The organism is Steroidobacter agaridevorans, assembly GCF_009932555.1.
In the GTDB taxonomy this organism is placed as follows: domain Bacteria; phylum Pseudomonadota; class Gammaproteobacteria; order Steroidobacterales; family Steroidobacteraceae; genus Steroidobacter; species Steroidobacter agaridevorans.
On record NZ_BLJO01000005.1, the window covers coordinates 396768 to 453117 of the forward strand.

Here is a 56350-nt window from a genome sequence, read left to right on the forward strand (position 1 = left end):
ACGCACATCGTCGAAGTGCGGCAGCTTGGCCGAATCGGTGTAGTGACCGAACATCCCGTGCCGAGGCGTGAACTCGTAGTTGAAGCCGATGGAGAAGCCGGTGTTGTCGAAATCCTCATCGACGGTGCTGCGATTCGCGCCGATCAAAGAAACGCCGCGGTCGTAGGTCGTTGCCGGATTGCCGTCGAGATCGGTGGGCACGCCGGGAGCCACTTCCTGCGAGCCCGCGCGAACCGTGCCTTCGATATCCTGCGTGTCGTAGCGAACGCCGAAATCGAAACGCAGCGCATCCGTGACCTGCCACTCATCGGCCGCGTACAGCGAATACGCCATCGCGTCGTAGTCGGTGAGCAGGTTGAACGTCGAGTACTTCGTGAAGCCGTTCGCGTCGGTCACGCCAGGCAGCGCGAGCCGGCGAGGCTGGTCGCTCACGTCCATGAGGATGGAATTGCCGAGACTCCACGCGTCCTGCATCGAGTAATCGGCGACATACAAGCCGAACGTCACCGCGTGGGTGTCGAAATTCAAGTTGAGGCGCAGATCGTCCTGGATCGCGTCGAATTCCTTGTTCACGACCCAGTGACCGTGATTCTGCACCAGCTGATTCGCTGCGTACGGCGCGCCTGTCGATAGCACAGTGTAATTCGCAGCCACGCCGAGATCGGCCGCGAAGACCGCACCTGTCTCGGGCGGGTCGCCGGGGAAGATGCCGTCGAAGCGCACTTCGCCATCGGTGTAACGCAACAGATTGGTCACGGAGACCGTGTCGTTGAATTGCCAGTTGAGCTTGCCGCCGATCGTGGCGAGCTGCGGATGAATGCCGTCTTCGAGATTCGAGCCACGCAGACCGACTTCTGCCGCAGTGACGGGCAAGCCCGCGCGAGCCAGATCTTCGCTGTGCAGGGAATAAGTGCCCGCGTCGGCGCCGTTCACACCGCGCGGATCGGAAGGATCGCCGGTCAACGGAATCGGCACGACAAACAACGAACGATCGTCGATGTACTTGCCGAAGAACTCGATGCTGCCGTTGTCGAAGCTGCGATCGAGCTTGACGCGGAACTGTCCGCCTTCATCTGCCGTGTAACCTGGATCGCGAACGCCGTCCGACGTTCGATAATAACCGCCGAGTGCGATGCCCCAGTCGTCGCCGAGCGGTGCACTCCACGCGACATCGCCGCGATACATGCCGTAATCGCTGAAGCCAAGCTTCACCGAGCCGCGTGCGGAGTCTTTCGCTGTTTGCGTCACGAAGTTCACCGTTCCGCCGACCGCGCCGGCAGTGAAGATCGGCGCCGTGCCGCCGCGAAGCGCTTCGACACGCTCGATGGTGTCGTCGACACGGACGAATTGATCGGGGTTGTAGAACGACAGCTCGAAGACCGGATAGATCGGAATGCCGTCTTCCATCAAACCGACGTAGCGATAGCCGCCGTCTTGAATGATGCCGCGAGCAAACACGTTGCCCTGAGTCGTGCCGGCCGTCGATTCGACCCAGAAGCCCGGCACCGCCGAGATCAAATCAGCCGAGCTGGACGGTGCTTGCTGAGCGATGTCTTCGGCGTTGAACGTGGAGATCGCGACGCTCGAATCGAACTTGGTGCGCTCGGCGACGGCAGTACCCGTGACGATCACCTCTTCCACGCCGAATAACGAATCTGCCGGCGCTTGCTCGCCTCCACCGCCTTGTTCTTGCGTTTGAGGCAACGGCGCCGGCGCTGGCTCCGTCGCTTGGGCGAGGCGCATCGGTGCGGCCATCGACGTCCGTTGCATGGAAGCTTCGGGTCGTGCGGGCGCGTCGGTGCTGATTGCGATGGTCTTGGCGTTGACGCGCCGATATTTCAGGCCGGTGTTCTCGAGCAGGCGCTGCAAAGCTTCCTGGCGTGTATACGAGCCGCTCAACGCGGGCGCTTCACGGCCCTTGCCGATCTCGGAATAAAACACGACTTGATCGCCGCTCTGTTGCGCATATTCACGCAACGCTTGCGACAGCGGCTGAGCGGCGATGTTGAATTCCTGGCGCGTCTGGTCGGTGCTGGTTGGATTCGTCTGAGCCAGCGCGCCGGCCGACGCCACGGCCAGCAGCGATGCGATGATTGCACGCAGCATGTATCCCCCGATTAGAGTTGTGGCGGCTCATGGGCACGCCGTTGCCAGCTATGAGGGGGTAACCCTGAAATCCTGCCCCATGCTCAATAATGCGGCGGCTTCTCCTGCTCCAGCGTATACACCGTCTGCTCGGTCATGGTGGCTTCCATTTTGCCGTTCAACGCGGCCAGCTCGGCGCGCAGCGCATCGATCTCCTGTTGCTGGCGATAGACGACTTCGCTCAGATCGTTATTGGCGCGCTCCAGATAAGCGATCTTCAATTCGATGCGCTCGATGAATTCGGCATTCATACTCTCGACCTCACTCATCCCACCGCCCGCAGCACCGGCTTGGGCAGCGAGAAACTGAACGTTGCGCCTTTGTTGGGCTCGGCTTTGGCCCACACTTCGCCGCCGTGACGCGTGACGATCCGTTGCACGATGGCGAGGCCCACACCCGAGCCTGGATATTCACGCGCGCCGTGCAGCCGGCGGAATACACCGAACAAGTTCGAGCTGAAGGCGCTGTCGAAGCCGACGCCGTTATCGCGTATCTCATAAACCAAGCGTTCGCTCTCCTCGTATCCCGACACGACGATGCGCGGACTCTCGACCTTGCTCGTGTACTTCACCGCATTGTCGAGCAGATTCACCCACACTTGCCGGATCAAACCTTCATCGCCGCGCGCCGCCGGCAACTCGCCGATCTCGATGGTCGGCATTACGGCTTCATTCAATCGCGTGCTGCGCGCCTGTTCCGCTGCATATCCTGCAAGCGTCGCCATGTCGAGGCGGCCGAACTCCAACGATTGACGGCCGCAACGCGCGAACTCGAGCAGATCGTCGATCAGCGACGCCATGTGCGCAACGTTGGCGCGAATGCGTTGCAGATGATGGCGCGTTTCGTCGCTGATGGCCTTCGTCTTGTCGTCCACCAGCAATTGCGAGAACCCGTCGATCGCCCGCAACGGCGCGCGCAGATCGTGCGACACCGAGTATGAAAATCCTTCCAGATCGTTATTCGCCGTGCGCAGCTCGTGCGCCTGACGCTCCAGCTCGACATTGAGCTCACGAATCCGCTGCGTCGAGCGCTTCTGTTCGTCGAGCTGCACTTCCAGATCGAGCCGGGCTTGATTGGCGCGATCGCGCTCCTGGCGCAGCTGTTCGGCGAGCGACTCGTTCTCGATGGCGAGTCGGATCTGACGTTCGATCGAGTCGGTCTGCCGCTTGGCGATCACCAGCACCACGGGGATGTACACCATGAACGCGAGCGCGACTGCCAACCGATCCCCGCCCAGGAGCAACTGCGTGACGATGTAAGGCAGGCAGAACGGGATCAGCAGACAAGCGTAAGCCTTGCGCACCGGCGCCTGCGAACCCATGCCCGCCGCCGTACAGCCGATGAAGAACACGGACATCACGATCTCCCGGGTCGGATCGTGCGGCAGGAGAAACGAGCCAGCGACGGACCAGGTCGCGCCGCCAAGAACCGCGGCCGCCAGCATGGCCCGACGCCAGCGATGGATCTCCGCCAGGCCGCGCGGCTTGCGCAGATAGGTGGCGGCAATCCGCCAGCGTAATAGCAATACCAACAACAGCGCGATGTACCAGACCAGGGCCGGGCCCGCGCCGTAATCCTCCATGGTCAGCCAGACCATCATGGCGCCGATCACCACGCTGGCGGTCAGTGGCGACGTGGTCAGACGGCACATCAGCGCGACCTGCTCGGCCAGGACGCGCTCCTCGATGTGCTCGCGGTGGGCCTCCGAAATAATTGAAATTTTGGCGGCTTCGGCCATCCGGACAGGCTCCTTGGCCGTACCCATTTAACAGTGGCCTATTATGAGTGGGCGACGCACTAACACAACTGGCCAAAGATGCGGATTACTGCCGGGATTTACCCCGTTACGGAGTGCAGGAGTAAGATGCGCGCTCGTGCGGAACCTTGCCGTTCCGGCCGGATTTCCCCAGAGACTAGGTTACGAAGGAAGCATCATGACCCGATTCTCTCGCATGACCCCGTCGGCGCTGCTGGCGAGCCTTGGCCTGCTGGCAGCCACCGCCACGCTGGCGGCCGACGCCAAGCCCAGCTTCGAGTCTCTGGACAAGAACGGCGACGGCAAGATCAGCCTCACGGAAGCCTCGAACAACGACGCGCTGTTCGTGGCATTCAAGAGCCTGGACACCAACAAGGACGGTGAACTGACTCGCGAAGAATTCGCCAAATACAAATAAGTCGAACCGAGGGCGCGAGGCATGGACCTCGCGCCCGCTCCGGCCGGACAAGGAAACGTTCGCCTCCAGCGGGATCGTCTGCCAAAGATGCTCCCGGCTCTCTTCCGGCAATGTCTCCCCTTTGTCCTGCCGCGCCAGAACGTGTCGGGTAGTATTTTGCTGTCAACGTCGGGGGATAACACATGAAGAATGAGTTCTCGAGGTCCACGTCTCGTTGGTTGGCCGGCGCGCTGCTGGCAGCCACGCTGCTCGGCTGCAGCAAGCCGCCGCCGGCCCCGCCCAAGGCGCCACCGACGCCCGAAGAGAAATCCAAGAACACCATCAGCAAGGCCGCGTTCGGCACGATGCCCGATGGCACTGCCGTTGACTTGTTCACCATGGTGAACGCGAACGGCATGGAAGTGCGCGCGACCAACTACGGCGGCATCATCACCGCGCTGCTCGTGCCCGACGGCACCGGCAAGGCGACCGATGTGACGCTCGGCCTGAAGTCGTTCGACGACTATGTGAAGAACCCGCCGTACTTCGGCGCCATCATCGGCCGCTACGGCAATCGCATCGCCAAGGGCCAGTTCAAGATCGACGATCAGACGTTCAAGCTGCCGAAGAACGACGGCCCGAACACCTTGCACGGCGGTGTGAAAGGGTTCGACAAGGTCGTGTGGCAGGCCGAGCCGTTCGAAAAGGAAGATTCGGTGGGCGTGATCTTCACGTACACCAGCAAGGACGGCGAGGAAGGCTTCCCGGGCAACTTGCAGACGCGCGTGACCTATACGCTCACCGACAAGAACGAGCTGTCGCTCGACTATCACGCGACCACCGACAAGCCGACCGTCGTGAATCTCACGCAGCACGCTTATTTCAATCTGGCCGGCGACGGCAACGGCGACGTGCTCGGTCACGAGTTCACGATCTATGCGGACGGATATACACCGGTAAATAAACAACTCATCCCGACCGGCAAAATCGAGCCCGTCACCGACACGCCGTTCGACTTCCGTAACAAGGTGAAGCTGGCGGACCGGGTCAATGTCGATAACGAGCAGATCAAGTTCGGCAAGGGCATCGACCACAACTTCGTGCTGAAGAAAAAGGATCCGAAGGCTTTGACGCTGGCGGCGCGCGTTTCCGAGCCGACCACCAGGCGAGTGATGGAAGTGCATACCACCGAGCCGGGCGTGCAGTTCTACACCGGCAATTTTCTGGACGACACGCTGGCCGCCAAAGCCGGCAAGCCGTACGCCAAGCACAGCGGCTTCTGCCTGGAGACTCAGCATTTCCCCGATTCGCCGAACCAGCCGGAATTCCCGAGCACGGTGCTGCGTCCGGGTGAGGAGTACAACAGCAAAACGGTCTATACATTCAGCGTGCGTTGAGCGCGCATTCGCGTCGCGCACAGCGGAATCTTCACATCTCTTCACTTTGATCGGGGCGGAATTGTTCGATTGTCGAAAGCGGCCGAGGCCCTTTCGACACGCCCGGCAAAAGGCGCGACTTTTGCCGGGCTTCGGCCCCGATTTTTCTTGACACGTCATTCATTGACAGGCCCCCGCCGCGCATTGTTTTATCCCTCGCAATTCTCGGGGGTACGGAAGCGTAGTGTTCACGACTTCCCAAAGCTGGAAATCCTCCACTGCTTGAAATGCTTCATCAATGGAACAGCCGACATAAAAGCGGCAGCCGACCGTAGAGGATTCTGAAAATGAAGAGTGTATTGTCGCGCGCCATCGCAACGGCTCTGGCAGTTTGCGTTGCTTCCGCGGCCGTCGCGGCCCAGCCCGCCAAGGGCCCGCGCACCAAGGACGGCAAGCCTGACCTGAATGGCATCTGGCAGGCCATGAACTCTGCCAACTACGACCTCGAACCGCACGCCGCGCGCGCCGCGATGGCGATGGTGCCCGGTCAATTCGTTCCGGTGCCCGCTCCGCAAGTCGTGGCGTTGGGCGCCGTGGGCTCGGTGCCCGCCGGCCTCGGCGTCGTCGATGGCGACGCGATCCCGTACACGCCGGCGGCGCTGGCCAAGAAGAAAGAAAACCAGAAGAACTGGCTCGAGCTGGACCCGGAAGTGAAGTGCTACCTGCCGGGCGTGCCGCGCGCCACTTACATGCCGTATCCGTTCCAGATCTTCCAGAGCAACTCGCAGACGTTCATCGCGTATGAGTATGCGGGGGCAGTCCGGAACATTTACATGAAAGATCCGGGCCCGCCGCCGGCGGATTCCTGGATGGGCCAGTCGGTCGGCAAGTGGGACGGCGACACGCTGGTCGTCGAAGTCACCGGCTTCAACGATCAGACCTGGTTCGATCGTTCCGGCAATCATCACAGCGACAAGCTGAAGGTCACCGAGCGCTACTCGCAGCGCGGCCCGGATCATCTGTGGTATGAAGCGACCATCGAGGACCCCGAGACGTTCACGCGCCCGTGGAAGATCGCGATGCCGCTGTATCGCCGCGTCGAGCCGAACGCCCAGCTGATGCAGTTCAAGTGCGTTGAGTTCGTCGAAGAGCTGATGTACGGCCATCTGCGCAAGAAGCCCGCCACCGAAGGCGCGCCGCCGCCACCGGCGAAGAAGTAACTCGAACGCAGTCGCTAGTTTTTCGGAGGATAAGGAATATGCGCACCAAACTTCTCATCGCCGCCGCCGCTGCTGTGATCAGCACCGCGCTCGGCAGCGCCGTCGCCTACGCACACCACGCATTCGCCGCCGAATTCGACGCGAACCGCCCGGTCAACCTTCGCGGCCCGGTCACGCGCATCGAGTGGATCAATCCACACGCGTGGATCCACATCGAAAACAAGAAGCCGGACGGCACGGTTGAAGCCTGGATGGTCGAGGGCGGCACACCGAATACGCTGCTCCGTCGCGGTATCACCAAGGACTCGCTGAAGATCGGCACGGAAATCGTCGTGCGCGGTTATCAGTCGAAGGACGCGCTGTGCAAACCGAAGTGCCGCGCCAACGGCCGCGACGTGACGTTCCCGGATGGCCGCAAGCTGTTCATGGGATCGTCGGGCACCGGCGCGCCGAAGGACGGCTCGGACGATAGCGAAAAGTAATTCATGAGCACGGTTGCCGACTCGAGCACTCGTGAAAAGATCGCGCTGGGGGTTTCTGGCGCGATCCTTCTTGCCACCGCCGTTTATTGGATAGTTCAGGTCACCGACGTCCTGGAGACGTTACGGCTGGCCTACGGCGGATAACGGCGACTACGGCTGGCCGGCGTCGATCAGCGCCGGCCGCTCGAACCATCTCATCCGGTACGCGTTCATCGCGGTGATGCCCAGTTTCTTCAGCAGGCTGTTGTTCACGATCACTCCCACCGGCGCACCGATGACGGGCAACAGCTGCGCGAGCTTCGCGAGATCGATGTAGTCGCGATACTCCTGCTGAAACCTGCGCCAGTCGAAATCGTCGATCGAGCCCGGCAGCGTGGCGCTCTGCTCGTGCCAGCGCTGCATCTTCCGATACACGTCAGCGCGATGCGCATCGCTGGAGAATGCGAGCTGAAAGATGTGGAGCAGATACAACCGCTCGCGATAGTCCTCGCCGGAGAAGCCATACAGCGCGGCGATCTCGAACAGCATCTTCAGCTTGATGCTGAGAAGCAGCGGAAAGTCGGCAAGGCCCAGCAGAAAGCCACCGGCGCCTGTGATGCCGCCTTCAACCGCCGCCGTTTTCCTGTATCGATCTACTGTCGCACGCACGCGAGTCTCGCGATCCTCCAGACTGCCTTCGCGCAGTGGCGCCGACGCGGTGAAATTCGAGCCTTCCAGCACGGCGCGAGTCATTTGTTTGATGACGGCGGTGACGCTGGCGTGCACCTTCTCGGGAATGTAGCTGTTGATCTTGCGCTGAACGCCGCTGGTCGCGCGATTCCATAGGCCGGGCGCTCGCTGCATCTCATGTTGCCAGCGGCGCAGCTCGTCCAGAGCCTGGGTGTCGTAGGCGCTCATGGTGAAGACGATGCCGTGTTTGTTTCCACTGTGCAAGACATATGGCGGCGGCGCCTGCAAATCGCAAGCTGTGCGCTACCATGCACGCTGACCTATCGAACTCACTACAACCAACAAGGACACCGCATGAACACCTTCGCTCGTTTCTTCGCTCGCGCGACGGCCGTCGTTGCGCTTGCTGTTGCGGGATCGGCGGCGCAAGCCGCAGATCTCACGACACAGGACTACATCGACATCGAGCAGCTGTACGCGACCTACAACCACGCGATCGATTCCGGCGACGCCGACGCGTGGGCCGCGACATTCACGCCGGACGGCTCGTTCAATACGCGCTTCACGGGCAAGGAAGGGCTCATCGGTTTCATCAAGATGTGGCGAGAGAAAATGAATGGCGCGAATCGCCGGCACTGGAATACGAACCTGCGCATCACGCCGTCGGCGGAGGGCGCGAATGGCACGGTGATGCTGATGCTGCTCGACGTGGGCACGAAGCCGCCGTCGATCGTGAGCACCGGCCTGTACACCGACGTTCTGGTAAAAACCCCGAACGGCTGGCGCTTCAAGACGCGAGTGGTGAAGACCGATGCGCCGCCCGCCGCGGCTCCGGCAAGACCCTGATCCGCCGGTGCATCTTCACCCGGCGCGGACAGACATTGATATTTCTTGTCCGCCCGCGCCGGACACCCCGTCTAGAATGAAATCGTCATCGGGGGGACCAACCGCGTGAATTCGGCGTTATTGCAATTCGCTACGTGGCTGAGCGAGCGCTCTTTCAGCGTCGGCCTGCACGAATCCTTTTACATGTACAACTGGATCGAGACGACGCATGTCATGACGCTGATGCTCAGCTTCGGCATGCTCGCTATCGTCGACCTGCGCATGCTCGGCCTGGCCTTCGCGAACGTGCCGGCGTCGAAAATCGCCGAGCGCCTCGACAAGCCGATGCTGATCGGCTTCACCCTCATGTTCATTACCGGCATCCTGCTGTTCACGGCGATTCCCGTGCGCACGACGCAGAGCCTCTGGTTTCGCATCAAGATCGTCCTGCTGATCGCAGCGGCGATCAACGCGTGGCTGTTCCGAGGTTATTTGCTGGCGGCGAAAGGCTCGTGGGATGCAGATGCGGTCGCGCCGCGTCGAGCCCGAATCGCAGCGGGGCTGTCGTTGGCGTTGTGGTGCGGAGTCATCATGACGGGCCGCTTCATCGCCTATGACTGGTTCGACTGCGGTGGTGACAATCCCGCCTTCATCGACTGGGCGGCCGGCTGCGTGGCGGCCGAGTAACCGATCAGGGGAACGCCCATGTTGCTCTCATTCTTCGAATGGCTGGAAGCGTCGAGCCTCGGCGTCTTCATGAAAGACCTGCCGGCGACGTTCGCCGTTGTCGAGGCAGTTCACCTGATGGGCCTGGCGCTGCTCGGCGGTACGGTGCTGGCGCAGGATCTGCGACTGTTGAATGTGATCATGCGAGATGTGCCGTCGAACGTGGTGACGGAGCAGGGGCATCGATGGTTCAAAGTCGGGCTGTGGATCCTGTTACTGACCGGCGTCCCGATGCTCGCGGGGGTGGCGACGAAGTGTTATCACAACCCGTTCTATTGGACCAAGATGATTGCGCTGGCCGTAGGAATTCTGTTCGTGTTCACCCTCAAGCAGCCCTTGCTTCGGGCCGACCACGCAACGCTCAAGCCGGCCACCTTGAAACTGATGGCGCTGGCGTCGATGTCAGTGTGGTTCCTGGTGGCGGCGTCGGGACGATGGATTGGATTCTCGGGCTAACCTAGCCGCACGCCTTCCAACAACGCCTCGGTCATCGCCCTCGCCTTCGCGCGCGCTTCGTCGATGCTCGAGCCGAGCGCCAGCGATACGCCCATGCGGCGCTGGCCATGCACTTCCGGTTTACCGAACAAACGCACCGCCGTATCCGGTTGAGTCAGGGCGCGGTCGACATTCTCGAAGCGAACGTTGTTCGACTCGCCCTCCACGAGCAATGCACAGGAAGCAGCGGGCCCATTCTGGCGAATGACAGGAATCGGCAGGCCTAAGATCGCCCGCGCATGCAGCGCGAACTCGGACAGGTCCTGCGAGATCAACGTCACGAGTCCCGTGTCATGCGGACGCGGCGAGACTTCGCTGAAATAAATGTCATCGCCCGCGACGAACAGCTCGATGCCGAAGACGCCATTGCCGCCGAGATTCTCCGTCACGGCATGCGCAATGCGCTGCGACTCCTTCAACGCCGCATCGCTCATGGGCTGCGGTTGCCACGACTCGCGATAGTCGCCCGCGATCTGCAAATGACCGATGGGCGCGCAGAAGCTGGTCTGCCCGTTGTGACGTACCGTCAGCAGCGTGATCTCGAAGTCGAATTTGACGAAGCCTTCGACGATGATGCGTCCCGCGCCGGTACGCCCGCCCTGCTGAGAATATTTCCAAGCGTGCGGAATATCCGCCTCGGTTCGCACCGTGCTCTGGCCCTTGCCGGACGAGCTCATCACCGGCTTCACCACGCACGGCATGCCTATATCTCGCACCGCCTGTCGATATTCCTCTTCGGTATCGGCAAAGCGATACGGCGACGTACGGATCTTCAGCTGTTCGGCCGCCAGCCTGCGGATGCCTTCGCGATCCATCGTGAGGCGTGCGGCGCGCGCGGTCGGGATCACCGTGAATCCTTCCTTCTCCAACTCGATCAGCGCCGGTGTCGCGATCGCCTCGATCTCCGGCACGATGAGGTGCGGCCGCTCTCGCTCGACGACTGCGCGAAGCGCGGCCGGATCGAGCATGTTGATCACATGCGAGCGATGCGCCACCTGCATGGCCGGCGCATTGGGATAACGATCGACCGCGATGACTTCGCAGCCGAAGCGCTGCAGCTCGATCACGACTTCCTTACCCAGCTCGCCCGAGCCGAGCATCATCACGCGGGTGGCCGAAGATGAGAGCGGAGTTCCTAAGGTAGTCACGGGGGTAGCTCGACGGGAGGGCCGGTGGCGAAGTATCCGGCGGATAGGGATTGCATACAACCGGCAGGATGCCCGAGTCGCTGTTTCGTATTACTCTTGCCGTTTTCGTCAGCGAAAGGATGATCATGCCTCGTTCACGCTTGCTGCTGGGCTCGCTGCTCGCCGCGCTCGCTGCCGCCGCGCATGGCGCAGAACAGAAAACCTGGGATGTGAATGCCCCGCCCGGCGAGCGCCGCGAGATCCCGATCGATGTGCGTTCGGGCACGTGGCTGAGCGTCGACGTGAGCCCCGATGGCAGTCGCGTGTTGTTCGATCTGTTGGGCGACATCTACGAGCTGCCCATCGCCGGCGGCGAGGCCAGATCGCTCACGTCCGGCCTGGCTTGGGACATGCAGCCGCGCTACTCACCCGACGGCAACAACATCCTGTTCACCTCCGACCGCGCCGGCGGCGACAACCTGTGGCTGATGGATCGCAACGGCAATGCGCCGCGCCAGCTCACCAAAGAAGATTTCCGCCTGTTGAACGACGCCGCCTGGCATCCCAACGGCCGCTACGTGGCCGGGCGCAAACATTTCACGACGCGCCGCTCGCTGGGCACCGGCGAGATCTGGTTCTACAACCTCGACGGCGGCGATGGCGTGCAGGTGGTGAAGCGCCAGAGCGAGGAATTTCAGAAGGAGCTCGGTGAGCCGACGTTCTCGGCCGACGGCCAGTATCTCTACTACACACAGAACGTCACGCCCGGCAATCGGTTCGCTTACGCGCAGGATGTGAACAGCGAGGTGTTCGCGATCAAGCGGCTCGATCTCGAAAGCGGCGAAACCTCCGATGCAGTCAGCGGCCCGGGCGGCTCGGTGCGCCCGACGCCCTCACCTGACGGTCGTTATCTTGCTTTCATTCGCCGCCTGCGCACCCCGGAAGCGCTGCAGACGGCGCTGTACACGCAGGATCTGCGCTCCGGCGAAATCAAATTGATCTACGCGGATCTCGATCGTGACATGCAAGAGACCTGGGCCGTGAACGGCCTGTATCCGCGCATGGATTGGATGCCCGACAGCAAATCTCTCGTATTCTGGTCCGGCGGCGGCATCAAGCGCGTGGACATCGCGTCCCTCGCCGTGAGTGACATTCCATTTCATGTCACAGGCACCCGCGCCTCGATCGCGCCGCCTCGTTTCCAGGTCGATGTTGCGCCGGATCAGGTGCAGGCACGCATGGTGCGCTTCGCGACTGTGTCGCCGAACGGTCAGCGCGTCGTGTATGAATCGTTCGGTCGTCTGTGGATTCGCGATGTCAACGGCGGCGCGGCGCGTCAGCTCACCAGCGATGCCGACAACGCGTTCGAGCTGTTTCCTTCCTGGTCGCGCGACGGCAAGAACCTGGTGTTCGTGCGCTGGACCGACGCGACGCTCGGTGAAATTCGAGTCGTCGGCGCCGGCGGCGGCAAGTCGCGCGCCGTGACGAAGCAGCCCGGTCACTACTATCAACCGCGCTTCACTCCGAAGGGCGATGCTATCGTCGTGCAGCGCGCGGCTGGCGGATATCTCACCTCGCCAAACTGGTCCGCTGAGCCTGGCCTGTATCGCGTGCCGACCGGCGGCGGCGAATTGCAGAAACTCACCGATAAAGGCCGCAATGCGCACTTCATCGATTCGTCCGATCGCATCTACTACACGGAAGATGCAGATGCGGCGAAGGAAAACGAGCCGGCGCATGAGCTGGTCAGTGTCGATGCCCAAGGCACGGATCGTCGCGTGCATGCGCGCTCGAACTACGCCAGCAAGATCGAAGTCTCACCGAGCGGCGAGTACATCGCGTTCCGCGAGAACTTCCACGTCTACGTGGTACCGATGCCGCCGGGCGGAACGTTGGATCTATCGCCCAAGACGAAGGCGGTGCGCGTCGTGCGCGCGTCGGAAATCGGTGGCGATTATTTGAACTGGACGGACGGCGACACGTTGACCTGGTCGCTCGGCCCAACGCTATATCGAGGCGAAATGTCCGCGCTGTTCCCGAAGCCGGCCAGCAGCGGCGCCGAGCCGGCGCCAATGTATGGCCAACGCATCGCCGACCTCAGCAGCTCACGCGCCGCCGACAAACCCACTGGCGTCGTGGCGCTCACGGGCGCTCGCATCATCACCATGAATGGCGAGCAAGTCATCGATAACGGCGTGATCGTCATTCGCAACAACCGCATTGCCGCCGTCGGCGCCGCGAACTCAGTGCAAATCCCCGCCGACGCGCAACGATTGGATCTCGCAGGCAAGACCGTGATGCCCGGCCTGATCGACATCCACGCGCACGGCCCGCAAGGCGTCGAGGACCTCATCCCTCAACAGAACTGGTCGGCCCTTGCGCACCTGGGGCTGGGCGTCACGACCATTCACGATCCTTCGAATAGCGCCACCGAAATCTTCGCCGCTGCCGAGTATCAGCGCGCCGGTCTCGTGCCCGCACCGCGCATCTTCTCGACCGGCGATGTCGTGTACGGCGCCCGCTCCGAAGGTCTGGCCGACATCGGCAACATCGACGACGCGCGTCATCACATCCAACGCCTGAAATCGCAAGGCGCGATCTCCGTGAAGAACTACAACCAGCCACGTCGCGAACAACGACAGATGGTTGTAACGGCCGCGCGCGAGAACGGACTGATGGTGGTCGCCGAAGGCGGCTCGCTGTATCCGATGGACATGACCATCATCGCCGACGGCAACACCGGCCTCGAGCACAACAATCCGCCGCAACGTTTCTACGACGACGTGCTGCAGTTCTGGCCGAAAACCGGCGTGGGCTACACCCCGACGCTGGTCGTGACGTTCGGCGGCCTGGGCGCAGAGTTCCTGTACTACCAGGAGTCCGATGTTTGGGCGCATCCGTTGCTGTCGAAGTACGTGCCGCCACACATCGTCCAGCCCCGCTCCGTGCGCCGTCAGATGGCGCCGAAGACGGACTATCAACCGGCGCTCGACTCGGCCGGGAACGCGAAGAAGCTGATGGAGCTTGGCGTGTCCGTACACATCGGCGCGCACGGCCAGCGCGAAGGACTGGGCTCGCACTGGGAAATGTGGACCTTCGTATCGGGCGGCATGTCGCCCATGCAAGCGCTGCAAGCCGCAACGATTCAGCCGGCGCAGTACATGGGCCTCGATAAGGATCTCGGCTCGATCGAAGCAGGCAAGCTCGCGGATCTACTCGTGCTCGATGGCAATCCGATCGAAGACATCCGCGTCACGGACGATATTGCGTACGTGATTCAGAACGGACGCATCTACGAAGGCGGCACGCTCACGGAGCAGCTGACCGGCAAACATCAGCTCGCGCCGCTGTTCTGGCAGAAGAAGTAGGGTCATGTCGCGGCTGCGGCGGCTCATCACCGCCGCAGCCCGGTAAGCTGCGACCTCAGCGAGTCTCTTTCTGCGGCACGTAAGCGATGCACTCCAACTCGACTCGCGCATTCATTGCGAGGCCGCTCGCCGCTAACGCACTCCGCGCCGGAAACGGCTTCTTGAAAAACTCGCGATAGACCGTATTGAACGCCGGCCACTCCGCGATATCGGCGAGGAACACCGTGCACTTCACCACGTCGCTCAGCGACGCTCCGTTGGCTTCGAGCACATGCTTCACGTTCGTCAGCGTCTGACGCGATTCCGGCACGATGCCGCCCGGCGGCAGTTTGGCGCTGGCGGGGTCTTCGCCGATCTGGCCGCTGAGGTAAAGGAAATCTCCGGCTCGCACCGCTTCCGAGAACGGCCGGTCCAGTTTCAGCGCGCGCTCCGAGTTCAGGAATTGCGGTTTATCGGCAGCGCCGCTGCTCACCGTAGCCAGCAGCGCGAGCGCGCCAACGATCGTCCTTGCTCCAATCCGACTGCGAATCAGCATATACGGCCTCTGATGTTATCGTTCGTGACCGACAGCTTAGCCCGTCCGCGGCCTTCCCCGGCAGCTCCTGCACGTCCCTGTGCCCGCTGCATCAGGGCTCCTGCCCAAGTCAGCTCCTGCACGTCCCTGTGCCCGCTGCATCAGGGCTCCTGCCCAAGTCAGCTTCGTCCTTTCGGTTCGTTGCATCAGGTGTGCAATTCGCGTGGCCCACTCATCGACGAACGTCAGCCAGGATAAAATTGCGCCATGACGACGCTCGCCGAAATGAATAACCCCATCTGGTCCGCCCTGACCTCCGCGCAAGCTCACTTTGCCATCGGCGGGCCGATCGCCAAACGTTATCCCGCGGAAGTCGCGCCCTTCATCGCTGTGCCTGAGCCGACTGCCGCCGCAGCCGACGCGCTCGCCGAGCTCGTGTCGCCGGGTGAGATCGTCAACATCGTCAGCGTCACTCCCAAGCTCGACAAGGGTTGGGAGCTCCTCGCCACCGGCGACATCGTGCAGATGGTCTGGCGCGACGACGTCCCTTCACCCGACGAGGACGCTACAGGCATCACACCGCTGACTGACGTCGACACCCCTGACATGCTCGGCCTCACCGCGCTGGTGTTCCCTGGTTACTTTCGCCGGCGCACGCCGGAGATGGGCGAATACTTCGGCATCCGGCAGGAGGGACAATTCGCTGCGATGGCTGGCGAGCGCATGAAGCTGCATGGCTATGAAGAAATCAGCGCCGTCTGCACGCATCCCGACTTCACCGGCCGAGGTCTCGCCGCGCGTCTGATCAATCTGCTGGTCGCGAAGCAATTGAAACGCGGCATCGTGCCGTTCCTGCACGTCAACGAAGCGAATGCTCGCGCGCGAGCTTTGTACGCTCGTCTCGGCTTTGCCGATCGGGCGCTGCTGCCGTTGTGGTTGTTGAAGCGGGTTTAGGGTCCATCCAGCAAATCCCCTAAGCTCCCCTCCCTACGCGGCGCCCCGACCCCTGACGGGCGATCTTACACCCCCGCTCCGAGCTGTACCGACAGCTGCATAGAAATCAGCCGTTTGCATCGCGGGTACGACAATTGCTTGTCAGCCCGTTGTCTTATCATCAGGGGAGAGTCCATGAGTTTCAGATCCACCTGCCTGAGCGCATTCGTGCTGGCGCTCTCGGCATTTACGTATACGCAGTCGGCGGGCGCGGCGCCGCTGCTCTGTCAGGAAGTCAACAAGAACCACACGTTTGTCGACACCTCGGTGGTGGCATCGTGCCTGGGGGCTGGCGTCGGCAACATCAACGGCAATCCGGGCACGGACGATTTCCTGACCGGTGAAGGCGCCGGCTCGGGACTGATCGGCATCGGTTCGGGAACCTTCACTCAGGACGGCAACACCGGCACGTTCGCGCTGGACGCCAGCCTGTGGGACGCCTGGAGCGAGATCGCGATCGGCCTCAAGTTCGGCACCGGCAACCAGGCCGATGAATGGTTCGTCTATCTGCTGAACCCGCTGGTTTCCAGCGGCCTCTGGGAATTCATCGACGCGGACGGCAAACGCGGCGGCGGTCTGTCGCACGTGCAGCTCTACGGCCGCACGCCGAACACGAATGTGCCGGAGCCCGGCACACTTGCGCTGCTCGGCATCGGACTGCTCGGCACTGCCGTGGCGCGCCGTCGCAAGCAAGCCTGATACAACAACCACAACGTTTCTCGATACCTGAAGCCCCGCCTCGTGCGGGGCTTTTTTTATGCGCCGGTGCGCTTCTGTCACCGACGCGCTCCCAGAACGCGCCGGGGGTCGCCAGGCGCAGTGCCTAAGATCGGCGTCGATTCCAGGGGAGACGCCAATGAGCACACACAACAACGCTCGGCTTTGGGCAACCATCATTTGCCTTGCCGTGACCACGCAGGTCGCACAGGCTGATGGCAACAACGATTGCCCGCTTTGCCCGCCGATGGCCACCGTGCCCGCGGGCACCTTCCAGATGGGCAAGACCGTGAATCGCGGCTACGGCGAGATCGACGGCCCGACGCACACCGTGACATTCGAGCAGCCCTTCAAAGTCGCGAAACACGAAGTCACGCTCGGCGAATTTCGCTCCTTCACGCGCGCGACCGGCTACGTCTCGGAGCGCAAATGCAATGTCTATAAAGAAGGCACGAATTGGTACATCGATCCAGAACGCAACTGGGCCAACCCCGGCTTCGCTCAGCCGGAGAATCACCCCGTCGTCTGCGTCAGCTGGAAAGATGCGCAGGCCTACATCGACTGGTTGAACGGCAAGACCGGCCGCAACTATCGCCTGCCATCCGAAGCGGAGTGGGAATACATCGCGAGCACAGCAACTCTCAGCGGCGCTCGCGCTGTCACGCACGACAACGCCAACATCGGCAAAGTCGAATGCTGTGGCGGCAAGGTGCAAGGCAAAGACAAATGGATGCAAACCGCGCCGATCGGCAGCTTCCCGCCGGACAACTATGGCCTGCACGACATGCGCGGCAATGTTTGGGAATGGCAGCGCGATTGCTATCACGACAACTACAACGGCGCGCCGGTCGACGGTGACGCACGCGAATCGTGCCCAACGACGGGATATCACGTCGTGCGCGGCGGCTCGTATGGCGACGCCGGTGAGTTCCTCGAACAACGCTTCCGCCTGCGCGGCCCCGCGGATCAAGGCTTCTTCACGGTTGGTTTCAGGTTGGCTGAGTCGTCAGCCGAAGCTGCTACGGCAGCGACACATCCGGTCAGCGCAATGTTCGAAGCCACGCGGGCCAGGAACGTCGATGCGGTGGCCGGCTTTCTGTCCAGCTCGGTCGAGCCAGAAATCGTCTATTACTGGGGCGAGACGGTGAAGGGTCGCGACAACATCGTGCAATGGCATCGCGAATGGTTTGCCGAGCAGGGCTGGGTGCTTGCAAAGGAGAAGCTCGAGCGCGCCTTCACCGATCAGAAGCTCGCGGCGTTGAGCTATTCGATCGAGTACATCAAGAGCGCCGAACGAAAGTTCCGCATCCTGATCGATTGCACGCTGGTCAAAGAAGGCAACGCCTGGAAGATCGCGCGCATGCAGCAGACGCTGCTGGAAGGCCCGCAATCGTGAACTGCATCACAGTTTGAAGGGTCTATTGCCCTCTCAACGCCCCGCTCGATTCGGCGTTTGGCGACAGCATCGTTCCGCCGAACGGGATTGATATCATGGCGCCCTGGTCTACGACTCCTACAGCCTCCAGGGCGCTCCATGTTCAACCGTTTATTCAAGACAGCTTTCGCTGCACTCCTGTGCGCGTCCGTCCTCAGCAGCACGCCTGCGTTGAGCGATCCGCCCGACCATGCAAAGGCACACGGGTGGCGTAAGAAACACGACCCTCGCTATATCGGCTACACGGGCCGCGAATGGGAATATGACTACGGCGTGCGTGAAGGCTCATGCCATCGCAAGGAGATCGGCACTGTCGTCGGCGCAGTCGCTGGCGGTGTGATCGGCTCGCAGATCGGTGATGGCACCGGCCGCACCGTGGCCATCATCGCCGGCACCGTGCTCGGCGGCTTGATCGGTCGTGAGATCGGCGAAGAGCTCGACGAGGCCGATCGCGGCTGCTTTGGCCACGCGCTCGAATTGGTCGAGGCAGGCCGCCCCGTGCATTGGCTGAACGATCGCACTCACGTCGACTACGTGCTCACGCCGCTCGGCATGGCCGATTCGAAGAACTGTCGCAAGTTCAAGCTGAAGGCCACGTCGGGCAAGAAGAGCAAGACTTCCGAAGGCCGCGCCTGCCGCAACGGCGATGGCGTCTGGCGCATGGGCTGATTGTCCGCGCGACTGCATGCGGCGCTAGTTATTAGCACACGGATACATGACCCGGCTCGTCACGAGCCCTTATCCTGAGCCGGCCGCAACTGCATGCGGCAAGGTGAGTTGTCATGATCACTTCTGTGCAGTATCTATGACGCTTCACTCGGAGAAGTTGCATGTCGTGCGAACACATCGGTCAGGTCAAACCGCTGCCGCCGAAGACCGAAGGATGTGAGGAATGTCTGAAGTCGGGCAGCCGATGGGTGCATCTGCGCCTGTGCCTGACCTGCGGTCACGTCGGCTGTTGCGACAGCTCGCCGAATCGTCACGCGACCAAGCACTTCCATCAGACGCAGCATCCCATCGTGGCGTCGTTCGAGCCGGATGAGCGTTGGGCCTGGTGTTTCGTCGATGAGGACGCGGTGGATCTGCCTCGCGAGGCGCTGAAGTATCTGCGTTGACTTACGCGGCGCGCAGCTGCGTGATGAGCTCGTCTTTCTCCACCCACAGGCCATTCAGCCAGCTCTGCACGCGCTCGCGAAACACCGGATCGTTTTGATAATCGCCGCCGAGGAGTTCGGCCGGAATCGCCCGCTCGCGAATATTCACTCGCACCTCGCGCACCCGATTGCCGAACAGGTCGGCCATCGTCGGCCGCCCGTCCGGATAGACGATGGTCACGTCCAGGATCGAATGCAGCGCGCGGCCCATCGCATCCAGCACGAAGGCAATGCCGCCGGCCTTGGGCTTGAGCAGGTTGGCGAATGGCGATACCTGCTGCTCGTGCTTGGCGGGAGTGAAGCGCGTGCCTTCGACGAAATTCATCACCGACACCGGGATGTGCATGAACTTTGCGCAAGCACGCCGGGTGGCGGCGATATCTCGCCCCGCCAGCTCCGGCCGTTTATCCAGCTGTTGCCGTGAATAGCGCTTCATGAAGGGAAAATCGAGCGCCCACCACGCCAGCCCGAGCAGCGGCACCCAGAACAGCTGGCTCTTCAGGAAGAAGCGCAACAGCGGCACGCGCCGATTCAGCGCAGCCTGCAGCACCGGGATGTCGACCCAGGTCTGATGATTCGCCATCACCAGGTAATGGCCATCGGGCCGCAGCTGCGCCTCGATGTCGAACACGAAACGGGTCTGGGTGAACCAGCGAAGCATGGTGGTGTTGACGCCGATCCAGCTGGCGGCGATGGCCGTCAACAGCCAGTCACAGACGCGACGAATCGGGCGCAGGGGCAGAATGGCCTTCACCACCGCCACCAGCAGCAGCGGCGGAACGTGGATCAGGGTGTTCGTCGTGAACAACAGCGCGCCGAACGCGGTTCGTAACCAGCTCATCACCAGACTCTGTCGCCCCGGCTCGGGGCGCGCGCAGCATACTGAAGATGTAGCTGCTGTGGCGAACTTGGGCAGGATGCCCTGGTGCAGCGGAGCACAGGGACGTGCAAGAGTCGCGTCGGAAGCGGCCCCACCCCGCGGAACCCATTGCAAGCGCGGGTGGTTGATGACATGGTGCCTCGCATGAGCCGCAACTCGCCGTCATCCTCGTTTCGGCGCGTCACCCTGGATCGGGTCGCGGTCTGGCGGCTGGCCGCACTGATCGCCCTCCCCATCGTCGCCCTGGCCTCGGACACCACCGTGAACGGTCCGGCCGGGCCGAATGCCGAATTCCAGTTCATACGAATGCAGTACACCGGCACCAGCCTGTTCGGTGGCCGCGAGCGCTGGCTGACCGATTGGCCCGAGGCCGAGCAGCACCTGATCCGCGGCATCAAGCGACTGACTCGCATCAACATCGCCGAGGAAGGCCGCTACCTCAGCATCATGGACGACTCGCTGTTCGACTATCCCTGGATCTATGCGGTGGAAGTCGGCCATTGGGCATTGACCGACGAAGAAACGGTGCGGCTGCGCGAATATTTGCTACGCGGCGGCTTTTTGATGGTGGACGATTTCCACGGCACGCTGGAATGGGCCGGATTCGTTCAGGGCATGCACCGGATTTTTCCGGATCGCGCCATCGTCGACATTCCGCCGGACGACGCAGTCTTCCACGTCGCCTACGACATCGACGAGCACGTGCAGATTCCCGGCATTCAATCGTTGTACAGCGGCCGCAACTACGAAAAGGACGGCTTCACTCCGCAGTGGCGCGGCATCTACGACGACGACGGCCGCCTGATGGTGGTGATCAATTTCAACATGGATCTCGGCGATGCCTGGGAGCACGCCGATGTGCCTGAATACTCGCTGCTATACACGACGCGCGCGTACAAATACGCGATCGACTATATTCTCTACTCGATGACGCACTAGCGTCCGTATCTCACCACAGGTTCGATCCGCGATGACCATTCATTGGCAGTGGCGCAGCTACGCCGAGCTCTCGCCGCTGCAGATCCACTCGATTTTTACCGCCCGACAGGCGGTGTTCATCGTCGAGCAGGCGTGTCCGTATCCGGACATCGACAGCAAGGATCTGCGGGCGCTGCATCTGGCGGGGTGGTCGGGCGATCAGCTTGCCGCCTATTTGCGATTGCTGGCGCCGGGCGTGAGCTATCCGGAGGAGCCGTCGCTCGGCCGCATCATCACGACGAAGATGGCGCGCGGCACCGGCATCGGCCGGGAGTTGGTCGCGCGCGGATTGGAAAAGATTTACGAGCTGTATCCGACGCTGCCGACGCGCATCGGCGCGCAAGCTCACTTGCACAAGTTCTATGGATCGTTCGGATTCGTGCAATCATCGGAGCCGTACGACGAGGACGGCATCATGCACATCGAGATGATGCGACCGGCAGGGCCGGTTTTCCGGAGCCCTCACCGCAACCCCTCTCCCTGAAGGGAGAGAGGCTAATGATGTTTGCAGCCATCGGCAGCTCAGACGGAATTCAGTCGATGTCGCCCGAGCCCTGCGGCAGCTGCAGATCCAGCTCTTCGAGATCGTCCAGCATCGGCCGCGCCAACGGCTTGATGCCGCCGAACGGGCGCTTGTAAGAAATAAACACGGACGAGCCGAAGTTGTCTTCGAGCGAGTGGCCGGCGCTCATGGACATCGTGCCGCGCCCCACGCCCATGCTCTGTTTCACAGCGATGAGATTCGTGCGCTCGCGGGCCCAAGTGGTCTGAGTCGCATACGCGACCGACAAGCTCGAGCGCTCCGTGACATTCACGCCGACGCTGGCCAGATCCCGCTGCATGATGGGATCGGTCAGCGCCATGCTGCCGATGTCACGGAATTCGCGGCTTTGAATACGCGAACGGAACATCAGGTTGAACATCGAGTTGGTGTGCTCGAAACCCACCTTCGACATCCAGCCCGAGCCGCCATTCACGGCATTGCTCTGCGCGAAGGCGACAGATGCTGTGCCGATCGAGCCAATGCGCCGAGCGACGCCGAAACCGAGCGCGCCGACTTCATCAGCCAGATATTCGCCATGCGCTTCGACGGTGAAACCCAGCGGCGCGCCACAAGTGACAGTCGTGTTCGCGAACATCGGGCCATAGGAGTTGCTGGTGAGCGCGTAGTCCTCGCGCACCTTGCCGAAGCCCACCGAGAAGTCCGAGCAACCACGCTCGACCAGTCGAGTGCGCGCGATCATTGGCGCAGCGACGGACTCGGAATTACCGAGCGCGTCCTGCACGGCCAGGTTCCAGCCCTGCTCGCCCGAAGGCAGCGAACGATTTACCGAAAGGTTCTGCTGGCTCAGGCTCGTGCCGGCCTCGTCGGCCGAGGCGAACAGCGCATCCGCGACGGTAGGCAGCACGGCCATGCCGCTGCTCGCGAGCTTGTTGGAATCGATCACGTCGTCGCGCGTATCGGAACGGGTGCCGTACTGCATGCCGCCGTAGCGGACCGAAGTGCCCCACATGCCGACACTGCTGACGGTGTCGCCGACGCGCAGGCTTTCGTCGCCGTTCTGTTGGGTATACGAGGACTGCAGACGGGTCAGGGTATTGGCCGTGGCTTGCGGGTCGAGCGAGGCAGCGAAGCTGTAATCGACCTTGGCCGCATCGCTCAGGACCTGGGCGTTGACCGACGAATACGCGGGATTCAGGGAGGTCGCACGAACCGCGACTGTCTCGGGCTCGCTGACTTGGGGCACGGCGCAGGCGGTGAGCGCCAGAGCGGGAACCAGGATGAAGATAGTCCGTATCGTCGAAATCATCAGCTGAACGTCAACCTTTCGCGGCCGTGGCGACACCATGAGGGGTCTGGCGGGCGACATTGCCCCGAAACGCCGCGAATTCTAAGCAAGCCGGCTCGGCCTGAACATAAGTCAGGCCCTGTAAGTGTGCGGATTACGTCGCAATTTCACGGTACAGCGGCTAATGTCGCCGCCTGGCCGCCGGGCTGACTCCAGGCTGTGTAACTTCCCTCCGGACGCGGTGTTCTCAAGCTAAACGACGACATCACCGTGGCAAGGCAACCCCCGGACACCACCCCGCGCCAGGACGACTTCGCAAGCTTCATGCGTGCTTATCAGGACATGGTCTTTTCCACCGCCGCGCGGATCACCGGCCGCGACGGCCCGGCGGAGGACATTGCCCAGCAGGTGTTCTTGAAGGCTTACGAGAATTTCGCCCAGCTGCAGACCAGCCCCGCCGCCGGCGGCTGGCTCAAGACCGTGGCTCGCAACCTGGCGCTGAACCACGCCACCCGCTATCGCCGTCGCTGGCGGTTCTTTTCCGAAATGCGCAGCGACGACGATGACGATGCGGATATGGACATTCCGCAGCCCGAAGAAGCCGCAGCGGATTTCGACGACGACACCCGCCGCGCCATCGTCGCCGAGGCCTTGCAGAAATTGCCCGATCATCGCCGCCTGCCGCTGGTGCTGTATCACTTCGAAGAGATGTCCTATGAAGAGATTGCCCAGCAGCTCGGCATTTCATTGTCCAAAGTGAAAATCGACATCCTGCGGGCACGCGGCGCGCTCGCCAAAATCCTCGCCGCCCGCGGTCTCACGGCGGAATGTTTCTAGAGGCCGCCCCCATGAACACTCCCTCGAATCCGAACGAACGAAACGAGCAGCAGCTGGAGCGCTTCATCGGCCAGGCGCTGCGCGATCAGCCGCTGCGCCGTGCTCCTGTCGATCTCGAATCCAAAGTCATGGCGGAAATCGCGCGACGCGCGGCCGCTCCGTGGTGGCAGGGCAGCTTCGCCGGCTGGCCGGTTGCGGCCCGCCTGTTGTTCATCATCGCGTCCGCCGGCCTCATCGCGCTGGTGCTGAAAGCGTCGGCAATGATCGCCGTTCCGCTCAAACCGGGCGCACTGTTCGCCAATGTGGCGTGGATTCCTTCCCTGTTCATGACCATCGGCACGGTCCTCGGCGATCTGCCGTCGTTGTGGGTTTATGGCGGCGCGGCGATTCTCGGCGCGCTGTATCTAACGTTGTTCGGAGTCAGCGCGGCTGCCTACCGGACGTTGTATGCGCCTCGTTGACGGCGCACGGTGCTTCGTATGAGACGTTCGTTTGTTTGCTTTTTCGCGATCGCGGTACTCGCCGGCCTCGGCGGTACACAGCCGGCGTTCGCACAGGAAGAGACCACGCCGCCGGTCGAGCTGGACGATCTGCCCCGCTCCGTCGAGCGCGAGATCGAACAAGCCGAGCGTGAGATCGAACGAGCTCAGCGGGCAGCCGAACGAGCAGCCGATCGCGCCGAGCGGCACATGGACGGTCGCAACGAACGGGTCATCGTAAACATTGGCGACAACTCGTCGCTGCCAGCGGGCGAATACGCGGATGCAGTGATCGCAGTGCTTGGCTCGGCATCTTCGGCGGGCGAGGTCGGGGAAGCCGTCGTAGCGATCGGCGGCAATGCATCCGCAACCGGCCCGGTCGGCGAGGGCGTCGTCGCTCTGTTCGGCAACGTGTATGTGGACAGCGAAGTCGGTGAGGACGTCGTCGCAGTCTTCGGCAACGTGCAGCTCGGTCCGAATGCGGTCGTCAACGGTGAAACGGTGTCGGTCGGCGGCGCTATCACCCGCGACCCGGCCTCCAAGGTGCATGGTGGCCAACAGCAGATCGCGTTCGGCAAGCACTTCGGCGACCTGAAGTGGCTCAAAGCGTGGTTCGAGCAGTGCCTGCTGTACGGCCGGCCGTTGGCGTTCGATCAGAGCGTCGCGTGGGCGTGGTGGCTCGCGGCCGGCTTCCTGGGTTTGTATGTATTGCTGGCGGTCATGTTCGATGGGGCCCTGCAACGCTGCGTGACCACGCTGGAAGAACGACCCGGCGAATCGGTGATCGCGACCATCCTGTCCGTGCTGCTGTCGCCGATCCTGATCATTGTCATGCTGATCACGATCATCGGTGCGGCACTGGTGCCGTTCCTGGCGCTTGGAATGTTCTGCGCGGCGCTCTTCGGCAAGGCGGTCGTGCTCGCCACGCTGGGCCGTCGCATCACTCGCTTCACTGGCATCGGCGCATTCGGTCATCTGGCCGTCGCCACGCTGATCGGCGGCTTGATCGTGCTGTTGCTGTACACGGTGCCGGTGCTCGGCTTCATCGTGTCCAACATCGTCGGCGCACTGGGCTTCGGTGTCGTCATCTACACGTTGCTGTTGGCGCAGCGTGCTCGGAGTGCAGCTGCCGCTCCGGCGGTGCAGACCGTTGCCGCGTCATCCGCTGCTCCATCGGCTATTCCGCCCGACGCCACAGTCGCATCGGCCGCTGTCGCCGGCGATGGCAGCACGGTTCCGCCGCCGTCCGCCGCGCCAGAGAACCTGAGCAATATCGAGCTGAACAGCCAACCGCGCGCAGGCTTCTGGATTCGCATGGGTGCTCTGGCGCTCGATGCGCTGATCGTGGGCATCCTCGTGAAGTGGGTGGACCCGAGCGATGAACTGTTCCTGGTCGCACTGGCCGGCTACGGCGCGCTGATGTGGAAGCTGAAGGGCACTACTGTCGGCGGCATCGTCTGCAATCTGCGCGTGGTGCGCACCGACGGCCGGGACATCGAATGGGAAACTGCCATCGTGCGCGCGCTCGGATGTTTCCTGTCGCTGATCCCGGCCGGCCTGGGATTCATCTGGATGGTGTTCGACAACAACCGCCAGACCTGGCACGACAAGATCGCCGGCACAGTCGTGGTGCGCGTCCCGAGGAATACGCCGCTCGTCTGATACGGCTGGCGGCGCCCGGGTGCCAGGGCTACAGTGGCGAGTCGTTTTCGCTCGCCTGCTGAACAGTCAATGGAACCCGCGCCCCCTGCCGACACGCCCGATCAAACAGTGATCGGCGTAGTCTCCGACACTCATGGCCTGCTGCGCCCCGAAGCGCTGAAGCACCTGAACGGCGTCGACCGCATCGTTCATGCTGGTGACATCGGCGCACCGAACATCCTGGAGAAATTGCAGACCCTCGCGCCCGTCGACGCCATTCGCGGCAATAACGACAAGGGCGCGTGGGCCGAGGCCATCCCTGCAACATTGTTCCTCGAAATCCGGGGACACCGGATTCATGTGCTGCATGACCTGAACCAGATCGATCTCAGCCCGTCGGCCGCGGGCATCTCGGTGGTCATCAGCGGTCATTCGCACAAACCCGTCGTGCAAGAGCGCGAAGGCGTGTTGTTCATCAATCCCGGCAGCCTCGGACCGCGTCGTTTCCGACTGCCGATCGCGCTCGCGAAGTTGTATATAACCGACGAATCCGTGCGCGCCGAGATCGTCGAATTGAAGCTGCCCGGCTGACGACCGCGGCTCGTTTCGCGCTCGCCGCGATGTCGGTTTCGATGTCGCCGGTAATATTTTTCCGGCGACGCTGAACGCGACTATCGACACTGCAGGAATCTGCGCGACGTCACATTTCTGTCACCGACCGGAATTTATTCTCTTTGGCCCATGTGTGAGCGATTCGTCATAGCGCCGCAAACAGCAGTGGAACACGAGTTCCCGCTGCTGCATGCGTGGTGGCGTTTCGAGCCCAGCTTCAATGTTTCGACGCGCAACAACATACCCGTCGTGCGCCTGCATGACGGCGAGCGCGAGGGCGTGATGATGCGCTGGGGCCTGGTCCCCGACTGGGCGGAAGGCGATGAACGCAAGGCCTGCACGACGCACGCATCGACCGATGAGCTGGATCGAAACAAGGCGTTCAGCGGCGCGTGGTGGCGAGGACAGCGCTGCATCCTGCCGCTCTCGGGCTTTTATGGCTGGCAGCTCACGCCGAATCAATATCTGCAGCCCTACTTCGCGCGCCTGGTGAATCGTTCAGTATTTGGTGTCGCGGCGATCTGGGATCGCACCATCAACAAGGACGAGGACGACGTCATCGAGGGCTGCGCCGTGCTCACCGTGCCGCCGAACGATCTATTGGCCGACGTTCACAACACGGCGCAACGCATGCCGGCGATTCTGCACCGAGATGAATACGAGCAGTGGCTGCGAGGCCCAACGGCCCGCGCGCGAGCGCTGCTAAGGACATATCCGCAGGACCGGATGGTCGTGCACGCCGTGAGCCCGCGGATCAATTCGCTGAAGTACAACGATGAGCAGTTGATCAAGCCGGTGCTGTTCGGCTGAACGGCGCGACCGGCTTTCGCCGGTGCGCCTGCAGTTCTCGTCGTTACTTCTGAACCGTCAGCGCCGTGTAACCCAGCCCGTCCGGCTCGCGACCGGCCTGCAACCGGTTCACGATCTTAAGGCCTTCCAGGTCGATGACCGTGACCGTGTCGAAATTGGTATTGGCGACGAACGCCAGCTGCAACGCGTCTGGCATCAGGATGCCCACCGGCACCGGGCCGCTGCCGAACTGAGACGCCATGCGCTTGGTGTCGTCCAGCTTCTCGCCCTCTTTCTGCATCGGAATGCTGCCGATCTTCTTCTTGGTCACCGTGTCGAAGATCGCGACATCGCCCGACACCGCATTGGACACCAGCGCGCGAGTGCCATCGGGCGTGAACTTCACACGGATCGGCATTTTGCCCGGTTCCAGCGTCGTCGTGATCTTCAATGTCGCCGGATCCACGATGGACACCGTGTTGGCCTCACGATTCGTCACCCACACTTCGCTGCCATCGGGCGCCACGGCGATGCCTTCGGCGCCTTTGCCCGTTGTGACATCGGTAACACGTTGGTGAGACGCGAGATCGATCGCCGTCATCGAGCCCGAGCCAATGTTCGCGGTGAACGCACGACGATGTTTCGAGCTGACGGCGACCATGTGAGTGCCCGCCTGGTCGGTCGCGATTGCATGCTTCACCTTGCCATCGTTCACACCGACGATGAGCAGCGCCTTACTGCCTTCGACGGTCACGGCGACTTCATCGCCTTGCAGCCAGACGATGCCGTGCGGCCGGCTGTACGTGCCCAGATCGACGGTCCGCAACACTTTCTTCGCTGGCACATCGACGACCGTCAACGTCTTGCCTGGATTGGCAGCGTCGCCGTAGTTGGTGACGACCGCGGTCTTGCCATCGCTGGAGACGGCGACTTCATGCGGCCCGTCGCCGGTGGGCAGCGTTGCCCTGACCTCGTTGCTCGCCAGATCGATGAACGACATCGTATCGTCGGACTTGTTGAGCACCAGCAACGTGCCCGACGGCGCGGCGGAGGCAGCGCCGCCGGCAGCGATCAGCAACAACGACCAGGCCAGCTTCTTCATCTTGGTTTCCTTGTTTGTTCATTCATTTGGCCGAGCGGCGCATCAGCGTGCTCTTGCCGAACAGCGATTCGACCAGGTCCACGGCCAGCAGCCCGGTCTTGTTGCGAACATCGAGCGCCGGATTCAATTCCATCACGTCCAGCGATGCCATGCGGCCGGTGTCGGCGATCATTTCCATGCACAGCTGCGCCTCGCGATACGACGGCCCGCCCGGAATGGTCGTGAGCACGCCCGGCGCGATCTCCGGATCGAGGAAATCGACGTCGAAGCTGACATGCAGATGCGTGTCGTCGTCGAGGCCGTGCAGCGCCTGTTCCATCGTCTCACGCATGCCGTGCTCGTCGATGTAGCGCATGTCGAACACTTCCAGCCCCTGCTCATGCACGAAACGTTTCTCCAGCGGATCGACGCTGCGAATGCCGATCTGCCGGATCCACGACGGATCGATGGCCGGCTTGCGACCGCTCATCTCGGTCAGTTGCGCCGGGCCGAACCCGCACAGGCACGCCACCGGCATGCCATGGATATTACCGCTGGGCGAAAGCTCACGCGTGTTGAAATCAGCGTGCGCGTCGAGCCAGAACACGCGCAGTTTCTTGCCGCGCTCGCGGCAGTAGCGCGCGACCGCGCTGATCGAGCCGATGCCGAGACAATGATCGCCGCCGAGCAGGATGGGCAACTGGTCGGCCTTCAGCGCTGCATACATTGCATCGTGCACCAGTTGGTTCCATTCGGTGACTTCGGTGAGATGCCGATACCCGTCGACCGGGTGCTGCCATGGATTGCCCGGGCCATTGAGATTGCCGCGGTCGATGACTTGCAAGCCGCGCCCGGCCAGCGCTTCACGAAGGCCAGCCACGCGCAGCGCTTCGGGCCCCATCGACGAGCCACGATCGGCCGCGCCGGCATCCGTGGGTGCACCGATGAGCACCACCGTCCTGCCTTTAGCCATCGCGAATGACGATTCTCCCGCCGCGAATTGCGTGCTCATGATCATGATCCTCTCGATAGAATCGCAGACGAACGCCGTTGTTCGCGCTGCGCCCCGATTGTACTCCACTCTATGAATGCTCCCGCCGCAACCGCGCCGCGTGAATTGCTTACCGGCGTGCTGCTCGCGGGAGCTGGCGCCATCGCGTTCTCCTGCAAGGCCATCATCATCAAGCTGGCCTATCGCTACGGCGTCGATGCGGTCACAACGATCATGTACCGCATGTTGTTCGCCTTCCCGCTGTTCCTGGCGCTCTCGTGGTGGTCGGGCCGCAATAAGCCCTCGCCCACCGCGCAAGACTGGCGAACCCTGTTCGGACTGGGTTTTTGTGGCTATTACCTCGCGAGCTATCTGGATTTCGCCGGCCTGCAATACATCAGCGCCAACCTCGAGCGGCTGATCCTGTATTTGAATCCCACCGTGGTGCTGCTGGCGGGCAAGCTATTGTTCAAGACCGAAGTGAGCCGGCGGCAATGGCTGGCGCTCGGCGTAAGTTATATCGGCGTGCTGGTGGTGTTCGGGCACGACGTGCGCGCCGGGCCGGACATTGCGTTGGGCGCGATCCTGGTCTTCGGCAGCGCCGTGAGCTACGCGATCTATTTGGTATACAGCGGACAGATCGTGCGCCGGCTGGGCGCGCTGCGCGTCACCGGGCTGGGAACGAGCATTGCCTGCATCCTGTGTATCGCGCAGTTTTTTATCTTGAAGCCGCCGTCGGCGATGATCGTCGCACCCGAAGTCATCTGGCTGTCGGCGCTGAATGCGGTGTTGTGCACATTCATCCCGGTGCTCATCACCATGATGGCGCTCGAGCGCATCGGCGCCGGCGTCACCGCGCAGATCGGCATGATCGGCCCGATGTCAACCATCATCCTCAGCGTCCTGATCCTGGGCGAGCCCTTCACGGTCTGGATCGCCATCGGCACCGGGCTGGTCGTGGCCGGGGTCTGGCTGCTGGCGCGGTATCGGGTCCGGCCCCATTCGTGAAAGGGCGGCAATTGCGCCGTGCTCCGATCGCCACTCCGAGTCCTTTGTGACTTCTCTATAATGCCGGGCCTTCACTCGAGCAGCGTCGAGTATCGGAGCCCGCGTGCAGTCCATCATCTCGGTTCAAAACCTGGTCAAGACCTACGCCTCCGGCTTCCAGGCCCTCAAAGGCGTCGACCTCGAGATCCGCCGCGGTGAAATCTTTGCCTTGCTGGGCCCGAACGGCGCCGGCAAGACCACGCTGATCAGCATCATCTGCGGCATCGTCAATGCCACGTCCGGCAGCGTCACCGCCGACGGACACGACATCCGCAAGGAATTCCGCGCCGCGCGCTCCAAGATCGGACTGGTGCCGCAGGAACTCACGAGCGACGCGTTCGAAAGCGTGTGGCGAACCATGACCTTCAGTCGCGGCTTGTTTGGCAAGCCGCCCAATCCGGCGCACTTGGAAAAAGTGCTCAAGGACCTGTCGCTGTGGGACAAGAAGGACAGCCCCATCCTGTCCCTGTCCGGCGGCATGAAACGTCGCGTGATGATCGCGAAGGCGCTGTCGCACGAGCCGCAGATTCTGTTTCTGGACGAGCCCACCGCCGGCGTCGACGTCGAGCTGCGGCGGGACATGTGGGATATGGTCCGATCCCTGCGCGACAGCGGCGTGACCATCATTCTCACGACGCACTATATCGAAGAAGCCGAGGAGATGGCCGATCGCATCGGCGTCATCAGCAAGGGCGAGATCATCCTGGTCGAGGAGAAGAACACGCTGATGCGCAAGCTCGGCCGTAAGCAGCTCACGTTGCATCTCCAGGCTCCGCTGCAGCAGATCCCAACGCAGCTCGCCAACCGTCAGCTGGAGCTGTCGCCGGACGGCACGCAGCTCATCTACACGTTCGACGCTCAGGCCGACGCCACCGGCATCGCCAGCCTGCTGCGGCAACTCAACGAGCACGGCATCGACTTCAAGGACCTGCACACCAGCGAAAGCTCGCTGGAAGAAATTTTCGTCAGCCTGGTGCACCAACGATGAACACCTACGGTATCGGCGCGATCTATCGCTTCGAGCTGGCCCGCTGGTTCCGCACGCTGGTGCAGAGCCTGTTGTCGCCGGTGATTTCCACCTCGCTGTACTTCGTCGTGTTCGGCGCCGCGATCGGCTCGCGCATGGCCGAGATCGAAGGCGTGAGCTACGGCGCATTCATCGTGCCCGGCCTGATCATGCTCTCGGTGCTCACGGAAAGCATTTCCAACGCCTCGTTCGGCATCTATATGCCGCGCTACTCCGGCACGATTTACGAAGTGCTGTCCGCGCCGATCTCCGCGATGGAAATCGTCATCGGCTATGTCGGTGCGGCGGCGACTAAATCCATCATGCTCGGCCTGGTGATTCTCGCGACCGCACGGCTATTCGTTCCTTTCAGCATCGAGCACCCGTTGTGGATGGTTTCGTTCCTCGTGCTCACGTCGCTCACCTTCAGCCTGTTCGGCTTCATCATCGGCTTGTGGGCCAGCGGCTGGGAGAAGCTGCAGATCGTGCCCATCATGATCGTGACGCCGCTGGCGTTCCTCGGCGGCAGCTTCTATTCCATCGGCATGCTGCCGGAGTTCTGGCAGAAGGTCGCGCTGTTCAATCCGGTCGTGTACCTGATCAGCGGCTTCCGCTGGAGCTTCTACGGCGTCTCCGACGTCGCGGTCGGCGTCAGCCTGGGCATGACGCTCCTGTTCCTGACGCTGTGCCTGATCGTGATCTGGTGGATCTTCAAGACCGGCTATCGGTTGAAGGCCTGATGATGACCGATGCACTTTCATTTCGTCGCGCCACGGAGCAGGACGCGAAGTCGCTGGCGGAGTTCGCCGAGAAAACATTCCGCGACACGTATACTCAGTTCAACACACCAGAGGACATGGACGCTCACTGCGCCAAGTCCTTCAGTGAAGAGATTCAGCGCGCGGAGATCCGGGACTCGCGACGTGAAAGCTGGCTGGGGGAGATCGATGGCAAGCTCATCGCTTTCGCGCAGCTCATTCTCGATAAGCCTTGCCCGCCGGTGAACGGCAAGCGCGGCGTCGAAATCCTGAGGTTCTACGTCGATGCGTCTCAGCACGGCAAAGGCGTGGCTTACCGTCTGATGGACGAACTCGCCACCCGCGCGACGGCGTTGAGCGCCGATGTGCTGTGGCTGTGCGTGTGGAACCAGAATGCGCACGCGACCGCATTCTATGAGCGATGTCAGTTCGCGAAGGTCGGAACGACAACGTTCACCCTCGGCGCCGAAGTGCAGCAAGATTGGGTAATGTGTCGCGACCTGCGTCGGATTTGAACTCAGGCCATCCTTGGAGCTGCTGCGAATGACCCTCTCCCGTCGCAACGTTTTGCTTGCCACCGGCGCAGCCGCGCTGGCATTGCCCATGCGATGGGCGAGCGCGGCTACGTGGAAGGGCTACAACGACGCCATCGTGATCGATGGCTTGGGCGGGCCCGGCAGTCTCACCATGCAGCCGGGCGAGAAGCTCAGCGAGGCTCATCTCAAAGATGTGCGAGACAGCGGCCTGTCAGCGGTACTCATCACACTCGGACCGGTCGGCACGACCGCACCGGATGCGGCGTTCAAGGAGCTGGTTCGCGGCCTCGTCGACTCGGATCGTGACATCGAGCGGCATCCGGACACGTTCGCTCGCGTGCGCACCGTGGCGGACATCACGGCAGCTAAAAAGGCCAAGCGCACCGGACTCATTTACGGTGTGCAAGACGGCGTGGCGTTCGAGACCGACCTGGATCTGCTCGACGATTTGTATCAGCTCGGCTTGCGCGTCGTGCAGCCGACTTACAACCGCCGCAATCTGATCGGCGACGGCTGCATGGAGCCGGCCAACGCCGGCTTGAGCCGCACCGGTTTCGAAACCATCGAGCGACTCAACTCGCTCGGCATCCTGGTCGATCTCAGTCACTGCGGCCGGCAAACGTCCGCCGATGCGATTCGCGCCTCGAAGAAGCCGGTGGCGTTCACGCACACTGGCGCGGCGGCCGTCGCCGATCATCCGCGTCATCGCACCGATGAGGAACTCCGCGCGGTCGCGGACAAAGGCGGTGTCTCCGGCGTGTTCTTCATGCCCTATCTGAATGGCGGCAAGCAGCCGACCGGCGCCGACATCATTCGGCACCTCGAACACATGATCAAGGTGGCCGGCGAAGATCACGTGTCCCTCGGCACGGACGGCACCATCTCACCCGCTCTGCTCGACCAGAAATACAAAGATGCGTTTGCCGCAAACATCCGGGAGCGCAAGGAAAAGGGCATCGCCGCGCCGGGTGAAGCCGAGGACGGCTATTTGTTCGCGAGCGATCTCAACACACCGCGTCGCTTCGAAACCCTGGGCCAGATGCTGGCCGACCGCGGCCACAGCGCCACCCGCATCGAGAAAATTCTCGGGCGCAATCTGCTGCGGGTGTTCGGCGACGTGTGGCGCAGCTGAGCGTTACAGCCCGAACAACACGCTCAGCGACGCCTGATCGATGCGGCTCTTGCCCATGATCTCGTTGGCCTGCAGATCGTCGGTGCGTTGATATTCGAGCCGCGCGGTCCAGCGCGGCAGAAATGCCCACTGCACGCCGGCGCCAACAGTGACAACTTCATCGCTGAAGTCGCGATCGATCGGCGGAGGATCGATGACCCTGCCGGTGCCGCCGACCGACCAGGTGCTCGACTCGACTTCCTGTTTGGCGAACAACACGCCGCCGCGGACAAACAATTCCCATTGCGAGCTCAGGGGCAGCGAGCCGAGCACCGACAACGCGGGCCCGCGCGAACTGACTGTGTAGCCGCGATTGATTTCGGTCGCAAAACTGGGATTCGGCGACAGGGCGGCCGATGGCCGATAGTGCTCGACCAGCGATGCCTCGCCCGAATCGACATAGGCGAGCTCTGCCGCCAGATACTTGTTGACGCGATACCCGACCGAGAAATTCCAGCCCACATCGGTTTCATCCGCCGAAAGGCCGGCGGGCAGGAATACCGCGACGGGCACGGCATACGCCGGAGGAGGCGCCAGATTGTACGGAGGCACTATCGTCAACCGGCCTGGATCGAAGGGATCGGGCAACGTCGCCACTGCGGGCGCCGGTCCGACGCCGGCTCGCTGGTCCAGACTTTGCTCACTGCGACCGCCGGCCGCGCCGACATAGAATCCAGGATCGGCAGCTTCGGCAATTTCACAGCTCAGTGAACCAACAAACATCACTGAAGCAGCTGCGCATCGAAACATTCCGCCCGTCATTGGCTCGCTCCGTGACATCGTACGATTGCATCGCTGACCGGGATGCAATCGTACGGCACGGCGATTCGATGCGCAGTAGATTTTACTTAGTCTGACCGCCCTCGCCGGTGGGCGCCTCTGCCTCGGACTTCGCCATCGGCGGTCCGGAGAATTCCGTTTCCACGATGACGTTCACTTCGTCGCTCACGCCGAACTTGGTGCCAGGCGCCGGAATACCGTACGTGATGCCGAAGTCGGAACGCTTGAGCACGCCCGTCGCGGAAAAACCGATGCGCGCGTTTGGATCCATGGGATGGCCGCGATAGCCGCCGTTGAAGCGCGCTTCCAGAACCATTGGCTTGGTGATGCCACGGATGGTCAGCTCACCGTTGATACGCATGGTGCGCGCACCGGTCGGTTCGACGCTGGTCGAGCGGAATGTGATTTCCGGATACTTCGCGCCGTTCAACCAGGTTTCGTTCAGCAGTTCGGCGTTGAAATCCACCTTGGCCGGATCGGGATAGTCCGTTTCCAACGATTTGGCGTCGATCACGACCGTGACATTGGAGGCGGCCAGATTGTTTGGATCGAACTGCAACTGCGCGGTGGCTTTCTTGAAACGCGCCGTGTAGTGCGAGAACCCGAGGTGATCGACGCGGAACAGAATGCTGGTGTGCGAAGGATCGAATGTGTACGCCCCGGCTGGAACGTCCACCGGCTCCTCCGCCGGCGCCGCGGCGGCGGCAGGTTGCGATACTTGCGCGGCGGGCTCCTTGGCAGCCTCTTGCTTGGGCGAGCAGGCGGCCAGAGCAGCGAGCACGCCGAGTACGAGTAATCGGTTCATTGCGTTGTTCCCTCTGAATGTAAGGCCAGATCGATGCGTCTGCCTTGAAGACGCACCAGCCCCGGCCCAGCCGACAAGGCGCGACAGAATAACTGTGCCGGCGTCTTTGTCAGAAACTGCCGCTTGGCGGACCGTGGCCCGCGCCGGATGATTTCGTTCATGAGCGCCATCAATTTCCAGGAGAAATTCTCCCGCTTCAGCGAGCGCTGGAGCCCGAAAGTGATCGCCGAAATGAACGACTACCAGTTCAAGCTGGTGCGCCTGCACGGCGAGTTCGTCTGGCATCAGCACGCCGACACCGACGAAGTCTTCATCGTGATCGAAGGCGCCATGACCCTCCGCTTCCGCGACCACGAAGTCCCACTGCGCGCCGGCGAGCTCTACGTGGTCCCCAAGGGCGTCGAACACCAGCCCTTCGCCGCCGACGAATGTAAAGTCATGCTGGTCGAGCCCAAAGGCGTCATCAACACCGGCGACACCGGCGGCTCGCTCACCGCCCAGAACGACGTCTGGATTTAGCTCAAGGACTGAGCAATTTCTGAAGCGCGGCCATGGCGTCACGGCCGTAACGAGCGGTCAGGCGCCACAGCAATTCTTGGTCGATGGTGCTTTTTCCGGCGGCGAGTGCGTAGCGAGCATCGGCCAGATCCTGCGGCCCGCCCGCAAAGAGCTTCATGGCGATGAAATCTTCAATGCATACGACTCGCAAAGCGCTGCCTTGGAAGGCAACTTCAACGGCACGCTGAAACGCCTCGTTTTCCAGGCCGCGCAGCCCCACCAGCAAGTCGACCCGATTCGAGCTGAGTGGTTATGGAAAGCACGGCATCGGCATCCATGCTGGCCCGTAGCACGCCATGCACAGAGGCAGCCATCGCCCCTATCACTGCATAACCCACTTGCTCGCGCGCCAGCACGTCGATCACGTCCAGCAACAGCAGCGCTGACTCACCCGAACGGCTGGTTCTCATGGGGATTTTGGTTGCCGAGACTCACGCGCTCGTTGGCCGGCCTGATATAGCTCCATCATCAAGCGGCTGTGAGTCAGGAACGCGTCCAAGCGCTGCTCCGGCGACAGGCGCTGCGTTGCTGCCAGCAGATCCTGATCGATTTCCTGACCGAGGCGTCGTTGTAACAGCTTGGAATCCATGGGCCGATTCTAACCAGCAGGCGATCCGGCGCCAGGGGTGCCTCCAAATCCGCCTGAATGGCGAAGTGCCACGCGAGGGTATTGGAGAGGTGGGCTCATGATCAGGCTGGCGTTGCTGGTTGCCGCTGTGGTGTTGACGGGCTGTGCCGCGCACGAGGGCAGGCCGAGCAATGCCCGGATCGGGTCGGTGAGCCCGGTGGATGTGACCGTGACCCGGGATTTCGTCTACACCCCGGCGGACTGGCCGCAGGCGCTGAAGGCGGATTTGTATAAGCCGGCGGGCAACGGGCCGTTTCCGGCGGTGGTCATGATCCATGGCGGGGGCTGGGAAGGCCGTTCGCGGGAGGACATGGACGAGATTTCGCAGCGGGTGGCCGAGCGCGGTTTCGTCGTACTGAACATGTCGTACCGGTTCGCTCCGCAGTGGCATTTCCCGGCGCAGCTCCAGGACGTGCAGCAGGCGGTGCTGTGGTTACGGGCGCATGCCTCGGATCTGAACGTGTTGAAGAACCGCATCGGCACCTGGGGTTACTCGGCGGGCGCTCATCTGGCGGCGCTGGCCGGCGTGACCAGTCCGAACGACAAATGGTACGTCGAGGGCACACGCGTGCAGGCGGTCGTAGCCGGCGGCACGCCGGTCGATATCCGCTACTACAAGGACGGCCCGCTGACCAACGGTCTGACCGGCGTGTCTTATGACGAAAATCCCGGCTTGTGGCGCGAAGCCTCGCCGCTGGCGCTGGTGAGCACCGACGACCCGCCGATGTTCCTGTATCACGGCACGTTCGACATCACGGTCGGCGTCAACAACGCGCACGCCATGTACGAGGCGCTGAATGCCAACAACATCCCGGCCGAGCTGTACCTGATCCGCGGCCTGGAACACTTGAGCACGTTCGTGGTCGACGCGCCGGTGGACACCGGCATCGACTTTCTCGACCTGTACCTGCGGACGGCCAAGCCGAAGCTGAGCGAGCAGTCATCCGAGGGCAATCGCATCCTCCGGTGACAGACCGGGCGCGTGCTGGGCAGGATGCCCGAATGCCGGGGGCGCAGGGATGCGCAGGACCGGCCATTTGGGGCGAAATCTAAGCTACCATCGCGCCCATGTCCGGGCGCAGAACAAGCATCAACGACGTCGCCAAGGCCGCCGGCGTCGCGATCAAAACAGTCTCGCGGGTGCTCAACAACGAGCCTAACGTTCGCGAAGAAACCCGCGCGCAAGTGCTGGCCGCCGTCAAACGGCTGAACTACCACCCCAGCCTGTCCGCCCGCAGTCTCGCCAGCCGGCGCTCGTACCTGGTCGGCCTGGTCTACGACAATCCCAGCGCCAACTACACCATCGAGGTCCAGCGGGGCGCGCTGGCCCGCTGTCGCGAAGCCAAGTTCCTGCTGTTGCTGCATGAAGTGGCCGGGCGCACCGAAGAGGTGATGCAGGACATCCTGACGTTCGCGAATCAGACCCACCTCGACGGCCTGATCGTCGCCCCGCCGCTGAGCGAATCCGCCGAACTGATCCGCGCGCTGGACGCTCAGGCGCTGCCGTTCGTGCGCATCGCGCCCAACGAAATCAAACATCGCTCGCCCTACGTCGACATCGACGATGAAGCCGCCGCGCGCGAGATGACCGAATACCTCATCGGCCTCGGCCATCGCAGCATCGGTTTCATCATCGGCCGTCCCGGCCACTTCGCCAGCGGCGAACGTCTGCGCGGCTACAAGGCGGCGCTGAAGAACCACAAGATTCCCTATGTTCCCGAGTACGTCCGGCAGGGCGACTTCCTGTTCGACTCGGGGCTGGAAATGACCCGTCAGTTGCTGGCGCTGCCGAAGCGGCCGACGGCTATTTTCGCGGGCAACGACGACATGGCCGCGGGCGCGCTCATGGCGGCCCACGAAATGGGCGTGCCGGTGCCGGCGCAATTGTCGGTGGCCGGCTTCGACGATGCGGCCATTGCCCGCACCGTATGGCCGCCGCTCACGACCATCTGCCAGCCCACCTATCAGCTGGCTTATCGCGCAGCCGACCTGTTGTTGGAAATGCTGCTTTCCGGAACGACACCGAAACCGGCGCGCCTGGCGCATACCTTGGTGCGCCGGGATTCGACCGCCGTGGCGCCGAATTCGAAACCCAAGTAACGTCGCCCCGCCAATCCACGGAATTACGGATCGCGACGATGCTGAGCCGCCCGGCCGCTAAATTGCTGACGATGATCGCGCTGGTCGCGGCATCCAGCGTCGCGGCCCCGCAGGAAGGCGCGCCCGTGGCCGATCCTCTGCCGCAGCTCACCCCAGACCGTGTCTATGCGCTGGATGCGGCGCTCGAGCGCATCCTGCAGGAGTTCTCGATTCCCGGGCTGGCGGTCGGCATCGTCGAGAACGGCGAGCCGGTCTACATGCGCGGCTTCGGCGTCCGCGACCAGGGAACGGATCAGCCGGTCAACGCGCACACGTTGTTTCATGTCGCGTCCATCACTCGCACGTTTACCGCCGCCGCCGTCATGCAACTGGCGGAGCGCGGACAGCTCGCACTCACCGATTCGATTGCCGATTCGTCCGTGACGGTTGGCCAACTCCTGACACGCGACGATGCGGCCTTCGACGCACTCGCTGGCATCATCGAAAGCGCGACTCATCAAAAATTTCCGCAGTACCTGCAAACGCGCGTGCTGGAGCCGGCCGGCATGGTTGAAAGCACGTTCGACGTGCCGCTCACCGCCAGCAACGTCGCGTGGCCGCACGCCGGTCACGTGTTCGTACGTCGCGCACCCAATTATCCCTGGGATGAAAAGGTGCTGCCGAGCGCCGGACTCAGCGCCAGTGTCGCCGATCTCACGCGCTGGGCTGCTTTGCATGTGAACCGCGATCCATCGCTGCTTGCGCCAGCCTCCTACGACGCTATGTTCAAACATCGGCGCGATGGCGAACGTGACAATGTCGGGATGGCGTTGGGCTGGCAACTCGAACGTCACGGCAGCGAATGGCTGCCCAGCCTGACGACCAAGCGCCGTGGCTTCTCGTCGTTGCTGACGCTCTATCCGTCGCAGCAACGCGCGATCGTGATTCTTTCCAATGGCGAGATGACGCCGGGCAAAGAAATCCGCGGCGTCATCGAATCGGTCCTGGCCGGCGAAGCGTGGCTGCCGCCAAAACCTTCGCTGTTGATGCGCAGCGACTTTCAATGGACGCTCGGCGGATTGCTGGCGATGTCCTTGCTGCTCGTCGCCGTGTCGGCGCATCGGCGTCGTCGACCGGGGTGAACGCGGGATAGCTCAGGATGAGCGACGCTCGACGCAGCGGGAAGCAACGCACAGCATGCGTGTGCTCGCCGTTTCGAGCGCTTCCATGTGGGTCTTCAGGTACTCCACTTCGTCCTGCAACGCGCGGTAGGTTTCCATCGCCTCCATGAGTGGCGCATCCTGCGCCATGAAATGGCTGGTGAGGGCCCGGTCATCCAGGCGCAGCAGCTCGATCGCGGTGCGCGCCACGACACCTCGAGCCTGCTCCCACGCAGCGCCGAATTTATTCAGATCGATCAACACCGGTGCGAACGTCATCGCCGCCCACTGCTCCGGGGTCGCCAGCCGCTCGGCGGCATGTTCGTCGGATTCGACGGCCGGCTGGTCGTCGTGGGGAAACCGGGACTCGTCTGCCATGCTCGCCTCCTGCAAGAGGGATCGGATCAGACGACGGTATTTACCCTGTTTTGGGATAATTGACTACGTCAAAGGCGCGCGCCGAACTACATTTCGGACGCGCGCCTTCGATTCACCCTGCGCGACTGCTACCGACTCACAGACTGAACGATCGGATCGAGGAACGGCGCGAGCACGGCGTAGTCGCCGTTCCAGTCATCGTCGTTCCAAACGCGGCTGCCCACCGACGAATCCGCCGCGGCTTGCGCGCCAGCGCGCACAGCCACGATGTCGAGGCTCGGGATGACGACGATCAGGCTGTCACCCAGGCCCCAGGCCCAGTACGCATCGCGGGGCACGTTCGGCAACTGGCCGTTGGCGTTCGTCCACCACAGCACGCCGTAATTGGTCGTCGCTCCGGGATATTCCGCTGCCAATGGATTGGGAAGATTGGCGTTCGTGGCCACCGGCGTGCTCACGGTTGATACGAAAGTCTCCTCGAGAACGCGCTGATCGTTGGCCCACATTCCTTTGCGGAGGAACAGCAGACCGACGCGCGCCATGGCATTGACGTTCACGAACATGCCTGAAGCGAGCTCGCGCTTGTAGGGCCCGCCGTCCTGGTCGCGGTACTGGTTGTCACGCCAATGCACGTCAGAGAGGGAACCGCCACCGGTCGGGCCAGACGAGCTGTTCAATCCGAGCGTCGTCCAGACATTCGCCTGAAGCGCCGTGGACAAGTCTTCAGCGAGCACCGCCGTCAGCACCTCGGCCAACCAGTTCAGACCGATATCGGAGTAGCGCCAGATCGTGCCGGGCCGGTCCACCAGTGTCGCCGCCGCGGGCTCGGCGGCTCCCGTGAGATCATCATCCTTGAGGAAGCCGGCGGTATGCGTCGCCAATTGCTCGATGGTGATCTCGCCCAACCAGCCGGTGGAGCCGTTGGCGAGCGGCTTGTTACCGATGGTCGGGAGCTTCGACGCCGCAGTGTCGCTGGGCCGCAGGCCGTTTTTCATGGCCAGCCCCAGCGCCATGCCGCCGATCGACTTGGTGGTCGACTTCATGTCATAGCGTTGATCGATCACGCCCCAGGAAGCCACTACCCGGCCGCCACGCACGATCATGCCGGCATTGTCGGCCTGATTCACCGTACCGCTGGTCCGCGCATAGTTGACCGCTTGATCGAGCACAGACTGATCCATGCCCACATCCGCTGCGGCGACTGTCGCCCAGCCGTGATTGACCGGGTCATCGTTCGCCGCGTCGGACGCCGGATATACCGCAGCTTGCGCCGGAGCGGGATTGACCGTGATAGTCACCGTATCCGTGCCGGTCGCGCTGCCGTCGTTCACCGACAGCGTGAGCACGTAGGTGCCTTCGGATGGGAATGTCACACTCGTGGCGGCGGCATTCGCCGTGCCGAATGTCACACCGCTCGGGCCGCTGGTCGCAGTCCACGCGTATGTGAGTGTCTGAGAAGCATCGTCTGTCGCCGAACCGTTCAGCTGCGCGGTCGCGGTTGGCCATTCGATTGTTTGAGGATCGCCAGCCTCCACAGTCGGCGCGGTATTCGCCGGTGTCGTTGGCGGAGGCGGATTTTGCTGAACCGGCGCGGTGGGCTGACCTCCGCCGCCGCCACCGCCGCCGCACGCAGCGATGGTCAAAGCCAATGAAATGCTGATCGCCGCCTGGCGACAACGCCGAATCATTTCGGAACGAGAGATCTGTGGCTCTCGTGGCATGACGCGCATTCGATGTTCCCCTCGCATGTTCTCGCGCTGTTACTTGTGCGCGATGCAAACAACGCACTGACTTTTCAGAAAGGTCCTGGGCTCCGTCAGAAAAAAACCCTGCTGCTTTCTATGCAGCTCGCGTGCCGTTCCAAAATCGCGGGCGAATGCTTCGCTGCGCGCGGTTGTTCGAATGTTTCTCTTGTACTTTTTGCAACGGAAGGCGCTGTGGCGGGGAATGTTTTTCCACGCCTGGACCTGCGATGTCAGTCGCAATTCTGGAGTCCGCCGGGGCGCGAGATCGGTCACAAAGCCGGCCGTTGGCGCCACGGGCTGGCCCCGGCTGTGAGCCGGTTAACATTTGCTAAAAACGGCAATACGTAGGCTGGCGCTATGTTCAATGTCTGGCCGCCGCCGCCTTTTTCCGCATTGCCATGATCCGCCGGCTACGTACTCGCATCATCGTGTTCGTCGTCGCGTTGCTGGCGGTGGTGCAGGTCGTGGCGTATGTGGTCGTCAGCTCGGCGAACTCGACCAACGCACGCGAGAAAATCGATTCCGAGCTGGCCGTCGGCGAACGCGTGTTTGCGCGGCTGCTGGATCAGAATCGCGAACGGCTTGCGCAAGCCGCACGCGTCATGGCGGCCGACTACGCACTGCGAGGCGCCATTGCCAGCGGCGATCAGGACACAGTGGTGTCCGCACTCACCAATCATGGCGGACGCATCAAAGCGGACATGACGCTGCTCGTGTCGCTGGATCACCGCGTCGTTGCCGACACGATCGCAAGCAACGAGCGCGGCCGGTTGTTCGAGTTTCCTCAGCTGGTCGACCAGGCCGCCCGCGAAGGCGGCGCTTCCTCCATCGAAGTGGTCAACGGCCGCGCTTATCAACTCGTCGTCGTGCCGGTGCTCGCGCCGACGCCGATGGCGTGGATCGCGGTGGGCTTCGTCATCGACGACAACGTAGTGTCCGAGCTGCAGCAGCTCACGTCGCTGCAAGTATCTTTCCTGGAGCGGCGCGATGCCGACCACCAGTGGGGCGTGCTCGCCTCGACGTTAGGCCCCTCGGCCGTCGACCTTGCACATCAATTGCCGGCCCTGCCGGGCGCCACGCTCGTGCATTCGATTGGCGTTGGCGAAAACGAACAGCAGTTGCGTGTGATTACATTCGATCGTCACGGCGATCGCGCACTCGTCGCCGTCCTGCAGCGCTCGGTCGCAGCCGCGGTCGCCGCGTTCGATCGCTTGCAGCAGACACTCGCAGCTCTCGGCATCGTCAGCATGCTGCTCTCCATCGGCGGCGCCGTGGCAATCGCCATGAACATCACGCGCCCTATCACGCAACTGACCAAGGCGGCGGCGCGGATCCATGATGGCGACTATTCCAATCCCGTCAGCGTGACCCGCGCGGACGAAATCGGCGCGCTCGCCAAAACGCTCAACCACATGCGCGAAGGTATCGCCGAACGTCAACAGGAAATCCTGCGGCTCGCCTACCGAGACCAGCTCACCGATCTGCCGAATCGCGCGCTGTTTCATGACCGGCTCGAACACGCCATCTTGAATGCGCATCGCACCGGCGCGACGTTGAGCGTGCTGATGATGGACCTGGACCGCTTCAAGTACGTCAACGATTCGCTCGGTCATGGCGTCGGCGATCATGTGCTGCGCGAAGTGGCGAACCGTTTGAGCGCGCTGCTGCGGCAGGTCGACACCATTGCGCGTCTCGGCGGCGACGAATTCGCGATCCTGCTCGAGAACGTCGACGAACGTTACGTCACCAAGGTCGCGCTGAAGATTCTGCAGGCACTGGAACATCCCATCCGCTACGAGGATCAGCCGCTCGACGTCGGCGGCAGCATCGGCATCGCGCACTTCCCCGAGCACGGCGAGAACAGCAGCAAGCTGCTGCGTAACGCCGACATCGCGATGTATGTAGCCAAACGAAACAAAGGCGGCTACGCCGTCTACGACGCGAGCTACGACACGCATCAGCAGGAACATCTGTCGCTGCTGAGCGAGATTCGCCAGGCCGTCGAAGGCCATCAGCTGCGCGTGTACTACCAGCCGAAGGTCGGGCTCCTGTCGGGTGTGGTCGAAGGGGTGGAGGCGCTGCTGCGCTGGGAACATCCGCGCCGAGGCTTCGTCTCGCCGGGCGATTTCATTCCTTTCGCCGAGCACACCGGCTACATCAAGGTACTGACGCGCTGGGTTCTCGAGCAGGCCATTCGCCAGTGCGGACAGTGGCGCTCGAACGGCATGCCGCTGCAAGTGTCGGTGAACATCTCGGCGCGCGATCTGCTCAATCGCGAGCTGCCCGATCTGATCGTTCAACTGCTCGATCGCTACGGCACACCCGCGTCGCTGCTGTGCCTGGAGATCACCGAGAGCGGTTTCATGGAAGATCCGGCGCACTCACAGCGGGTGCTGGAGCGCTTGCACGAGTTGGGCGTCGTGTTGTCGATCGATGACTACGGCACGGGCTATTCGTCGCTGAGCTATGTGGCGCGGCTGCCGGTCGATGAGTTGAAGATCGATCGTTCCTTCGTCAAGCAGATGAGCGACTCGACGACCGCAACCATCGTGCGCTCCACGATCGAGCTCGGTCACAGCCTGGGACTGAAAGTGGTGGCCGAAGGCGTCGAAGACGAAGCGGATCTGCGCACTCTGCGCGTTTACGGCTGCGATCAGGCGCAGGGATATTTCATGAGCCGGCCGCTGCCGGCCAAGGAACTGGAAGAGTGGCTGAAGCACTCGCCCTGGTCGCGACCGGCGAGAGTGCGGGAGGTCTCGTTAGAAGAGACCTCCAGCAAAGTCACAGTACTGAAGCTGCGCGGCGCTTAGCGCTGCGCTGTCAGAGGCTCCGCCTGATCGCCCAGCCCGCCACCCACGGCGAGCGCCAGATCGATCGTATTGAGCAAAGCATCGCGCTGAGCCGCGACCAGATCGATCTGCGCCTGATACAACCCACGGCGCACATCGAGCAGCTCCAGATAGGCGATATCGCCCTGCGCGTAACGCAGCTCCGCCAGCTCGGTCGCACGACTCAACGCCGCAACCTGCTGATCGTTCGCTTCACGCACGCCCGCAATCAGCGCCTGCCCTTGCAAAGAGTCCAGCACTTCACGGAACGCCTGCTGCACAGTGCGCGCATATTCCGACTTGCGCTGCTCTCTCACCGCCTCCGCACGAGAAACATTCGCGCGCAGCCGTCCGCCCTGGAAAATAGGCTGCAGAATGCCACCCGTCGCCGACCAGATTTTCGCAGGACTGGTGAACAGATCATCCAGCTCGGGACTTGCCCGGCCAAACGCGCCAGTGATGCTGATGCTCGGGAATAACTGAGCCCGCGCGACGCCGATATCCGCAGCTGACGCATTGAGCGCCGCTTCGGCCGCACCAATATCTGGACGCTGTGTCAGCACCGACGAAGGCAACGCCGCAGGCAACTGCACGGACGCCGGCAGACTGATTCCCTGCACGCTGATGGCTTCGTCCACCAACGCTTTCGGCGAGTGGCCCAACAGCACGCCCAGCGCGTTCGTCAGTTGCACCACTTGCAGTTCGAGCTGACGCGTCGAGACGCGAGTCGCCGCGGCATCGGCTTCGGCGCGCTTGAACGTGAATTCATCGCTCTCGCCCGATTCGTAACGCAGCTTCTCGAGATCCGACGCTTCCTCACGCGACTTCAATGTGTCACGTCCGCGCGCCAATTGCTCGGCCGCTGCGATCAACGAGAAGTAAGTGCGGGCGACTTCGCCGGTGAGGCTGAGCTTGGTCGCCTCGCGACCGTACTCAGTGTTCAGCAGCTGCGCACGCGCCGACTCCGAGGCGCGCTGATACTTGCCCCACAGGTCGAGCTCGTACGCCACCGTTCCCTGCACCGTGTACACGGTTTGCTGGGTCGGGAAGCCGGGAATGTTGTCGAATCCCTGCTGCGCCAAAGACGCTTCGCTCTGCTTCGTTCGGGTGACGTCACCTTCGAGATTGAGGGTCGGCAGTCGATCCGCGTTGCTGATGCGCAGATACGAACGTGCCTCCATCACCCGAGCCGCCGCGATCTGCGCATCCGGGTTGTGCTTCAGCGCCTCGATGACGAGCTCATTGAGCCGCGCATCGTTGAACAACGTCCACCACGGATTCGGCAGCGGCGACGTCTCCGCTGCCTGCTGCGGCAGAGCATCCGGCAGCGGCAGCTCCGGCTTTTGCGGATCCACTTTCGACACGAAGCAACCGCCGAGGACGGCTGCAATTGCAGCCGTCAGCGTCACTCGAGTTGCGGTTCTTATTACTTGCCTGCTCATTGCATCACTCTCAATTCGACTCATGCGGCGCGGCCGGCTTCGGCTCCACGCCACCCCCACCCTCATGGGGCTTGCCCTTGCCGTGTTCGTCGTCGTAGGCCTCGCCGCCCTTGGCGCCGGCGATCCACTTGAAGAACAGCGGCACGAACAACGTTGCGATGAAGGTTGCCGCCAGCATGCCGCCGATCACGCTCGTGCCGAGCGAATGACGGCTGTTGGCGCCGGCGCCGGTGCTGATCGCCAACGGCAGCACGCCGAAGATCAGAGCCAGCGACGTCATGATGATGGGACGGAAGCGCAGCTTCGCGCCTTCGATGGCCGCATCCATCAGCTTCATGCCTTCGTGATACTTCATCAGCGCGAACTCGACGATCAGAATGGCGTTCTTGGCCGCCAGGCCGATCAGCGTCAGCATGCCGATCTGGAAATAGATGTCGTTCGCCAGACCGCGCATGAACACGGCCAGGAACGCACCGAACGCCGCGAACGGCACGGCCAGAATCACCGCCACCGGCAACGTCCAGCGCTCGAACTGCGCGGCGAGAATCAGGAACACCATCAACACGCCCAGCAGATACACGCCCTGCGAAGCACCGCCGCTGACCTTCTCCTGATACGCCGTACCGGTGAACGCCAGCTCATAGCCCTGCGGCAGCGTCTGCGCGGCGACTTCCTCGATCGCTTTCAGCGCATCGCCCGAGCTGTAGCCCGGCGCCGCCGCGCCCATGATCTTCGCCGACGTGAACGCGTTGAAGCGCTCGACGATTTCGGCGCCGGTCACTTCACGAATGCTCGCCAACGCGGTGAGCGGCACCAGATCGCCCTTCTTCGAGCGCACGTACACGTTACGAATATCTTCCGGATACGCGCGGAAACGCGGCTCCGACTGCAACTGCACCTGATACACACGGCCGTTGCGATTGAAGTCGTTCACGTACAGCGCACCGAACGTGCTTTGTAACGTTTCGAAGACCTGGCCCACTTCGACACCGAGCGTGATCGCCTTTTCGCGATCCAGATCGATGCGCATCTGCGGCACGCTGGCGCTGAAGGTGGTCTGCGTACCCGCGAGCTCCGGACGCTTGTTGGCCGCGGCGACCAGCTTCTGCGTCACGCCTTCGAGATCCTTGATCGAGCCGCTACCACGCGACTGAATGTAGGCCTCGAAACCGCCGGTCATCGACAGACCTTCGATGGGCGGCGGCTCGACGGCGAAGAAGAAGCCGTCCTTCACCTGCGCACCGGCGCCGAACACCGCACCGACCAGAGCGGCCGGCGACAGATCGTCGCTCTTGCGCTCATCCCACGGCTTCATCGGCAACCAGATGATGCCGCTGTTGGTCTTCATCGCCTGGGTCAGCGGATCCATACCCGCCACCGCCACAGCATTTGCAACGGCGGGATGGTCGCGCACGCCAGCGGCCACGGCTTCAACCGACCGCACAGTGCGATCGAGCGAAGCGGCATCCTGCAGGAAGCCGATCACGAAGACGTAGCCCTGGTCTTCCGACGGCGCGAGCGACGTGGGCAGCGCACGGAACAAGCCGACCACCACGACCAGCATCACGACGAACATGGCAGCAGCCATCGCCGCACGCTTCATCACGAAACGCACGCCGCGCTCATAGCGATTCGTGACGCGCTCGAACCAGCGGTTGAAACCCTCCAGGAAGCGGTTCTTCACCATGTGATCGTGCTTCAACAGCAGCGCGCACAACGCCGGAGTGAGCGTCAACGCGACGAAGCCGGAGATCACGACGGACACGGCGATGGTGACCGCGAACTGTCGATACATTTCGCCGACCAGGCCGCCCATGAACGCCACAGGCATGAACACCGCGGTCAACACCAGCACGATGGCGATGACCGGACGGGTCACCTCTTCCATCGCCTTCTCGGTCGCTTGCGGCGCCGGCAGATTTTCGGTCGTCATGATGCGCTCGACGTTCTCGAGCACGACGATGGCGTCGTCGACCACGATACCGATCGCCAGCACCATGCCGAACAAGGTCAGCATGTTGATCGAGAAGCCGAATGCAAACATCGCCGCGAACGTGCCGATCAGCGATACCGGCACGGCCAGCATCGGAATGATCGTGGCGCGCCAGTTCTGCAGGAAGATCAGCACGACGAAGAACACCAGCACCATCGCTTCCAGCAGCGTCTTGACCACTTCCTTGATCGACACCTTCACGTATTGGATGGTGTCGTAGGGAATGGCATAGGTCATGCCCTTCGGGAAGTCGCGCGACAGCTCTTCCAGTCGCTTCTGCACGGCGCCGCCGGTTTCCAGCGCATTGGCGCCCGGCTGCAGCACCAGCGCCATCATCACTGCGCGCTGACCGTCGATCGTCGCCTGGTTGCTATATGTCTGCGCGCCCAACTCGACGCGAGCGACATCCTTCAAGCGCACGATGCCGCCGGCTTCGGTGGTGTGCACGACGATCTGCTCGAACTCCTCGGGCTCTTGCAGACGGCCTTGCGCCGTCACCGCGTAGGTGAAGTCGACCTGTTCGCTCACCGGCTCGACGCCCACCTGACCCGCCGCGTACTGCGAGTTCTGCTGACGAACGGCCATGGCGACATCGGAGGGCGTGAGACCCAGCTGCGCCAGCTTGTCCGGCTGCATCCAGATGCGGATGGAATAGTCCTGGCCGAACATCTGCACATCGCCGATGCCCGGGATACGACGCAGCTCATCGAGCACGTTGAGCGTGACATAGCTGCTCATCGTCAGCATGTCGACGCTGTTGTCGGGCGAATGGATCGACACGATCTGCAGGAACGTGGTCGACGCCTTGCGCACCACGACGCCCTGACGCCGCACCTCTTCGGGCAAGCGCGGCACGGCGGCCTGGATGCGGTTGTTGACGTTGACCGCGTTCATATCGGGATCGGTGCCGATATTGAACGTCACCGTGATCATCAGCGTGCCGTTGCCCGAGTTCACCGAGCTCATGTACAGCATGCCTTCGACGCCGTTGATCTCCTTTTCGAGCGGCGCGGCGACGGTGTCCGCAATGGTTTGGGCGGTCGCGCCCGGATAGGTCGCGGCCACCGTCACCGACGGCGGAATGATATTGGGATAAGCGGAGATCGGCAGCGAGATCATGCCGCCCAACCCGGCGATCACGATGAACGCCGAGATGACGCAGGCGAAGATCGGCCGCGTGATGAAGAACTTGGAAATCATGCGGTCTCCTTCTGCGCGGGCTGTTGCTCAGCCTGCTTGGTCGGAGCCTCGGGGCCTACTGCGCTCACCTGAATGCCGGGCTGCACCTTGAGCACGCCTTCGACGATGTAACGATCGCCGGGCGCGAGCCCTTCGGTGACGATGATGTTGTTGCCGAACGAGCGGCCGACCTGCACCGGGCGGAATTCCACTTTCTGTTCGCCGTTCACCAGCCAGATGAACTGGCCCTGCGCGCTCGACATCACAGCCTTGCGCGGCACCGTCACGACGTTGCTCAACTGCACGCCTTCGACGCGCGCCCGGATGAACTGACCGGGAATGAGCTGCGCCTCCGGGTTCTTCAACACGGCGCGCACGCGCACGGTGCCGGAATTCACATCGACCGCGTTGTCGACGAACGTGACTTTGGCGGCGTCCGGATATTCCTGACCGTTTTCCAACACCAGGCGCACGGTCGGCTGCGCGACCCGGTTGGCCGGAGCCAGCGAGCCGCGAATGATCGAAGCTTCGGCCTCGGGCACCGAGAACTCGATATACAAAGGATCGACCTGCACGATCTTGGTCAGCAGGCTGGAGCTCTGCTCCGTCGACACCAGGCTGCCCTCGGACATCACTTCGCGGCTGGTCAATCCCGAGATCGGCGCACGGACGTCGGTGTATTCGAGATCGAGCTGCGCCATGCGCTGCGCCGATTCGGCGGCTTGCAGACTGGCCTGCGCCACTTCGAACGCCGACACCACCTCGTCACGACGGCTCTGGCTGACCGCGTTCTTTTCGAACAACGGCACCACGCGGTCGTGCTGACGACGCGCTTCTTCCAAACGCGCCTTGGCAACAGCAACTTCGGCGCGAGCGGACGCCAGGCGCGCACGCACCGGCTCCGGATCGATCAGAAACATCGGCTGGCCCTGCTTCACGGAACCGCCTTCTTCATAACGGCGCTTGATCAAGATGCCGCCGACGCGCGCACGCACTTCTACTTCGCGTGAGCCGACGGTGCGTGCGGTGTAAGTGAGATCCAGCGGTACGGGGTTCTTTTCCACCGTCTGCACCGTGACTTCCGGCGGCGGCGGCGCGTGCTGCTGCTCCTGGCCCTTACCGCAACCGCTCAGCAACACCGCGCTGACAGCGATGGCAACCAGAGATCTCACCAATGACTGACGAATGACGTTCATATGCGTCTACCTGACAAACTAAAAAACGCGGCCGCGAGCGCACAGCGCTCGGGCAAATCAAAACGGGTGGCGTTGGACGGGAGTCCGGCTTCCTATAACTACCGGGTCAACTCAGCGATACGCCTCGTCGGCAATCTGCAGCAGCTGCTGCACGACACGCTCACGCTGCTCTTCCGTAAAACATGAGATGCGCAACGATTCACGCATCATCAGGCCGTCGATCGCCAGCGATACGACCGCGGCCCGGGCAAAATCCACATCGCTGCTCTCGATCTGCCGGGTGTACTGAGCGATGCGCTCACGGATCACTTCCAGCAGAGTCAGATCGTTCGCGGCAGCGGCGAACAGCGCGGCGCCCATGCCAGCGATCTTGGCCCGGGGCTGCTGCGCAAGAATTCCGACGATGCAGGCTTTGAGATCCCGGCCATCGGTCTCGCCGGTGCCGGACTTCGCCTGCTCCACGCAGTCGGTCATGCTCTCTACATAGCGTTTGGCCAGCGCACCGAGCAACGACTCCTTGGAGGGGAAGTGGTAGAGCAAGCCGCCCTTGCTCACTCCCGCCGCCTGGGCCACGCCATCGAGCGTCATGCGCGCCGCGCCGACGTCACCGACAACTCGCTCCGCCGCTTCGAGGATCCGCTCGCGGGCCGGGCTGATGGTGTTCGATGCCAACTCCGCCATGGCCAACCTCGCTGTACCGACTGGACGGTGAATATACCGTCCAGCCGGTACACCTTGTAATAACTTTCCGCTATGCCGCGTGCTGTTTTTCATAGCCCGCCGCCGCCGACGAACGCCCTCGCGGGCTCCGGTCAACACCGGCAGTCGTTTAGAAAATTGAACACTGATCTGGGCTAGCATTGCTCAGTACTGCATTTCTATGAGTTTTTCTAAACCATCCGAACAGCGAAACAGGGCTGCGTAAAGTACCAGTTAGTCAGCGGCAACGCTGCGCTTCACAGTCCGAGGGCTTGCGTAAATCGCAGGCCTCGAACGAAGCCGGCCAACCTTCGCAGCCTCCGGCGCGGTGCGCATTGGATGCTGAAATGAAGACGAACGAGGTCATGCTTTTGCGACAGCGGACTAGCAACAAACCCGCGCCGGGATTGCGTGTGGGCCGCAATGGACGGCTTACAATGCGCGCCGGCCAGTTTTATCGATATGTAGAAGGAGTGGCGAAACGCATGCCCGACACGATCGTGTCCTGGTTTGGCGGCGAACAGTTTCAGCCACATGGACACTGACTCTATGTGGACACCCGGCATCCAATGGATGCATGTCATTGCCGACCTCTTGATTGCGGTGGCGTTCTTCACCATCCCCTTCGTGCTCCTGTACGTGGCGCGGCGGCGGCGCGACCTAACCTTCAACCGACTCTTGGCGGCCTTCGGCGTCTTCATCGTGGCGTGCGGGCTCACGCATGTCATGGCGGTGTGGAACGTCTGGCACACCGATTACTGGCTCGAAGGCGCCATCAAGGTGCTCGCCGCCGTGGCGTTGGTGCCGACCGCCATTCTGTTGTGGCGCGCGTTGCCACAGATCCTGTCGGTGCCCAGCCAACGCCAACTGCGCGATGCGAATGAATCCCTCGCGCGCGCGAATCGGGAGCTCGAAGCGTTTACGGCGTCGGTCTCGCATGACCTTCGCTCGCCGCTGACCACGATCGCCGGTCAGGCCGGCCTGCTGGAGCTGTCCCTACCCAACGCCAACGAAGAACAGCGTCGGCGGCTGACTCGCATTCAAGGCAGCGTGAAGCAGATGTCGGAGCTGATCGATGCGCTGCTGGTGTTGTCGCGCATTTCACGCCACACCCTGCATCGAGAGATCATCGATGTGAGCGCGCTGGCGGAAAGCATCTTTCAGGACCTGCGGCAGAAAGATCCGTCCCGCAATGTCGAGGTGGAGATTCAGCCCGGCATGGCGGTGCATGGCGACCGGCGCTTGATCAACGATCTGTTTGTGAACTTGCTGGCGAACGCGTGGAAGTTCACGTCGCGGACCGAGCATCCTCGCATCGAGGTCGGCCAGTCTCAGCACGGCTCGATGGCCACGCTGTTCGTCAAAGACAACGGCGCCGGCTTCGACATGGCGCACGAGCAGAAACTGTTCAAACCGTTCCAACGCCTGCACGGCGCCGCCGACTTCGAAGGCACCGGCGTCGGCCTCGCCACCGTCGCCCGCATCATCGACCGCCACGGCGGCCGCATCTGGGCCGAAGGAAAACCGAGCGAAGGCGCGGTGTTCTACTTCACGATGCCGACATCGCCGATCACGGAGCAGTTTCTGCTGATGCAGCGGGCGATGGCGTAGTCAGTCGGTTCGCAACGCCTCCACCGGTTCCAATCCCGCTGCTCGGATCGCCGGCAAGATTCCGGCGATCAGGCCGACCGCCACGGCCAACGACTCCGCGGCAATGATGAAGGCCGGCGAATAACTCACCGGCAGCGCCGGCACGGCGATGTCCAACGCCGCCGCTATTCCGAGCCCCGCCAATAACCCGGCAATGCCGCCTAGCGCCGACAACACGACTGCTTCAGAAAGAAACACACGCAGCACTTGATTCTTCTGTGCCCCTAACGCGCGCAGCAGCCCGATCTCCGCCGTGCGCTCGCTCACGCCGATGGTCATGATCGTGAAGATGCCCACGCCGCCGACCAGCAAGGAAATGCTTCCCAACGCACCTACTGCGAACGTCAGTACGCTCAACACCGAGCCCAGCGTATCCAGCATCTGCTGCTGCGTCGTGATCGTGAAATCTTCATCGCCGTGCCGGGCGATCAGAATCTTGCGCACGCCAGTGACCACCTCCTGCACCGACACGCCGGACTCATGCCGCAGCTGGATCTCGAACACGCTGTCTCGATCGAACAACTCCAGCGACTTCGCCGTGGGAATGTAAACCGTGTCGTCGAGATCGAATCCCAGCGTCGTGCCCTTCGGCTTCATCACGCCGGCCACTCGATAACGCTGCCCGCCGACCCGGATCGTCTTGCCCAGCGCGCTCTCGCCGCGGAACAACTCGTGATTCATCTTGCTCCCGAGCACGGCAAGACTGCGCGGGGCGCGCGGATCATCGGCGGGAAGAAACTCCCCGTGCGCGACTTCAAAACGAAATGCTTCGGCGAACGTGGAACCGACCCCGTACACCGTGGTTCGCCGCTTGCGCCCGAGCGCTTCGACTTCAGCGTTTCCTTGCACCATCGCGTTCGTCGATATCACATACGGCGCGCGGCCCAACGCTTCGGCATCGTCGACAGTCAAAGGCCGCACGTTGCCGAGCGAGCCGATCGAGCCGCCCATGGTCTGCGTCTTGCCGGGCGTCACACTGATGATGTTCGTGCCGAACTGCGTGAACTCGGATACGACGAACCGATGCACACCCTCGCCGATCGATGTGAGCAACACGACCGCAGTCACGCCGATGCCGATACCGAGCGCGGTCAGCGCAGCGCGCAGTCGATGCGCCCGCACCGAGCCTGTCGTCAGCCTTACTAGATCAGCGAAGCGCATCAGCGCCGCCCCGCCAGCGCAGCGACCGGATCAAGGCGGGACGCACGACGCGCCGGCATCAATCCGAAAACCACGCCACTGAGGATCGCGACGACGAGCGCCATCACGATGGCCCACACCGGCGGGTTCAATGGCAACGAGGGATAGATGTTCCCAACGACCCAATCGACGCCGAACCCGACCGCCATCCCGGCGATCGCACCGGCCACGGACAGGAGGATCGCTTCCGTTAGAAACAATGCCGTGATCTGCCCGCGCGTCGCGCCGATGGCTTTGAGCAAGCCGACCTCGCTGGTCCGCTGACTCACCGACACCAGCATCACATTCATGATCAGCACACCGGCGACGGCGAGACTGATGGATGCGATACCGGCCAGCGTGAGTGTCAGAGCAGTGAAGATGCGATCGAACGTGGAGAGCAAGGCGTCCTGAGTGATGACGGTGACGTCCTCTTCGCCTTGATGCCTCAGTTTGATGGCCTCGATGGTGGCGTCGCGGACGCGAGTCATGTCATCGCGGGTGTGAGCTTGAATCAGCAGGCGGAATAACGATTCGGTGTTGAATAGCGCCTGGGCTGCGCTGACGGGGACAATGATCAACTCCTGCGAGTCCATGCCGATCATCCGCCCCTGGTCCGCCAGCACCCCGACGACCCGGAAACGCCGGTCGCCGATACGCAAATTGCCCCCGATAGCCTCCCGGCCTGGGAACAACTCTCGAGCGATGTTATTTCCGATTACCGCCACGGCGGTGTCGCGGCTGAGATCACCCGGCGGGAGGAAGTCACCTCTCGCGAGAACGAAACCATGTACAGGCATCAACTCGGAGCTCGAACCCATCACCGGCGCTTCCCGCTCGAGTGCGCCCACGGATGCCGGCGCCGAACCAACCACAAGCGGCGCGACTCGCGCCACGCCAGGCAGGCGCTGCACCGCCAGTGCATCACTCAATGTGAGATCTCTCGGCGTTTCGCCAGAGAGCATGCCCGGCGAGACACCGCCAGTTTCGGAACGGCCCGGAATGACAATGATCATTCTCGTTCCCAGCGCCTGGAATTCATCGGCGACGTAGCGCCGCGCGCCTTCCCCCAACGACGTCAGCGCGATGACCGCTGCAACGCCGATACTCATCGCGAGCAATAGCATGATGCTCCGCATGCGCGCACGGACTGCGGAGTCGAGAGAAAGACGGATTAGATCGCGAAAGCGCATGACCTCTCAATCTCACCGCACCTGTCGGCGCCGTCCGAGGGCGGCGGGAACCACGACGCACTCTTCATGTCGCGTCCTCCACCACCTTCCCATCCCTCATCCTGATATGCCGCCGCGCCCGCTGCGCCACCTCCGCGTCGTGTGTCACAACGAGCAAAGTGATGCCTCGCGCGTTCAATCCCTCAATCGCCGCCAATACCTCCGCACCCGAAATATGATCCAAATTCCCGGTCGGCTCGTCAGCGAGCAGCACCGCCGGCTGCATCACCATCGCCCGCGCAATCGCCACGCGCTGCCGCTGCCCGCCCGACAGCTCATTCGGCCGATGCTTGGCGCGGCTTTCCAAACTCAAACTTGCCAGCAACTCCTGCACTCGCGGCCGTCGCACTTCGGGCGCAACGCCAGCCAGGACCAGGGGCAATTCGACGTTCTCGAACGCCGTCAACCGGGGAATCAGATGAAACGACTGGAAGATGAACCCGATCTTGCGCGCCCTCGTGTGCGCCAGCTCCTCGTCATCCAGCGACGTCGTCTCTCGCCCATCCAACAGATAAGTGCCCGCCGTCGGCCGATCGAGCAGCCCGAGCACATTCAACAGCGTGGACTTCCCCGACCCCGACGGCCCCATGATGGAAACATACTCGCCGCTCTCGATATGCACATCGATCTGATCGAGCGCGCGCACTTCCTGGTCGCCCATCTGGAAGTGCCGGCAGATGTTCTGCAAATCGATCATCGCTTCGCAGCCTGGCTGGCGCGTGCTCCGTCGAGGACGCCCTCGCGGTCGACTGTCGTCACCACCAGATCGCCTTCCGCGAGGCCGCTCGTGACCTCAACGTATTCCCAGTTTCGCAGGCCGGTTT

56 protein-coding genes (2 of these 56 only partly in view) are annotated in these 56350 nt (G+C 62.6%); 32 read left to right on the forward strand and 24 right to left on the reverse strand.

Going from position 1 to position 56350, the window contains the following annotated elements:
• The 3 genes from GYH35_RS19860 to GYH35_RS19870 all read right to left on the reverse strand — a co-directional run.
• A protein-coding gene (locus tag GYH35_RS19860) for a TonB-dependent receptor domain-containing protein (protein ID WP_161829301.1) crosses the window boundary here: on the reverse strand, positions 1-2106 show its 5' portion. It extends 642 nt beyond the left edge of the window; the window shows 2106 of its 2748 coding nt (coding positions 1-2106); the start codon lies at positions 2104-2106; its stop codon lies off the left edge, out of view.
• Between the two features lie 83 nt (positions 2107-2189).
• Positions 2190-2396, reverse strand: coding sequence for a SlyX family protein (locus tag GYH35_RS19865; RefSeq protein WP_161812799.1), 207 nt, complete (start codon positions 2394-2396; stop codon positions 2190-2192).
• 14 nt (positions 2397-2410) lie between these two features.
• The gene (locus GYH35_RS19870; RefSeq protein ID WP_161829302.1) at positions 2411-3883 is read right to left on the reverse strand and encodes a sensor histidine kinase; all 1473 of its coding nucleotides are present in this window, start codon (positions 3881-3883) and stop codon (positions 2411-2413) included.
• Between the two features lie 196 nt (positions 3884-4079).
• On the opposite strand from GYH35_RS19870, the gene GYH35_RS19875 reads away from it, so the two are divergent.
• From GYH35_RS19875 to GYH35_RS19895, 5 genes are all read left to right on the forward strand, one after another.
• Positions 4080-4319 (forward strand): EF-hand domain-containing protein, encoded by a 240-nt coding sequence (locus GYH35_RS19875; protein ID WP_161812797.1) that lies wholly within the window; start codon positions 4080-4082, stop codon positions 4317-4319.
• Between the two features lie 182 nt (positions 4320-4501).
• The gene (locus GYH35_RS19880; RefSeq protein ID WP_202624436.1) at positions 4502-5695 is read left to right on the forward strand and encodes an aldose epimerase family protein; all 1194 of its coding nucleotides are present in this window, start codon (positions 4502-4504) and stop codon (positions 5693-5695) included.
• A 326-nt stretch (positions 5696-6021) separates the two neighbouring features.
• The gene (locus tag GYH35_RS19885) at positions 6022-6894 is read left to right on the forward strand and encodes a hypothetical protein (protein WP_161829303.1); all 873 of its coding nucleotides are present in this window, start codon (positions 6022-6024) and stop codon (positions 6892-6894) included.
• Positions 6895-6932: 38 nt separating this feature from the next.
• On the forward strand, positions 6933-7376 hold the full coding sequence (locus tag GYH35_RS19890) for a DUF6152 family protein (RefSeq protein WP_161812795.1): 444 nt from the start codon (positions 6933-6935) through the stop codon (positions 7374-7376).
• Positions 7377-7379: 3 nt separating this feature from the next.
• Complete coding sequence (locus tag GYH35_RS19895; protein ID WP_161812794.1) at positions 7380-7520, forward strand: hypothetical protein; 141 nt, start codon at positions 7380-7382, stop codon at positions 7518-7520.
• Between the two features lie 6 nt (positions 7521-7526).
• On the opposite strand, the gene GYH35_RS19900 is transcribed toward GYH35_RS19895, so the two are convergent.
• Entirely contained in the window at positions 7527-8273 is a 747-nt protein-coding gene (locus GYH35_RS19900) for an EcsC family protein (protein ID WP_161829304.1), read from the reverse strand.
• Positions 8274-8399: 126 nt separating this feature from the next.
• Between GYH35_RS19900 and GYH35_RS19905 the strand changes: the two genes are divergently transcribed.
• From GYH35_RS19905 to GYH35_RS19915, 3 genes are all read left to right on the forward strand, one after another.
• A complete protein-coding gene (locus tag GYH35_RS19905; protein ID WP_161812792.1) occupies positions 8400-8891 on the forward strand; it encodes a nuclear transport factor 2 family protein in 492 nt (163 codons plus the stop codon).
• Positions 8892-8996: 105 nt separating this feature from the next.
• The gene (locus tag GYH35_RS19910; protein WP_161812791.1) at positions 8997-9557 is read left to right on the forward strand and encodes a DUF6644 family protein; all 561 of its coding nucleotides are present in this window, start codon (positions 8997-8999) and stop codon (positions 9555-9557) included.
• A gap of 18 nt (positions 9558-9575) precedes the next feature.
• Positions 9576-10052: a DUF6644 family protein gene (locus tag GYH35_RS19915; protein ID WP_161812790.1), complete on the forward strand. Its 477-nt coding sequence runs from the start codon at positions 9576-9578 to the stop codon at positions 10050-10052.
• Here the strand turns inward: GYH35_RS19915 and purT are convergent.
• Complete coding sequence (purT, locus tag GYH35_RS19920; protein WP_161812789.1) at positions 10049-11239, reverse strand: formate-dependent phosphoribosylglycinamide formyltransferase; 1191 nt, start codon at positions 11237-11239, stop codon at positions 10049-10051. The genes GYH35_RS19915 and purT overlap by 4 nt on opposite strands.
• Before the next feature lie 125 nt (positions 11240-11364).
• Here purT and GYH35_RS19925 point away from each other — a divergent pair, with 125 nt between their 5' ends.
• Entirely contained in the window at positions 11365-14586 is a 3222-nt protein-coding gene (locus tag GYH35_RS19925; RefSeq protein WP_161829305.1) for an amidohydrolase family protein, read from the forward strand.
• 55 nt (positions 14587-14641) lie between these two features.
• On the opposite strand, the gene GYH35_RS19930 is transcribed toward GYH35_RS19925, so the two are convergent.
• On the reverse strand, positions 14642-15121 hold the full coding sequence (locus GYH35_RS19930) for a RidA family protein (protein WP_161829306.1): 480 nt from the start codon (positions 15119-15121) through the stop codon (positions 14642-14644).
• Positions 15122-15367: 246 nt separating this feature from the next.
• On the opposite strand from GYH35_RS19930, the gene GYH35_RS19935 reads away from it, so the two are divergent.
• The 5 genes from GYH35_RS19935 to GYH35_RS19955 all read left to right on the forward strand — a co-directional run bounded on the left by GYH35_RS19935 (position 15368) and on the right by GYH35_RS19955 (position 19360).
• Entirely contained in the window at positions 15368-16054 is a 687-nt protein-coding gene (locus GYH35_RS19935) for a GNAT family N-acetyltransferase (protein ID WP_202624437.1), read from the forward strand.
• 174 nt (positions 16055-16228) lie between these two features.
• Positions 16229-16792, forward strand: coding sequence for a PEP-CTERM sorting domain-containing protein (locus GYH35_RS19940; RefSeq protein WP_202624438.1), 564 nt, complete (start codon positions 16229-16231; stop codon positions 16790-16792).
• Between the two features lie 157 nt (positions 16793-16949).
• Positions 16950-18206: a formylglycine-generating enzyme family protein gene (locus GYH35_RS19945; RefSeq protein WP_161829307.1), complete on the forward strand. Its 1257-nt coding sequence runs from the start codon at positions 16950-16952 to the stop codon at positions 18204-18206.
• A 138-nt stretch (positions 18207-18344) separates the two neighbouring features.
• Complete coding sequence (locus tag GYH35_RS19950) at positions 18345-18914, forward strand: glycine zipper 2TM domain-containing protein (protein ID WP_161812785.1); 570 nt, start codon at positions 18345-18347, stop codon at positions 18912-18914.
• Between the two features lie 161 nt (positions 18915-19075).
• The gene (locus tag GYH35_RS19955) at positions 19076-19360 is read left to right on the forward strand and encodes a ubiquitin carboxyl-terminal hydrolase 14 (RefSeq protein ID WP_161829308.1); all 285 of its coding nucleotides are present in this window, start codon (positions 19076-19078) and stop codon (positions 19358-19360) included.
• A gap of 1 nt (position 19361) precedes the next feature.
• Here GYH35_RS19955 and GYH35_RS19960 read toward each other — a convergent pair whose 3' ends face one another.
• On the reverse strand, positions 19362-20240 hold the full coding sequence (locus GYH35_RS19960; protein WP_161829309.1) for an acyltransferase: 879 nt from the start codon (positions 20238-20240) through the stop codon (positions 19362-19364).
• 183 nt (positions 20241-20423) lie between these two features.
• Between GYH35_RS19960 and GYH35_RS19965 the strand changes: the two genes are divergently transcribed.
• Positions 20424-21218 (forward strand): DUF4159 domain-containing protein, encoded by a 795-nt coding sequence (locus GYH35_RS19965; protein ID WP_161812782.1) that lies wholly within the window; start codon positions 20424-20426, stop codon positions 21216-21218.
• Between the two features lie 31 nt (positions 21219-21249).
• Positions 21250-21741, forward strand: coding sequence for a GNAT family N-acetyltransferase (locus GYH35_RS19970; protein WP_161829310.1), 492 nt, complete (start codon positions 21250-21252; stop codon positions 21739-21741).
• Positions 21742-21790: 49 nt separating this feature from the next.
• On the opposite strand, the gene GYH35_RS19975 is transcribed toward GYH35_RS19970, so the two are convergent.
• Entirely contained in the window at positions 21791-23068 is a 1278-nt protein-coding gene (locus tag GYH35_RS19975) for a fimbria/pilus outer membrane usher protein (protein ID WP_161829311.1), read from the reverse strand.
• Positions 23069-23317: 249 nt separating this feature from the next.
• Between GYH35_RS19975 and GYH35_RS19980 the strand changes: the two genes are divergently transcribed.
• The 5 genes from GYH35_RS19980 to GYH35_RS20000 all read left to right on the forward strand — a co-directional run bounded on the left by GYH35_RS19980 (position 23318) and on the right by GYH35_RS20000 (position 27426).
• The gene (locus GYH35_RS19980) at positions 23318-23884 is read left to right on the forward strand and encodes an RNA polymerase sigma factor (RefSeq protein WP_161812779.1); all 567 of its coding nucleotides are present in this window, start codon (positions 23318-23320) and stop codon (positions 23882-23884) included.
• Positions 23885-23895: 11 nt separating this feature from the next.
• Complete coding sequence (locus GYH35_RS19985; RefSeq protein WP_161812778.1) at positions 23896-24345, forward strand: hypothetical protein; 450 nt, start codon at positions 23896-23898, stop codon at positions 24343-24345.
• A gap of 18 nt (positions 24346-24363) precedes the next feature.
• A complete protein-coding gene (locus GYH35_RS19990) occupies positions 24364-26025 on the forward strand; it encodes an RDD family protein (protein WP_161829312.1) in 1662 nt (553 codons plus the stop codon).
• Between the two features lie 69 nt (positions 26026-26094).
• The gene (locus GYH35_RS19995) at positions 26095-26595 is read left to right on the forward strand and encodes a metallophosphoesterase family protein (protein WP_161812776.1); all 501 of its coding nucleotides are present in this window, start codon (positions 26095-26097) and stop codon (positions 26593-26595) included.
• A gap of 150 nt (positions 26596-26745) precedes the next feature.
• Complete coding sequence (locus GYH35_RS20000; RefSeq protein ID WP_161812775.1) at positions 26746-27426, forward strand: SOS response-associated peptidase; 681 nt, start codon at positions 26746-26748, stop codon at positions 27424-27426.
• A gap of 43 nt (positions 27427-27469) precedes the next feature.
• Here the strand turns inward: GYH35_RS20000 and GYH35_RS20005 are convergent, their stop codons facing one another.
• On the reverse strand, positions 27470-28507 hold the full coding sequence (locus GYH35_RS20005) for a YVTN family beta-propeller repeat protein (RefSeq protein WP_161812774.1): 1038 nt from the start codon (positions 28505-28507) through the stop codon (positions 27470-27472).
• A 22-nt stretch (positions 28508-28529) separates the two neighbouring features.
• Positions 28530-29498 carry an arginase gene (rocF, locus tag GYH35_RS20010; protein WP_202624439.1) on the reverse strand — a complete coding sequence of 323 codons (969 nt, stop codon included), beginning with the start codon at positions 29496-29498 and terminating at the stop codon, positions 28530-28532.
• A gap of 72 nt (positions 29499-29570) precedes the next feature.
• Here rocF and GYH35_RS20015 point away from each other — a divergent pair, with 72 nt between their 5' ends.
• From GYH35_RS20015 to GYH35_RS20035, 5 genes are all read left to right on the forward strand, one after another.
• Positions 29571-30485, forward strand: coding sequence for a DMT family transporter (locus GYH35_RS20015; protein ID WP_161829314.1), 915 nt, complete (start codon positions 29571-29573; stop codon positions 30483-30485).
• Positions 30486-30588: 103 nt separating this feature from the next.
• On the forward strand, positions 30589-31512 hold the full coding sequence (locus tag GYH35_RS20020; RefSeq protein WP_161812772.1) for an ABC transporter ATP-binding protein: 924 nt from the start codon (positions 30589-30591) through the stop codon (positions 31510-31512).
• Positions 31509-32270: an ABC transporter permease gene (locus GYH35_RS20025; RefSeq protein WP_161829315.1), complete on the forward strand. Its 762-nt coding sequence runs from the start codon at positions 31509-31511 to the stop codon at positions 32268-32270. Before GYH35_RS20020 ends, GYH35_RS20025 begins: the two co-directional genes overlap by 4 nt.
• The gene (locus GYH35_RS20030; protein WP_161829316.1) at positions 32270-32803 is read left to right on the forward strand and encodes a GNAT family N-acetyltransferase; all 534 of its coding nucleotides are present in this window, start codon (positions 32270-32272) and stop codon (positions 32801-32803) included. Before GYH35_RS20025 ends, GYH35_RS20030 begins: the two co-directional genes overlap by 1 nt.
• Positions 32804-32831: 28 nt before the next feature.
• Complete coding sequence (locus GYH35_RS20035) at positions 32832-33956, forward strand: dipeptidase (RefSeq protein ID WP_161829317.1); 1125 nt, start codon at positions 32832-32834, stop codon at positions 33954-33956.
• Positions 33957-33959: 3 nt separating this feature from the next.
• Here the strand turns inward: GYH35_RS20035 and GYH35_RS20040 are convergent, their stop codons facing one another.
• Together GYH35_RS20040 and GYH35_RS20045 are read right to left on the reverse strand one after the other, a co-directional pair.
• Positions 33960-34718: an outer membrane beta-barrel protein gene (locus tag GYH35_RS20040; protein WP_161812768.1), complete on the reverse strand. Its 759-nt coding sequence runs from the start codon at positions 34716-34718 to the stop codon at positions 33960-33962.
• A 121-nt stretch (positions 34719-34839) separates the two neighbouring features.
• Positions 34840-35580: a YceI family protein gene (locus GYH35_RS20045; RefSeq protein ID WP_161829318.1), complete on the reverse strand. Its 741-nt coding sequence runs from the start codon at positions 35578-35580 to the stop codon at positions 34840-34842.
• A gap of 159 nt (positions 35581-35739) precedes the next feature.
• Here GYH35_RS20045 and GYH35_RS20050 point away from each other — a divergent pair, with 159 nt between their 5' ends.
• The gene (locus GYH35_RS20050) at positions 35740-36099 is read left to right on the forward strand and encodes a cupin domain-containing protein (RefSeq protein WP_202624440.1); all 360 of its coding nucleotides are present in this window, start codon (positions 35740-35742) and stop codon (positions 36097-36099) included.
• Between the two features lies 1 nt (position 36100).
• On the opposite strand, the gene GYH35_RS20055 is transcribed toward GYH35_RS20050, so the two are convergent.
• A complete protein-coding gene (locus GYH35_RS20055) occupies positions 36101-36364 on the reverse strand; it encodes a hypothetical protein (RefSeq protein WP_161829319.1) in 264 nt (87 codons plus the stop codon).
• Between the two features lie 180 nt (positions 36365-36544).
• Positions 36545-36727, reverse strand: coding sequence for a hypothetical protein (locus GYH35_RS20060; protein ID WP_161829320.1), 183 nt, complete (start codon positions 36725-36727; stop codon positions 36545-36547).
• A 97-nt stretch (positions 36728-36824) separates the two neighbouring features.
• Between GYH35_RS20060 and GYH35_RS20065 the strand changes: the two genes are divergently transcribed.
• The 3 genes from GYH35_RS20065 to GYH35_RS20075 all read left to right on the forward strand — a co-directional run bounded on the left by GYH35_RS20065 (position 36825) and on the right by GYH35_RS20075 (position 39987).
• The gene (locus tag GYH35_RS20065; RefSeq protein ID WP_161812763.1) at positions 36825-37736 is read left to right on the forward strand and encodes an alpha/beta hydrolase; all 912 of its coding nucleotides are present in this window, start codon (positions 36825-36827) and stop codon (positions 37734-37736) included.
• Between the two features lie 98 nt (positions 37737-37834).
• Complete coding sequence (locus GYH35_RS20070; RefSeq protein ID WP_161812762.1) at positions 37835-38866, forward strand: LacI family DNA-binding transcriptional regulator; 1032 nt, start codon at positions 37835-37837, stop codon at positions 38864-38866.
• Between the two features lie 38 nt (positions 38867-38904).
• Positions 38905-39987 carry a serine hydrolase domain-containing protein gene (locus GYH35_RS20075; protein WP_161812761.1) on the forward strand — a complete coding sequence of 361 codons (1083 nt, stop codon included), beginning with the start codon at positions 38905-38907 and terminating at the stop codon, positions 39985-39987.
• Positions 39988-39999: 12 nt separating this feature from the next.
• Here GYH35_RS20075 and GYH35_RS20080 read toward each other — a convergent pair whose 3' ends face one another.
• Positions 40000-40383, reverse strand: coding sequence for a hypothetical protein (locus tag GYH35_RS20080; protein ID WP_161829321.1), 384 nt, complete (start codon positions 40381-40383; stop codon positions 40000-40002).
• 128 nt (positions 40384-40511) lie between these two features.
• On the reverse strand, positions 40512-42113 hold the full coding sequence (locus tag GYH35_RS20085) for a serine hydrolase domain-containing protein (RefSeq protein ID WP_161829322.1): 1602 nt from the start codon (positions 42111-42113) through the stop codon (positions 40512-40514).
• A 413-nt stretch (positions 42114-42526) separates the two neighbouring features.
• Here GYH35_RS20085 and GYH35_RS20090 point away from each other — a divergent pair, with 413 nt between their 5' ends.
• Positions 42527-44938, forward strand: a complete 2412-nt coding sequence (locus GYH35_RS20090; protein ID WP_161829323.1) for a putative bifunctional diguanylate cyclase/phosphodiesterase — start codon at positions 42527-42529, stop codon at positions 44936-44938.
• Here the strand turns inward: GYH35_RS20090 and GYH35_RS20095 are convergent.
• The 4 genes from GYH35_RS20095 to GYH35_RS20110 form a co-directional block, all read right to left on the reverse strand.
• Positions 44935-46398, reverse strand: a complete 1464-nt coding sequence (locus GYH35_RS20095; RefSeq protein ID WP_161812757.1) for an efflux transporter outer membrane subunit — start codon at positions 46396-46398, stop codon at positions 44935-44937. The two genes, GYH35_RS20090 and GYH35_RS20095, sit on opposite strands and share 4 nt — an antisense overlap.
• Positions 46399-46408: 10 nt before the next feature.
• Positions 46409-49588 carry an efflux RND transporter permease subunit gene (locus tag GYH35_RS20100; protein WP_161813498.1) on the reverse strand — a complete coding sequence of 1060 codons (3180 nt, stop codon included), beginning with the start codon at positions 49586-49588 and terminating at the stop codon, positions 46409-46411.
• Positions 49588-50766, reverse strand: coding sequence for an efflux RND transporter periplasmic adaptor subunit (locus GYH35_RS20105; RefSeq protein ID WP_161812756.1), 1179 nt, complete (start codon positions 50764-50766; stop codon positions 49588-49590). Before GYH35_RS20105 ends, GYH35_RS20100 begins: the two co-directional genes overlap by 1 nt.
• 111 nt (positions 50767-50877) lie before the next feature.
• Positions 50878-51447: a TetR/AcrR family transcriptional regulator gene (locus GYH35_RS20110; RefSeq protein WP_161812755.1), complete on the reverse strand. Its 570-nt coding sequence runs from the start codon at positions 51445-51447 to the stop codon at positions 50878-50880.
• 552 nt (positions 51448-51999) lie between these two features.
• On the opposite strand from GYH35_RS20110, the gene GYH35_RS20115 reads away from it, so the two are divergent.
• Positions 52000-53076, forward strand: a complete 1077-nt coding sequence (locus GYH35_RS20115) for a sensor histidine kinase (protein WP_161812754.1) — start codon at positions 52000-52002, stop codon at positions 53074-53076.
• On the opposite strand, the gene GYH35_RS20120 is transcribed toward GYH35_RS20115, so the two are convergent.
• From GYH35_RS20120 to GYH35_RS20135, 4 genes are all read right to left on the reverse strand, one after another.
• The gene (locus GYH35_RS20120; RefSeq protein WP_161812753.1) at positions 53077-54276 is read right to left on the reverse strand and encodes an ABC transporter permease; all 1200 of its coding nucleotides are present in this window, start codon (positions 54274-54276) and stop codon (positions 53077-53079) included. It abuts the gene before it with no gap.
• Positions 54276-55433, reverse strand: coding sequence for an ABC transporter permease (locus GYH35_RS20125; RefSeq protein ID WP_202624441.1), 1158 nt, complete (start codon positions 55431-55433; stop codon positions 54276-54278). Before GYH35_RS20125 ends, GYH35_RS20120 begins: the two co-directional genes overlap by 1 nt.
• Positions 55434-55551: 118 nt before the next feature.
• Positions 55552-56223, reverse strand: a complete 672-nt coding sequence (locus tag GYH35_RS20130; protein WP_161812751.1) for an ABC transporter ATP-binding protein — start codon at positions 56221-56223, stop codon at positions 55552-55554.
• Positions 56220-56350 carry the 3' portion of an efflux RND transporter periplasmic adaptor subunit gene (locus tag GYH35_RS20135; protein WP_161812750.1) on the reverse strand. 1012 nt of this gene lie beyond the right edge of the window, so the window shows 131 of its 1143 coding nt (coding positions 1013-1143); its start codon lies off the right edge, out of view; its stop codon occupies positions 56220-56222. Before GYH35_RS20135 ends, GYH35_RS20130 begins: the two co-directional genes overlap by 4 nt.

Excerpts from the sequence above, each read along its gene's own strand:
- GYH35_RS19865 (WP_161812799.1), bottom strand. The coding sequence starts at position 2,396 with ATGAATGCCGAATTCATCGAGCGCATCGAATTGAAGATCGCTTATCTG.
- GYH35_RS19870 (WP_161829302.1), bottom strand. The coding sequence starts at position 3,883 with ATGGCCGAAGCCGCCAAAATTTCAATTATTTCGGAGGCCCACCGCGAG.
- GYH35_RS19875 (WP_161812797.1), top strand. The coding sequence starts at position 4,080 with ATGACCCGATTCTCTCGCATGACCCCGTCGGCGCTGCTGGCGAGCCTT.
- GYH35_RS19880 (WP_202624436.1), top strand. The coding sequence starts at position 4,502 with ATGAAGAATGAGTTCTCGAGGTCCACGTCTCGTTGGTTGGCCGGCGCG.
- GYH35_RS19885 (WP_161829303.1), top strand. The coding sequence starts at position 6,022 with ATGAAGAGTGTATTGTCGCGCGCCATCGCAACGGCTCTGGCAGTTTGC.
- GYH35_RS19890 (WP_161812795.1), top strand. The coding sequence starts at position 6,933 with ATGCGCACCAAACTTCTCATCGCCGCCGCCGCTGCTGTGATCAGCACC.
- GYH35_RS19895 (WP_161812794.1), top strand. The coding sequence starts at position 7,380 with ATGAGCACGGTTGCCGACTCGAGCACTCGTGAAAAGATCGCGCTGGGG.
- GYH35_RS19900 (WP_161829304.1), bottom strand. The coding sequence starts at position 8,273 with ATGAGCGCCTACGACACCCAGGCTCTGGACGAGCTGCGCCGCTGGCAA.
- GYH35_RS19905 (WP_161812792.1), top strand. The coding sequence starts at position 8,400 with ATGAACACCTTCGCTCGTTTCTTCGCTCGCGCGACGGCCGTCGTTGCG.
- GYH35_RS19915 (WP_161812790.1), top strand. The coding sequence starts at position 9,576 with ATGTTGCTCTCATTCTTCGAATGGCTGGAAGCGTCGAGCCTCGGCGTC.
- GYH35_RS19925 (WP_161829305.1), top strand. The coding sequence starts at position 11,365 with ATGCCTCGTTCACGCTTGCTGCTGGGCTCGCTGCTCGCCGCGCTCGCT.
- GYH35_RS19930 (WP_161829306.1), bottom strand. The coding sequence starts at position 15,121 with ATGCTGATTCGCAGTCGGATTGGAGCAAGGACGATCGTTGGCGCGCTC.
- GYH35_RS19935 (WP_202624437.1), top strand. The coding sequence starts at position 15,368 with ATGACGACGCTCGCCGAAATGAATAACCCCATCTGGTCCGCCCTGACC.
- GYH35_RS19940 (WP_202624438.1), top strand. The coding sequence starts at position 16,229 with ATGAGTTTCAGATCCACCTGCCTGAGCGCATTCGTGCTGGCGCTCTCG.
- GYH35_RS19945 (WP_161829307.1), top strand. The coding sequence starts at position 16,950 with ATGAGCACACACAACAACGCTCGGCTTTGGGCAACCATCATTTGCCTT.
- GYH35_RS19950 (WP_161812785.1), top strand. The coding sequence starts at position 18,345 with ATGTTCAACCGTTTATTCAAGACAGCTTTCGCTGCACTCCTGTGCGCG.
- GYH35_RS19955 (WP_161829308.1), top strand. The coding sequence starts at position 19,076 with ATGTCGTGCGAACACATCGGTCAGGTCAAACCGCTGCCGCCGAAGACC.
- GYH35_RS19960 (WP_161829309.1), bottom strand. The coding sequence starts at position 20,240 with ATGAGCTGGTTACGAACCGCGTTCGGCGCGCTGTTGTTCACGACGAAC.
- GYH35_RS19965 (WP_161812782.1), top strand. The coding sequence starts at position 20,424 with ATGAGCCGCAACTCGCCGTCATCCTCGTTTCGGCGCGTCACCCTGGAT.
- GYH35_RS19970 (WP_161829310.1), top strand. The coding sequence starts at position 21,250 with ATGACCATTCATTGGCAGTGGCGCAGCTACGCCGAGCTCTCGCCGCTG.
- GYH35_RS19975 (WP_161829311.1), bottom strand. The coding sequence starts at position 23,068 with ATGATTTCGACGATACGGACTATCTTCATCCTGGTTCCCGCTCTGGCG.
- GYH35_RS19985 (WP_161812778.1), top strand. The coding sequence starts at position 23,896 with ATGAACACTCCCTCGAATCCGAACGAACGAAACGAGCAGCAGCTGGAG.
- GYH35_RS19990 (WP_161829312.1), top strand. The coding sequence starts at position 24,364 with ATGAGACGTTCGTTTGTTTGCTTTTTCGCGATCGCGGTACTCGCCGGC.
- GYH35_RS19995 (WP_161812776.1), top strand. The coding sequence starts at position 26,095 with ATGGAACCCGCGCCCCCTGCCGACACGCCCGATCAAACAGTGATCGGC.
- GYH35_RS20000 (WP_161812775.1), top strand. The coding sequence starts at position 26,746 with ATGTGTGAGCGATTCGTCATAGCGCCGCAAACAGCAGTGGAACACGAG.
- GYH35_RS20005 (WP_161812774.1), bottom strand. The coding sequence starts at position 28,507 with ATGAAGAAGCTGGCCTGGTCGTTGTTGCTGATCGCTGCCGGCGGCGCT.
- rocF (WP_202624439.1), bottom strand. The coding sequence starts at position 29,498 with ATGAGCACGCAATTCGCGGCGGGAGAATCGTCATTCGCGATGGCTAAA.
- GYH35_RS20015 (WP_161829314.1), top strand. The coding sequence starts at position 29,571 with ATGAATGCTCCCGCCGCAACCGCGCCGCGTGAATTGCTTACCGGCGTG.
- GYH35_RS20025 (WP_161829315.1), top strand. The coding sequence starts at position 31,509 with ATGAACACCTACGGTATCGGCGCGATCTATCGCTTCGAGCTGGCCCGC.
- GYH35_RS20030 (WP_161829316.1), top strand. The coding sequence starts at position 32,270 with ATGATGACCGATGCACTTTCATTTCGTCGCGCCACGGAGCAGGACGCG.
- GYH35_RS20035 (WP_161829317.1), top strand. The coding sequence starts at position 32,832 with ATGACCCTCTCCCGTCGCAACGTTTTGCTTGCCACCGGCGCAGCCGCG.
- GYH35_RS20040 (WP_161812768.1), bottom strand. The coding sequence starts at position 34,718 with ATGTTTGTTGGTTCACTGAGCTGTGAAATTGCCGAAGCTGCCGATCCT.
- GYH35_RS20045 (WP_161829318.1), bottom strand. The coding sequence starts at position 35,580 with ATGAACCGATTACTCGTACTCGGCGTGCTCGCTGCTCTGGCCGCCTGC.
- GYH35_RS20050 (WP_202624440.1), top strand. The coding sequence starts at position 35,740 with ATGAGCGCCATCAATTTCCAGGAGAAATTCTCCCGCTTCAGCGAGCGC.
- GYH35_RS20060 (WP_161829320.1), bottom strand. The coding sequence starts at position 36,727 with ATGGATTCCAAGCTGTTACAACGACGCCTCGGTCAGGAAATCGATCAG.
- GYH35_RS20065 (WP_161812763.1), top strand. The coding sequence starts at position 36,825 with ATGATCAGGCTGGCGTTGCTGGTTGCCGCTGTGGTGTTGACGGGCTGT.
- GYH35_RS20070 (WP_161812762.1), top strand. The coding sequence starts at position 37,835 with ATGTCCGGGCGCAGAACAAGCATCAACGACGTCGCCAAGGCCGCCGGC.
- GYH35_RS20075 (WP_161812761.1), top strand. The coding sequence starts at position 38,905 with ATGCTGAGCCGCCCGGCCGCTAAATTGCTGACGATGATCGCGCTGGTC.
- GYH35_RS20080 (WP_161829321.1), bottom strand. The coding sequence starts at position 40,383 with ATGGCAGACGAGTCCCGGTTTCCCCACGACGACCAGCCGGCCGTCGAA.
- GYH35_RS20085 (WP_161829322.1), bottom strand. The coding sequence starts at position 42,113 with ATGCGCGTCATGCCACGAGAGCCACAGATCTCTCGTTCCGAAATGATT.
- GYH35_RS20090 (WP_161829323.1), top strand. The coding sequence starts at position 42,527 with ATGATCCGCCGGCTACGTACTCGCATCATCGTGTTCGTCGTCGCGTTG.
- GYH35_RS20095 (WP_161812757.1), bottom strand. The coding sequence starts at position 46,398 with ATGAGCAGGCAAGTAATAAGAACCGCAACTCGAGTGACGCTGACGGCT.
- GYH35_RS20105 (WP_161812756.1), bottom strand. The coding sequence starts at position 50,766 with ATGAACGTCATTCGTCAGTCATTGGTGAGATCTCTGGTTGCCATCGCT.
- GYH35_RS20110 (WP_161812755.1), bottom strand. The coding sequence starts at position 51,447 with ATGGCGGAGTTGGCATCGAACACCATCAGCCCGGCCCGCGAGCGGATC.
- GYH35_RS20115 (WP_161812754.1), top strand. The coding sequence starts at position 52,000 with ATGGACACTGACTCTATGTGGACACCCGGCATCCAATGGATGCATGTC.
- GYH35_RS20120 (WP_161812753.1), bottom strand. The coding sequence starts at position 54,276 with ATGCGCTTCGCTGATCTAGTAAGGCTGACGACAGGCTCGGTGCGGGCG.
- GYH35_RS20125 (WP_202624441.1), bottom strand. The coding sequence starts at position 55,433 with ATGCGGAGCATCATGCTATTGCTCGCGATGAGTATCGGCGTTGCAGCG.
- GYH35_RS20130 (WP_161812751.1), bottom strand. The coding sequence starts at position 56,223 with ATGATCGATTTGCAGAACATCTGCCGGCACTTCCAGATGGGCGACCAG.